Source organism: Bilifractor sp. LCP21S3_F8 (assembly GCF_052117805.1).
Classification (GTDB): Bacteria; Bacillota; Clostridia; order Lachnospirales; family Lachnospiraceae; genus Bilifractor.
Genome location: NZ_JBQKIK010000010.1, coordinates 1 through 57,671 on the forward strand (window position 1 = coordinate 1; position 57,671 = coordinate 57,671).

Consider the following 57,671-nt stretch of genomic DNA (forward strand, 5'->3'; position numbering starts at 1 on the left):
TAAGGAGGTAGTATAATGGGTTTTCAGAATACAGGCTATATCTATTGTGGTGCTCCGCCTGCGGGGCATGGGGGTTTACTGTATAAGTCCAGTCGCAATGTTCTTGGCCCATGGGGAGCTTGCTCACCAGTGGGCAAGAACATTAGCGACGACAACAGGTATGAGCATGGAGCGTTGCAAAGCAACGCGGGAATGCGAATACCTGTTAGCGGCACGGAAGCTGCGAAGCAGCGAAGTGACGCGGGGACTTATACAGTGTGTGGCACGACTTATCGTATGGCCGTTTACTGTATAAGCTCTTCGAAAACGCAAACAGGATCGTCACGCGCGAAGCGTGTGTAAGAGACTGTATGCGATTTCGAAGGCAACAGGTATGAGCACGAAGTGACGCGCAAGCGGCACGGAAGTGCGAATATGCGCGGGCAGTGAGCCGCATCCGCTCACACAAAGTGTGAAGCGGTGGGGCGAACGCCGCGACAGACCGACGAAGTCGGTCACCTGTGGATTGCGGGAGTGCGAAGCACGGAGCAATCCGTAGCTTATACAGTTTGTAGCACGACTTATCGTATAGTCGTTACTGTCTGACAACATTTTAACGCAAAACCGGGTGTGCTGCCACCTGAAAAAAACTGCTCTGCCGCCTTAAAACCCGAAAGCACTTTTCCCCCGTTCTGCCTACGTATCTGCCTCCTGATCCGGGTACATAAGAAACGACACCATAATTGCCATTCTCTCCTGCGTGTCATTAAGGTCTACCTTGTATTTGTCTTCAATTCTTCTAATCCGGTACAGCAGGGTATTCTTGTGAATATGAAGGCGCTCCGAAGCCCTGACAAGGCTTCTCTCCTCCTGCAGGTATACCTGCAGTGTATGAAAATACTCCGTATGATTTCTCCGATCTGCAGAACGGAGCTGCTTCAGAACCGGATGTTCCAGATCAATGGACACATTTTTTCGCAAAATATTCTGCAGATAGTAAACGACACACTCCCGGCAAAACATGACACGCCGCCCGTTCCGCTCCCCGTAACGCATCGCGATATCTGCCTGTTCAAAATACTGTCGAAGCTTCATCACATCCTGAAACGGATAACTGATTCCCATATACAGGTCAACCGGTTTCAGATACCGGGTCAGGTCCTGCAGAAAGCGGGAGAACTGCAGATGCGTCGCATTTACGACCATCATCAGGCCTTTATCGACCTGGAGCACATAGCAATCGGAATAAAGCTGTGAAATCTGATGAATCAGCCTCTCATACACCAGTTCACTTCCAGCACTCACCTGAAACCGGAGGACCCGTTTACTGTCCTCATCCTTCCAGCCGATTCTCCGGAAGAACTGATACACCGTATCGCTTTTCATCACCGGATCCTGCCGCAGCAGCCTCAGAAAGACCGCATTCTGCTCCGGAGCCTCCAGGACGATTCCATTTCGATCCCACCAACGCAGAATCTGAGCATTAAATACATGGAAAACCTGCCGTGCCGCCTCTCCGCCTTCCGTCCGGCCAAGTGTCACAAAGCTGAAGCCCCAGAAAAAGCCGTTGATAAAAATATTCTGAACAAGAGAATTCTTTTTCAGTATTGGTTCCTGAAAATAATACGAGTTTCGATTCGTGAGATTGGACTGCAGGCTTTTTACCACAGGGACTACATGATCCAGAGGCATTCCTTCCTCTATCCGCAGCTGGTCAGCATACTCAGCCGGAACTGTTTTTTCGATGTACTGCCTTCCCGCAATACTTTTCAGGATAAATCCGCTGTTCATCACAACTACCATTTCCTGAAAAATATTCGCCGCCTCCTGCGTAATATCCTGCAGCGAACAGTGAGCATCAATCAGATCCCTCACATGAAGATCCCACTCCAGATACCTGTCGATGGTGTACTGCACCTTTTCGTAGATTTCCTCCATACTCCCGCAATCTACAACCAGATAATCATTTCTGTTGACACAGATCACCCTGTTCTTCATGGTCGGGATAAAATCCTCGGAAGGGCAGATATAGACCGTGTGCGGGCTGACATTGTCGCCCCTGAACAAAAGCGAAACATTACGGATACTCATCTCACCGCCTGAAATATGGCTGTCGATTGCATATTCCTTCAGATTGTCCCGAATGATCCACATGCTAAGATACATCTCGAATATTTCCTCCGTTCTCGGCCCTGACACCCGTCTCACCTGTCCAGAAAAACTGCCGCCTCTCTCGTCACACTTCCCCCGCCTTCGGTCCTGACACCCGTCTCATCTGTCAGACATCTTGTGATCATATAACAGGTATCTGTGCTTATTATAGCATATTTATGTGTTTTTAGCCCATATTCAACTGCTCCCTCAATGCATACAATAAAACCTATACGATGCATCACGCTATACACTGTATCAGTTGCCGATCGCTCCGTGCCTTGCACTCGCGCAATCCAACACCGTACAGATCTGCCATGATGCTGAAAACAAGAACACTCCGGAAAATTCTGAGAACGTAAAAAAAGGAGGAACCTACACATGTTATCACCAAAAGAGAACTACAGACAGATTTTCCTGCACAAGCCGGTGGAATACACACCCTGCACCCTTACAGACGGGGCAATCTTCGGATTCGGAGCAAAAAACGGTCCCTGGTTTGAAAAAGGCCCAGAGGGCGGTGGCTACGACGGATTCGGTGTCCGCTGGGTCACCCCTGACTCGGGCAATAATGCAGCCATCCCCGCTCCCGGTGAATTCATTCTCGATGACATTACCGAATGGAAAAAGGTGAAATTCCCGGATCTGGACAATTACGACTGGGAAGATGAGGCTAGAAAAGACCTCTCCGGAATAAACCGTGACAATGTGCTCGTTGAGTTCGGCGTAGGAAACGGTGTATACGAGCGGCTCGCCGCTCTGATGGGTTTTGAAGAGGCACTGATCTCCCTTGCCATGGAGCCTGAAGCCTGTATGGAATTTTTTGACAAAGTCTCCGATTATCAGTGCGAATACATCGATTATATCGTCAAGTATTATCATCCGGACATCATCAATTACTATGACGACATCGCAACACAGCGAAACCTGTTTATGTCGCCTGCTACTTACCGGGAACTGATCAAACCCTTCCACAAGAAGGTAATGCAGCATATTCATGAAAAAGGATGCTACACCATGCAGCATACCTGCGGTCATGCTGAATCTGTTATCGAGGATATGATTGATATCGGCGTGGACTGCTGGGTATCTGTACAGCCCTGCAACGACATTCAGAATCTGATCCGGCAATATGGAGACCAAATCTCCTTTGCAGGCGGTATGGACACAAACGGCGCAGTCGCCGGTGAAGGCGCGACCCCGGAAATGATTCGCGCCGAGGCCAGACGTGTCGTTGACGAATACGGAAAATACCATAAAGCTTTCGCCCTGTTCGGTTTCTTCCTGAATCATGATCCGAAAGCTCTCGGCCAGAACTTCGGCATTCTGTTTGACGAATTCATGCCATACCGGATGACCAGATGCAACAGCCTGACATAAGCAAAGTGCATCACGGCCGGAATTTCATTAGAAGTTCCCGATCAGCCAGGCCTTAAATCAAACGCAGGCAAAATATATCAATTCCGGCATTCCATAAGAATCCTTGAAATTCTTGATCAGACAGCAGTTACAGATGTCACTTACCCACAAACTAATCTAAGGGCAGTGGGTTTCTGCCCACAGCAAACGAAAGGCTTTTATAGATGAAAATCATAATCCTCGGCGGCTTTCTCGGGGCCGGGAAAACCACCGTCCTGCTTCAATACGCGCGCAGCTTGATCTCACACAGCACGCAGAACGGCAATCCTGTCGTCATCCTTGAGAATGAGATCAGTGAAGCCGGCGTTGACAATCAGCTTTTGTCACGCAATCATTTTCTCGTAAAAAATATCTTCTCAGGATGCATCTGCTGTACCAGCTCTGCGCAGCTGGAGCAATCCGTCCGGGAAATCGAACGAAACTACTCGCCGGAATATCTCCTGATCGAATCAACTGGGATGGCATATCCCGACAGCGTCCGCCGCACCCTCAGAGATGCCGGCAGCTGGGATACGGGAATCGTTGCGCTTGTCGACTGTAAAAGATGGCACAAAGTGAAATGTGCCATGCCTGACTTTGTCACCAGCCAGCTGAAGGATGCATCTGTCATACTCGCCAACAAGATCGATAAGGTCAATGAAAATGAGCAAAGAGAAGTCATTGCCGACGTCAGCCGCTATAACTCCAGTGCCCGCGTCTTCCCGATCAGTGCCATAAAAAAACAGCCCGATGAGCTGTGGACGAAGATCACAGCTCTGTGCCTGGAAAAGGGGTGATTTTATGCCGAAAAATGACAGAAACGTAAATACAGAAGATCCAGTGACGGAAATCGATAACATTCCAGATAACGATCGCTGCCTGACGAAAGCCGGAAACCAGCCGTACCGGCAGGAACAAAATCATCCGGACCCTCATCATTCGGATCAGCAAAATCCGAATCAGCGCTGTATGGATCCTCACCATTGGGATCATCACCATCACGATCAAAAGAGTGACCCTTCACTTCCCCTGGTCGATGTAGATATTCTGGACAATGCTGTAATCGGCACGGTCAAGTGCAAAATCCCCGGAGAATATGAAGCGGCAAAGAAGAAGCTTGCAGAAGCCATGCAGAAAACCGCCAGGGATGTAGAATCCTCTGGCGGACTTATCGGGCACATCAAAGCATTTCTCAGACAAGAATGCAGAACCTGCACGATTTCGATCACCGAAGCCGGCGATATGCAGGAAAAAGAAGATGAGAACCCGTCACTATACGTTGACAATGCAGCAATTGTCTTTGGCATCTCAGCCACAGAATTGGAGAAGATCCTGAGACACTGCTTTGCCGCATGGCTCTGAAAAAATGAGTTGTTCTGAAGAAGTACTGCTCGTAATGCGCTGCTTCGCCGCATGGCTCTGAAAAAAAGTTTTCCTGCTCTGAAAAAGCGCTTTTCTTACTTCCCGACGTCCACCCGGCTCACGCACTTCACGCCGAGCCTCACCACGTTGACGTCTGAGAAATTATACTCCGCGTACCGGTATATACACGGAATCTTGTATTCTTCACCGGTCTGCGCACTATAGGCGACCAGCGTCGTACGGATCTGATCCATATCGCAGAGGTTCTTCAGCATGCCATACTGACACTTCAGAAGAGCCGTGCCTTCCGGCATCAGCTCTGCCTCCACATACCGCCCGGAACCGAGATCTCCAATTCTCCGGGAGAGATAATACAAACTGTAGCGGTACTTCTGACACTGGCCGTCAATCTCACGGATCTCCTCCGCCGTAATATCCGCATTATTAAGAGGAACTGTGAAACTGATCTCCGTTTTCCTGTTCTTTGGATACGTGCGTACTGCCTCCGCACGAAGAGCATCTGTCTTCATCTTGATATCATGGTACTGTGTCTCCGTGGCATTTTTCACGAGATCCGCAAGGAAAAGCTCCAGTCTCAGGCGATCCTGATCCCCTTCCTTCTCCTGCTCCAGCATCTTCCGGTACTCCGTCTCATAACCGGGGTGAATCCGCTCCATGACCTCCTCATCAAAGCAGATTTTACCCTCCTGTGAAACGGGAGATGTCCTTAGAAGCCCGTTCCTGTCTTCCCTCTCTCTCTCCTGATCCGCCGTCATCTCCGAAGATACGGCTCTCTCTTCCGTTCTTTCGGGAAACGTCTCCAGGTGATACCGGCGCAGATATTCCTTAACATTTCTGAAATTCATACCGCTGTAGTCACAGCAGTTGATCCGGTCCAGATCGTTTTCCATCGCACCATTCATCTGTTCCGCAATACACTTCTCTGTTCTTCGCTCCCGAAAAGACTCCAGGAAGGAATTCCGTTTTCTTCTTTTTTCTTCCGCCATAAAAGCAACCTTTATCCATAATATGATTGTAAACGATTCTCCAATTGCCAGGTTCTCCAATTCCCGGACTCTCCACCATTCGGACTCTCCGATATCCAGAATCCCAATGTGTGACCTTCCCACGGTCCAGGAGACCTGCAGCCTGGCTTGTACACATTATATCATCAGAGCGAGCTTCCTTCCGCAATAAATGCCGAACAGGCAGCAGGCAACACTCAGCACGATATAAGTTCCTCCTGCAAAGTACGCCCTTTTCTCCAGCAGCCGGAACGCCTCCAGCGAAAAAGTTGAGAAAGTGGTGAATCCCCCGCACACTCCTGTCTTCCAGAACAGTACCGCATTTTGCGATACGCCCTCTTTTCCGGAAGCTACACCGACCACAAAGCCGATCAGAACGGCGCCGGCGATATTCGTAAGAAGCGTCAATACCGGAAAATCTGTCTTCACCGGAATCAGACTGATCGCATACCTTCCGACAGCACCAAGCGCGCCTCCCAGTGCGACAAACAAAAAGCCCATTTTTCAGATCCTCCTGTCCACATAATTAAGAAGTGCTCACAGAAGAGCCCGCCGCGGAAACAGCGTTCTCTGTATCCTCATCCTGAAAATCAATTTTAACCTTATAAGCAGGCGATATTTCTTCCACTACTGGTTCATATGTTTCATATGCCTGCATTTTTGCAAAGGAATCCGCCTGTTTCATGGCATCCTCTGTACTCAGACTATCTCTGAGTTTTTCAACTGCCTCTGTCTCAAAGCTCTTGCTTTCCTCTGCATTCATTTTGATGTCGCCGAATGCCAGCCAGCCTCTGCTGGTATCGCCGACCTCTGTCTTCTCCGGGTCAAAGACAACCGAATGTAATTCAGCTCTTGGAATCTTAATTGTGATCTGATATTTTTCCTCATCAAGCGAGATGTCCTTCGCCGTGATATCGGTCAGGTCAATGGTATACTCTCCGGTTCCATGAATCGTCAGAATCTGCGACTTATTGAAAATAGCCCAGTTCATGAATCCAGTATTCGTAATCGTTGTATTCACGGAAGCGTCCCTCTCTTCCACAATCAGGAGCTGTTTCTTCTTTGCAAGGCCGAGAATCGGTTTTTCGAAATCAACAGCCTTAAACCCGAAAATACCATGGTTTTCCAGCGTAAGATCGTGATCCTCTACAGGCTTCACCTGTTCATGGTTTACCCGCCAGGATGAATACACCTTCACCCCAAAGACACATGCCAGGACCAGGACGATCAGAAACAGAACTCCCCTGACCCCGATTCCCCTTCTTCTGCCTGGGCCGCCGTATCTCTTAAAGGCACGCGCAACTGACTCATCCACCGCGTCGGAAACGACCGTTTTCAATTCTTCATTGTTTGTATGAATCTCACTCATCTGCAAATCCTTTCACAGCAAGTACTTTGTAACTTTCCGTACGTCATCATCTCAAGCGGAAAAATACCACCTGTGCGCTCTTTTGATTGCGGTGCAGAATAGTCACATACATTTTATAACAAATCCCTTTTATCGCAAATCTCTTTCTCAAAAGTTTGTAAAGGAAAAAGCCGCAAACCCCCATTCTTTAAGGATTTGCGGCTTTTCCACCTGCGCCTTGTCATAACCTCTTTCAGCGCCCTTATTCTCAATCACATCACTATAATTACACATATCATTCACCTCCTGCACAATTTCTTCGGTGATCTCAATCTTAAAATCTTTTTCCATTCGCATGAGCTTTTCTTCAGGCTGTATTATAGTGGAAAGGATCGTAATCAGCATCTCATGTAGTTTCGTGGCTTTATTTCCGGCCTTTTCCAGCTCATCATCCTTTGGCAGCCGGATCATGACCACACGCATTAGGTCTATTCTCGGATCTCCATCATAACTGCCATATAGATTTTCACCAGTAACCCCATACTGTGTAATTGTATTCGCCCACTTCTGAGGACAGTTCATTACAATCCAGATAGAATAAACTTTCTGTAAATTCTCATAATGATCTCTCTTGACATTGCGTCACATTTGCTCAGAAATCAATCGGCAACAGTACGCAATACCCCGCGTTTCAAGATAATAAGAACGGTAAGGTGTTCCCTGTGCTTCAATATTGATGATCAACGTATACTCCGCCGGAGTCTTTCCTTTCGGAGATTTTGCGAAGAACCTCACATCATAAGTGACCGTATTTTCGCCCAGTTCCGCACTCTCCTGAGGCATCCCTGTAATCATATCATTAGTTGTGCCAGGATACACAGGGATTGACGCAACCGAGGGATTTTCAATCAGTTCTTCTATTTCTTGTCTGTTAAGACCTTCAAATTCTGAGACGGTATACTGCAAAATCCATGCAAGCACTGGCTTCTCAGCCAGTATCTTCTTGATTGCAGTATCCAGTTTAGCTTTGTAACCAGCGGTTACAAGAGTCTGTCCCAGTGTGTTCAGTCTTTTTCCCACAGGAACACTCCTCCTTATGATTCAAGAGTAACATCAGGATCCTGACTGGTCAATGCCAGGATATAAATCATAAGTTGCCGATAGCTTTCCCTTGATTGCTTTATTAAAGATCCAGCTCCAGTCTCTGTCTTTCCGGATAGTATTCACTGCAGGAAATCCAGAATTTTTCCTTTTCTATAGATTTCCATTGCGCATCCGTAAACGAAATGCTATGGATAACATAATACAAATCACTTTCTGCTTCTCCCCCCCACGGGAATCGTGATATTGATACCAGAGGTACCAGTACTGTCACCTGATGAAAGGAATTCCAGCGATACGCCTTGGGAATACCCGGTTGTCGACATGTAAAATTCAGACAGGTCAACTGTCTCCTCGCTGCTTCCCATATTCGCAAATAAGAGGTGCGCATGTATGACGCGATAATCTCCCTGTCCATTCGGATTGATCTGGTCACTCTTCCAATTCTGCGGCATATATTCAGAATCTTCTACTTTGATTGTGACGGAATCATTGAAGGAGAGCGCTTCCCCTTCAGGCACACTGTTTAGCGCAGTCTCTGCATGTGCACGGTTTACATTACGATATCCAATTCCGAAGGTGACCGTAAGTGCAGCCAGAACAGAGAGAATCAAGGATACTTTTACTTTATTTTTCACCTGTTATCCTTCCCTCCTCCATACAGTAGACCTTATCAGCTGCATTTCCTAAGTCAGCCAGATCATGCGATGCCACAATAATCAGCGCGCCTCTCTCCTTCTCCTCCTGTATCAGCCTCCAGAAATTCTCTGTACTTTTCTGGTCCAGTGCGTTTGTCGGTTCATCCAGGAGTATCAGGTCCGGCTTTTCCATGATGGCGGCAGCGATTCCCACCTTCTGCTTCATGCCGAGGGAGCATTGTCTGAATTTCTTGTTGCGGTTGTCAAACATCCCCACCCGCTTTAAAACCGCTTCAATTTCGTCCTTTCCTATGACACCGCGGATTTCAGCCAGGCTTTCCAGATTATCCATAACCGTGTAGTTATTCAGAAATCCGGGCGATTCAATTAATACGCCGCAGCTTTCGGGAAATGAATGTCTGCGGTCCAGCTTTTTCCCGTCTATGATCACCTCGCCTTCACTTGGAAGCACCAGCCCGCAGAGAACGCGAAGCAGCATGGATTTTCCGCACCCATTTTTACCCTGCAGTCCGCAGATACAGCCTTTGTCCAGAGAAAAGCTGATATCCTGAAGGATTTCAACACCCTTAATCATTTTTGAAACATGCTCCACCTGAAGATAACCCATACGTGCTCCTTTATTTTTATCCATGAACGATAAAATCTTTTTTCTGAATGTATTGATATGCAATTACAATAGACAGAAAGGCAGCTGCGGAAGCAGCAATACCTGATATCCCCAGACGCACGTGTCCGTCAAGTCCTGGCTGTAAACGTGTCCACATCGTGGCGTTCAGGAAAAGGACGTCATTCATCCAGGCAACAGTCAAGACCAATAAGATAACCAGACTGATGAAACCATACAGGCATCCGGAAATTTCAGAAACCAGGAACTGGATCATGCCGGCTGCAATCAGAGAAATAAGAAGCATCCAGCAAAACCCGGGAAAACAGCTGCGGAAAATCTGCTGCGAAATATCTGTCTGTGTCAGGGCACCCTGTACTTCCTCATGGACCTGTAATCCGGCGTTTCCCGAACCGGCACAGCCTGCCAGATATAAAGCCAGTATTGCAGCTATCGCATAAACAAACGCATCCAGCAGTATCCAGCAGATGATCCTTCCACTCCACGCCAGCCTGGAAGGATACCGGATGATTCTGCCCTTCATAGCCAGTCTGAATTCCTCCGATAAGCGAAGGCATAAAATCAGGACAAACCCAAGGTAATATGCGAACCAGAATATCGGTACATTAAAGGGCGGGCCGTCCTGCACAAGATATGGCGGCAGGTTTCCCTTGAAGAAAAACAGCATCAGGTCTCCTGCCGACCAGGCGATCCGGCTCTGTCTGTACTGTTCTATGTTCGAAAGATTTGTCTGGAACAGAAGGAAAGCAAACAGGACAAGCCCGAAAGCTGTCAGCAGCAGACACAGCTCATGCTTCGTCCACGTTACAACCCTGATATGCTTTTTCCTATTTCTGGAAATAATCCCTGTGTTCAAAGAAAGACCTTCCTGCCTGTATCATGATAAAGGCACCAATAGAGCATAACGCCACTGTCAGAAGATACCATTGTGCATTCTTAACAAAACCATACCGGATATTGATCAGGTCAAAAAATACAGGAACCTGGCATCTGGATTCGACCACCCCGATACCTATAAATAAAAGCATGCACCAGACACTGCCAAGCCTGTTCCACGAACAGATATCCTGCAGGATGAAAATCAGCAGGTATTTCATGAACAGACAATAGCATGCAAAAAGGAAAACCCACCCGGTTTCAATATGCACTACGGAAAATGTCTCCGCATAAAAAAAGCTGGAATCCGAAAACCAGTTATTTGCCGGAATTGAAAAAATCCCCGCTATAAGAAACGTTCCTGCAATCTGGACCACAGCCAGGTAGACCGCAAACAAGGCAGAGGACTTCATCATATTATCAAAAATCTCTTTCCTTGTTCTCAAACGGACAATGGACTGCGCATGATATGTCTTTACATGAATCGCCCAGTTGGCAAGTGCAGCCGCAGGAACGATAACAATGCCCATGGAAACACTGTCCTGGAATTTACGCATAAGGTCCAGAAAACATATATCAAGCCGGTAAAAATCACACAACCTCCGAAACACAAGAAAAACACCCAAAATTGCGATCAGAATCCAGATGGCAGGCAGTCCAAGGACCAGAATGCCTCTGCAACATTTCTTATGTTTATAGGCATCGCTTTTTCCCATATCAGACATTCACTTCTATCCTCAGAACAATTACTGTACGTCCTCTTTCATGCCCTTCTTTATGAAAATGAAAAAAAACAAAACAAGAGCCGCTGCTATGGCCAGTCCGGCATAAAGAGGGTGTACCGTTGATCCATACCCCGCCATGGAAAAATAAATTGGTGAAAAATCATACATACCCGTCACACTGCAAAGGATATGCCAGATCAGCTGTAAAAAGAACGGAATAATAATCACTACAACCAGATAATCTGAAAGAAAACAGCACAGCAGTGCTATTCCGGCATAAAATCCGCCAATCAATCCATCAAACAGAATAAATAGCAATAAGTAAACGGTCGGATGAGAGAAATACAGCTGATAACCCGGGGTTGTTATTGAGATGCCATTTCCAAATATTGAACTCGGCAATAAATTTGGAAGCAGGACAAGTGAAAACAGGTAATTCATCAATAATGGCAGCATCGTAATAATTGCCCCGGCTATGATACTGCCGCAAAATTTGGTTTGAAGATATTTTCTTCTGTCAACCCTGACCAGTATTGATTTGAGGTACCCTGCATGCAGATCCTCAAAAAAAGTGATCGCATAGGGCATGGAAGCAATAATCGGTAATAACATAAAGAACAAAAACGCTTCTACCGAAGTGCCACTTCCGATCATGCACTTTACCGATGCTGTGTTGGGCTGCAGAGAACGCAATTTTTCATAAAAAAGCGTATGATTCGCAAGAGATGCAGGGACCTGCTCCCTGAAAATCTGCGTCAACGCAATGCAGGCGCCAGTCAGAAGGCCTACCCAGGTCCCGCTGTTCTTCATACTTCTTTTTATACCGATAAGAAATAAACTTTCTGACTGGTACACCCTGCACGCTCCTCTCTCATAAAGGCATTTTCATATAGCACGCTTATCATTCGTTCAGAACTGATGATAAATACTCAGTTTAAAACAACATAGCCATTTAAATCACGACTGCCTCCCACAGTACCGGAAGGATTAATTTCCAGCCAGAGCAGATGGTTATTCACACACTCATCCGGAGGAAGGAATACAATCTTCTTTTCAATCGTTTCTCCTGAAGGGATACTTTCCTGAAAGTATGATTTTGAAAAACCTCTGTCATCCGATACTGCAATCACTTCACCTGTGTAATTCGAACTCATTCCAACTCTAAGCCACAAATCCCCCCAGAGAAGGCCATCGTAATCTTTCTTGGAATCATTGGTCACACTGATATCGACGATAAGACATGAATATCCATTTAAGATATTTCCCTGATCATCTACTTCTGCAATACCATAATTTGCAATTTTTTCACGTGCATTTGCTGAAAGTGTGTCCGGCAGTTTTTTCTGGACCTCAAACGCGGGATTAACATTAAAAGTCAGGGGTTCAGAATAAGCATTATAGTAATCCTCTTCCGTATTCACTGCTATGGTATCAGCAAAATCGAACTTTACAGTTATATCTTCTCCTGCGCTTACACAACTATTCGGATTGATCTTTCTTCCCCTTGCATGCAGATAATTAATCAGGCCTTCCTTTCCCGTATATATCTCGGTACTGGAAGATATCTCCCCATCAGATGAGGATTTCTGATCCGGATTCTCAGCACTCGCAGAGGCTCCTGAAGAGGATACCTGATCACTATTCTGATCGTTTTCATCAACCGACACACTTACGGATGTTTGATTTTCTGCAGCATATGGGTCTGCATCAGCTCCATTGCCGCTATAAACAGGACGGCTCAAATTAAAATACCGGAAAACCAGAAGTCCTGAAATAATGGCAATGGCGGCGATAATAACAGATAACAGTTTGTGTTTCATACTTGATCCTCAGACACTATCAGGACTCCATTTTCCTGAAACAGTAGCAGACGGCACTGAAGTAATGTATAGATAGCAATCTCGTTTTCCACTTTCATAAACATAATTCGGCAAGTATCTGCTGGTTCCAGGGGCAACATAATAAGAGCTCCCATTTGCAGTATAGTTAATGCCCTGACTTCGCACCTGAACATTCACCCCCACAGGGCCATAGTGATAAATGTATGCAGACGTTGCGTCTGTTTTATCCCGTGTATGAGTTGCAAAACCATAAGATCCAGTATATCCACTATAATCCCTGTCCTCGCAGTTATTTGCAAAAACAGTCTTACCGCATAAAACAACAAACAACATTGTTAAAACAATACAAACAATTATTTTTGATCTTTTTGATAATTTGAAAATCTGTTCGCTTCTCATATAGTTCTCTTTAAAAAAATACCGGTTACATGGGGTAAGTAGAGAGATAACATGTTTTCAAAGAGATGAGCATGCTTGCATTGATGCGCCAGGAAGACGGATCGAATGTATTCAGCAGAGTATCCGAAGCATTTGGATAAAAAGATAAGGCCCGATAGCCTACGACTGGTATCAGTCTAAGCTATGGGGCCTGGTGGTGCAGGCATACGTCTGAACAGTAACAGGGTGTCAGCCCAGCTTGGATAACTTTTAGTGGAAATTTTTTGAGAAGTTCACATTCATTCAAAATCTTTCAATGCTGTTCATTTTTTTGCAAAATAAACTAAGATGTAATTGCTACCTCCTAAATCCATTCTGTTCATCCGTTCTGTTTAGATGCCTCCGTCTGCCTGCGTAAATTAAAGTAATTATTCCGTAGCCAAGCATCACAAAAATAAGAGGGTGGACATATATTTCCACTAGACTAAATGTACAATATCCCACACCTAAAATCATGATATTGATGGAGATCACCAAAATACCACTCATGAACTCTCTTTTCATTGTATCCTCGCCTCTATTTCTTGTTGCAAGAAACAGAAACACACCTGTCAAAAGCCCCGGAAAAACGGTATACAGCAACAAAAGAAACGGCAGAATTGAGGTGGGATTTGACCTTATTAAAAAATTAAGGGGCTCCCTACAAAACAGATCTATTAGTACCATTCCCTGTGCCAATAGAGTGAATCCCAAAATGGAGATATGGCGAGAGGCCTTTTTATTTTTATCCATGAAGATGTCTCCTTTGTGCATAAATCATACGAGTTAAAAAGCGAAGCATTGAAGATTTAAGGTCCAGCTTCGACTTGATCCCTGTGATAATCTCAAAGAAAAGTAGGCACCTAAAGATCCATTTGTTGAGTATATAGAATTATTAAATCCAGTATATAGAGAAGTCCCACTTTTTATATCGCCTTCTTTTATTTGCGTTTTCCATTGATTTGTATGTCCAGCGCCAGAGCAATTGGCTTTTATATGTGCAGTATTGCTTACAGAAGTTCCATCATTAGGATTTGGATCCCTCCAGATCCCTGATACACGAGTCAATAAATATTCTGAAGGAGCATATGCATTGTTCTCTGTATAATAAATAGTTACTGTTGCTGATATATAACCCGTCGAATCGCTTCCTGATACACTATGATTATGAGAGAAAGTTGACATTGGAACCCCCCCCGATCTTAAAAAATTCGCCGTATTTACCAATTACGCCCGACATTAATGATTATTAGCTTCAGTAATATCTTTTATTACTGTTTTTTCTTAATGTCATAAACCGACAAGGCGATGATAATACAATCGGATATTATGGTTAATAGGTGGTGCTATAACATTCTTTTATATATCCGTTCACTGATCAAAGATGTACTATGATAAATTAGAGAGAAAAATTTAAAGAAAAGATTTTCAATACAATGGAACCGCCTCGTTTTGTCATAAAAATATAACAATTAATTGATATTAACTGATATTATCATAGCATATCAATTACATTATTTCAATAGCAAAAAAAGGCTCTTCGGGCATCCCTGTGGGTGAGAAATGCCATTTTATCCAGTAATTACACTGCTTCCGACACTATAGTAGGTTTTCGATTTTGAAGTGGAACGGCGATATCAGAGCATACAAGATATACGATATCCATTATATTCTGTATATTGCGAAACCCATAAGCTTTGCGGATAATCAATTTGATTTTATTGTTGGTTGCCTCAATCCTGGCATTGCTCAATCCAAGCCGGATCGTGTTAAGGATGTGATCCTTATGACGCTTAATCTTCTCATATAACCTGAATCCGTGAAACCCGCACCATATAATTTTTCAAAAGCGCAAGTTTCAATATTTGCACTTGCTTTTTGTTTTAGTTTATCTCTGAGTAAAGGTGTCAGGAACGGATTAAAAAAAGAATATAAAGTCGTTTATGTAAATTTAATCGGAACCTGACACCAGACATTCCTCCTTTGAATGATTGTGTGAGAACTACCATTCTACCAGAGAATGCCCGCTATGGACATTTTTATTGCTGCCACACCGCCTTGGGAGCGGGAATGGAGTCAGGGGATCGTGGAATAAACCGAAGCACCGTTTTCTGGTGCGAGGATTTATGCCGCGAAAGCCCTTGACGGAATGACACGGAGTACCCTTTATCCGCAGGAAGCAGGAAAACTGCTTCCCTGCCTACCCGGCGAGGGGCGGGTCCGGGCAGAGCCCGGGAGGTGACTCAAGTGTCCAACTTCATTTTACAATCGGCGAAAAAATTTATTTTTTTCAAAAATACCCCACCAAATGACCCCTTTCTGTCCATGTACTTATGAAGGGGTTTTTAAAAGATCTCTTCACCGGACCTTGACAACTGAAGAGATCTTTTATCAGGTACTTCATTTCTGTGTCTGTGCTTTGAAAGGTACGAGCCGTTTTTCTCTGGTACGCCATGATCCGATTCGGGGAGCGAACAATATCACGGGAAAAGCTCTGCGGACTGCTTCCGCGGATCAGGCGATGACAGGACGCGGGAATGATACTTCCGCCTGCAGCAGGCAAGAAAATCCTGCGGCTGGCAGGGCATTCGGACCCGGGCAGATTCCCGGGCAGGACAAATTCACTTGGACCCGTGGTGATGATCAGCAGTCATCCGCCTGATAAAATCCCTCACGCGGTCATGCTGCCGCTTCCCGGGGCAGGAGATAAATACAGGAAAAATCAGCAAACATCCAGTAACCGTAAACCATCAGTTACACAGAACCATCGCAACTGTCTCCGCACGATCTTTGTGCCTGATAGTCAGGGCTGATTCAGAAAAGCATTCATTTACCCAGGAGGTGATAAAGATAAACAACAAGAGAACACCCGAACAGCTACAGCAGGAATTAGACCAGACAAAACACCTGAAGAAATATTACGAGAATGAAATCAAGATCAGAAAGGCACAGCTCAGCCATCTGAACCGCAGAGAACGGACACACCGGCTTTGCAGCCATGGCGGCATGCTGGAGAAGTTTATTGAACGTCCGGACATGCTCTCCGACGAGCAGATTATGCAGCTTCTCTCCTTTGCCTTTCATAAAAATGATGTACAGGCACTGCTAAGACAGATGATAAAGGACGCAGAAGAAAAGAGCTATGGACAGTCCCTCTGATAAGAGGGCGAAATTATACACCCTGGCGGTTGCAATTGCGTCAAATGCCGTCCAGGTGCCGCCGACAGATCCATGCTGCAGAGCAGGTCACGCTGCCGTCCACCCGGCCGAACATCCGGTACGGCAGATGGTGCCTGCTCTGCTGATCCAGTGGGAACCATGTTCCCCCTGCGCCGTCTTCAGACGGCTACCCTCTCTTGTACATACGCATAGAGCATATAAACGAAAAACATCTGCCAACCTGCAGCCTGCTAAAAACAGAATAACCACAAACCTATACATAAGACCGACGGTTCTTTCCAATAAGAACGTTGGTCTTTTTCAGCCGAGGAGGAAATTTATTGAACAGAGAAAATATTAATCATGCGCAGCAGATGCTGCTCAAATACTGCCAGCAGCGAAAAATGACAGACATCAAAATCACAGGCATTGCCAAAGTGTCCGCCACTAATGCAGAAGGAAAGCCATTACATCTTACCGTTAATCTGTATGGCGACATCATGGACGCTGAAATAAACAGGACCATCGCAGATGGGAACACATCCCACAATATCATGCGGATCAGTGAATACCCGACGAAATGGACAGACAGGAAAGAATCAGTCCTTACAGCATGCAGAAAAGCACGAAATGCAAAAACAGAATCAAAGAATCGAGCGGACAGCAACTCTTTGTCCAGCAGGAAAAGAGATGATGCCGCGAGGTGACCTGCCCGCATTTTTCTATTTCTATCAGGTCCCGTTACAACAAGAAGACCGGATCAAAGGGATCCGCCGTAGCAGGCGCAGCCTACCAGAGTGCCCAGCGGCTGTTCTGCGAATACGACGGCCAGGCCAAGAACTATGCCTACAAAAAACCAGAGCTCGTCTACTCAGAAGTCATGCTTCCGGCAAATGCCCCGCCGGAATACGCTGACCGTTCCAGGCTCTGGAATTCCGTTGAAGCATCGGAATCAAGGTTTGATGCCCAGCTTGCGCGGAGCATTATTGCGGCACTTCCAAGAGAGCTTCCTATGGAACAGTCGATTGAAATGGTCAGGGAATTCTGCAGAAAAAACTTTGTGGACAACGGCATGTGCTGTGATATTGCCATCCATGACCCGTCCCCGCCCGGCCACAATCCGCATGTCCACATCATGCTGACGCTTCGGGGAATCGATGAGAATGGCCTCTGGCTTCCCAAATCCAGGAAGGAGTACATCCTGGACAAAGAAGGAAACAGGATCCGGCTGAAAAGCGGCGCATGGAAAAGCCGGAAGGTCGATACCGTTGACTGGAACCGGAAAGAGAATGCAGAGATCTGGAGAGGCAGCTGGGAGAAGATCCAGAACCGGTACCTGGAGAAAAACAAATGTCCGGCACGGGTAAGCCTGCAGTCTTATGCAAATCAGGGAATCGATCAGATTCCGACAGAACATATGGGACCGGCCGCAACCGCCATGGAGAAGAAGGGCATCAAGACAGACGTTGGAAATCTTAACCGCGAGATCTGGGAAGCCAACTGCCTGCTTCAGTCCATCCGTGACATGATCCGGATGCTGGCAGAATGGATCTATGCGTTTTATCAAGCTGCCCAGGAGGCGAAGGCCGGCAAGACAGCACAAGCAAAGGAGAAGGCAAAGGCAGAAGCACAGGCGGAACCTGAACCGATTTATCTGCGGGAACTGATAAAGGCAAAGCTGGATATTCGAGCGAAGGAAAGGGCCCTGTGGAGCCACCACGCACAGACAAACGGGGCCCTCCGTGATTGTTCAAACGTTATGTTTTTCCTTGAATATATGGACAATCACGGAATCCGTACGGTGAATGATTTAAACGAACGCCTCTCCGAAACGTACGAGAAAATTACCTCGATCCGCAGATCTGTGAAAGCAGCACAACGGAGGATCCAGACCATTTCCAATATCAGAAAAGCCTTGAAAGATCTCCGTGAAACCAGAGCAGTCCACGACAAATATATGCAGATCGGATGGAAAACCCGGAAAGAAAAGTTCCGCGCAGAGCATGCTGACGACCTGAACCGGTACGAATCCGCCAGCCGCTTTCTCCACAAAAATGTAACAGATGACAAGATCAGCTTTGCTGCACTTGCCAGAGAAACCAGAAAGCTGGAGAAAGATATCGCCTCGTATACCGAGGAGCTTGCCGATATACAACGCAATCTGAAGATGCTAAAGGATATCCGATATTTCGTCCGGGACCTTCTTCCGGAACTCTCTCCGGAGGAGAAGCATAAAGTGAAGGAAAAGCGTTCCGTCCGTGAACAGCTCGAGGCAAACAGACAGATACTGTCAGCAGAAGCCTGGAACAACAGATCCGGCATAAGAAAGGAGAAGAGCCGAGGAAATCAAGTCCTTTCTCAGCCGTCAGAAAGAGACCTACAAGGTCCCCTACGAAACACATCCCAAGGACAGACCGAGGCAGTGCGTATTTATCGGGACCACCAACAAGAAAAAGTTCCTGCCCTTTGACCGGACCGGCGCAAGACGCTTTATGGTGGTCCAGTGCAATGCAGAGAGGGCTGAAGCAGATATCAATGAGGATGAAGCCGCTTCCAGGGTCTATATCGACCAGGTATGGGCTGAGGCTATGGAAATCTACAGGCACGGGAAATTCCGCCTTGCCCTGCCAAAGGAGATGGAAAGAAAGCTCCAGGTGTATATCAGGGAATTCATGCCGGACGATACCCGTGAAGGTGTAATACAGGGCTTCCTTGATGATTATACCGGCAAGTATGTATGCACCAGGCTTCTGTATGCAGAAGCCTTTAACCATCTGTATGACGAGCCCCGGGAGTTTGAACTGCGGGACATCTCTGAAATCATGAACACCTCTATCAAAGGCTGGAGGAAATGCAAACAGCACCGCTACAGAAAATACGGTGTGCAGTGGAGCTGGGAAAGAGACCCTGCCGCGCAGGACGTCACAGACAGTTCCAAAAACACAGGCGGGTTTTCGCCGGTTCCCCGGCAGGTGGAGATCCCTTTTGATACCCCTGACAAAAAACAGCTTCCTGCACGAAGGAAAGTGATACTCCGGTGACGGGCAGTTGACGCCCTCCTGCCCTGTGTTTACAGGGCTTTTTGTCTATTTCCTATATATGTCACTCTACTATTATAAAAAAAATAAATATTAAGAAAGACAGTAGATGTGTAAAGGATGGAGAAGTTTCCCGGATGAGTGACTACATTTAGTGACGCTCCGCCTTGAAGGGTGCTTTTAAAAACATCCCCCGCACAAACGCAGCACACATCCGGACATCATCGACAGAGCCGGGCCTGATCAACGCCACAAATGACTGGCCCGGTGAACCATTCCGTAAACAAAAGTATTCCATACATTTCTCAGGAGGAATCATAACATGCTTGAAAACTACCCCGAAATTCTCACACTGGAAGACGTCTGTAAAATCATGCGGATCAGCAAGCCCACCGCATCCTCTCTGATCCGCAGCCACAAGCTGGACGCACGCATGGTAGGCAGAGCCTACAGGATCAGCAAGTCATCTCTCATCCGTTTCTTTGAGGGAAACGGGGAAAATAAAGAAACAGTGGGGAATAAAGAAAATACAGAAGATATCACACAGACAGAAAAAGAAAAAACTACAAGCAGACGCAGAGAAAATGATATACTGTTATAAATAACGATTCTCAGTCTGCCGGTCACATAAGGAGGTAAAAAATTGACTGGCACATTTACTACAAAAACACATTCATCAGGAAGAACCTATTACTATATCGCACTGCGCTACAAGGACCCCAAAACAGGATTGTGGCGAGGGAAGCTTGTCAGCACACATATCCAAGTAACGGAAGCTAAAAAGAAAAAGGCACATCCCCGCCCGGTCAACGCAGACAAGCTGATGGCCAAGGCTTATAATGACTACGCCTATCTGGAAGAAGACATATCAGAGCTGTCAGCCGGTCTTGATCCCATGATCACTCTCGGAGCTTACCTGGATGTCCTTCTGCAACGCAAAAAGAACGATATCCGTACTTCAACCTACGACAAGTATACCTACCAGATCAACCGGCTTAAAAGAGACTTTGAGATCTCCAGAAAGCCCGTCAGGTCCATTACCACACCGCAGGTGAAGGCCTTTCTTGAAACGGCAAGACTCACCGGAAAAATAAACCAGAAAACCGGCGAACGTGAACCCCTCTCTGTCCGCACAGTCAGAGAGTACAAGGCTCTTCTGGTTGAGGCATTTACCTGTGCCAGAATCGATGGCTTGATAAAGTATGATCCAACTGCAGGGTTGAAGGTAAGTAATAAGTCCAACAAAAAATTCTCTGAAGACTATCTCTTCCTCAAGGAGGATGAGATCCAGGACATGTTGGAATACCTCTCCAAAAACGATGCCCCGCTTCTTCCCATTGCCTTTATGGGTGTCTACATGGGTCTGCGCAGATCAGAAATCCTCGGTCTGAAATGGTCAGCCATTGACTGGGACCATAAGATCGTACACATCCGGCACACAGTAGTGCGGGAGAGGACGGTCTATGCCGAAGATCAGACCAAATCTCTGGAGAGCAGAAGAGACCTGCATCTCTTTCCCACTGCAGAAATCTGCCTGAAAAAGATTCTTGCACAACAGATCCTGGATAAAAAGTTCTTCAAGGACGAATACCAGAACAAAGACGGCTATGTCTTCTGCTGGCCTGATGGGCACAGTTATGATCCAAACTGGGTATCACGGCGCTTCAAGACCGATATGCAGCGCTTCGGACGTCCGGAGATCACGCTTCATAAGCTCCGTCACACCTGCGCTTCCCTGCTGCTGGACAAGAACTGGAATATCAAGAAAGTACAGTACTGGCTGGGACATGAGGATCCAGACACCACACTCCGTATTTACACACATTATATGAAGCATCAGTCCAACATGGACTCCGGTATCATTGAAGATCTGAGCGCACCTGCGAGAACTTTATTCGCATAATCGGTTTTGTTATATTTTTTGTTATATCACGAAGATTCATGCAGATTTCCGGATAAAAAGGTGAAAACCCGTGAAAACAAAAAGATACCGCAAACCCCCATTCTTTAAGGGTTTGCGGCATCTCCAAAACGATTATCGAGGTTACTGGATTCGAACCAGCGGCCTCTACGTCCCGAACGTAGCGCTCTACCAAACTGAGCCAAACCTCGACAGCCTCGTGATTGATGCGTTGATCAATCAGCGAGTCTTATCATACTAAATTCATTCATGAATGTCAACCCCTGTTTTTAATTTTTTAATTTTTTATTTTCCCTGATTGATGAGTTGATTCATCAAGAAACTTGTCATACTAATTAGACACATGAAAAAAGCATCCCTTTCGGGATGTTTTTTTCGCATATCAGACAGCGTACTGTTTTACCAGCTCAAGGAGTGTTTCCTCGTTTCCTTCCAGCCACTTTGCGAACGGAACCTGTTCTTTTTCGACAATTCTTCCCAGCGCGACCAGGAAGTCGGGGATATCCTTTGCCAGCAGGACGATTTTACTTTCTGCCAGCTTTTCCTTCCCCGGAATGCTGCTGCCTCCGTACGAGAAGAAGAACGCATCCACGCGGTTTCCATCCTGGTCTTTGCGGATGGCACCTCTCCACCCGATCAACCCGATCTGCTGCGCTGCGCAGGAAGAAATGCAGCCGGAGATCCGCATCCGCGGCAGCGTATGTGGAGAGAAATGCTCTTTCCGGACCGCCTCCAGGCAGTTCTGCAGCAGTTTCTGAGAATCCGCCGGACCGATGTCGCACCTTGCGTGCCCGACACAGGAAATGGACTGCTCAAAATCGCTCGAGCAGCCGTCTTTTGTAAGCTCCAGCATGCTTCGGGCCTCATCCCCGGTGCAATTGACGATGTAGAGGCCGCCCGTCGTCGTCAGACGCAGTTCCATCTCTCTCCAATTACGGGCCAGATCCATGATCTCCCGAAGTCTTCCCAGAGACAAATACCCTCCCTGCGGATGGTAGGCAACCGCGCAGAGCCCCTTTTGCTTCTGCGGGATAATTCTCGGATCCTCCGGCAGTGGATCCACTCCCGTCTTCGTCACCTGCTCTTCCACGACGGACAGATCCAGATTTCCCTCCGCTTTTACTTCCTGCAGATGCAGGGCAAAAGTGCTTTTAAACCCGTCGACGCCCATGGTCTCCTGGAGAAAACGGCTCCGCGCCTTGTTCCGATTGTTGTAATTGCCATTCTCCATGTAGACATCCAGCATGGTCCTGAGGTAATAGAGAATCTCGGACGGATCCACATGCGAGCCGACCAGAACGCCAATTCTTGGCTTGATACCAAGCCCACCGGCAGCAAATACATCGAAGGTATGATCCGGATTTGCCAGAAATCCGATATCCTTCATCGTGATATGCATCTCCCCGGAAGGAAAAGAAGCGAATCCGATCTTGAACTTTCTCGGGAGCGGACGCACACCGATGTAGCGCAGGAGATAGTCATCCGCCGCTTTCGCATAGGGCTGAACGTCAAAGTACTCTTCTGTTGCCAGACCGGACAACGGTGTAGCCGTAATGTTGTTCGGGTTGTCTCCGCCGCTTCCTCTGGTCACAATTCCTTTGTCCAGAAGACGCAGCACCAGCCTGCGGCCCGCGTGCGGATTGAGATCATGCAGCTGCAGTGCCTGCCCGGTACTGATCTTCAACGTATCCACGCCATAATAGGTGCAGGCATCCAGAATCGCCGCCGCCATGTCCGCAGTCAGCCGCCCGCCCGGCACACGGATTCGGAGCATCTGATGATTATCTCTCTGCAGATAGTCGCCAAATCCCTTGGAAATGCCCGTGTACTCCCCGGCGTCGATTTCACCCTTTTCGTATTTGTGAGAGGCATTTTCAAATGCATTAAAATCTTTATAAAAACGGTTGATTGCTGAATCTTTCTTATCCATGCTTCCATCCCTTTTCTATGTGATTTCTTCATTTTGCTAACAGTCTATCACATTTCATCCTGCATTTTCCGTACCATTGGAAACACTCCTGACAGGTTTTTCAGAAAAAAATATCACGATCCGTTATAACAACTTGATCCACTTATTCTATCATTTGTCTTTTTCGGCGGATATAACAACTCCTTAGGCACCTTTTGCTTTGAGGAAAAGCTAAGAAACAAGGAGCCATTTACATAAAGCTCGTACCCTTCTCCACCTTTGCCGCCTCTCTTGCCGCCTCATTCCCCGCTCCGTTCATCTTTAATGAATTCTTTCAGCATCTCTTTATCCGCTTCGCACTGGCATTTCACTGTACCGCTCCTTATGATCCCCTCATATCCGGAAACTGTTGAAAACAGGAATCTAGACAATGTAGAATTCAGGTTGAGCTGATCGCCGTCCAGTGTCTCAAACAGCACATCCCTGCTACATTTTTTCACTATGTCAAGAAATTTTGCGTAATCAATCCCTTCTTTTAATTTCATTTCTCTTTCACCTATTCTCTTTTTCTAATATCTGTTATTTTGAAAGGCAGCCCCGGTATGCCTGCCTCATTGTAAAGATTGATCTCATAGTATGGCGTCTGTGCAAACCTTATCTCAGTCACCCTCCCTGCCTGGGACAGATTGATCCTGCCAGCCATACCGCGCCTACTGCCACATTATCTATAACTGCTTTTTCTGCATCCGAGATAATCTCCATAGTTTCGGAAAATGAACTGGAAAGCGGTTCTATGACTGCCTTCCATATTCCGGATCCATCAGCTTTTGTTACTGTTTCCTTCCCCTGTATCCTGACATGGATCACACTTTCCGGATCAGCCTTCCCCCATACATGAACGGGTTTCTCTCGCTGAAGGATCATTCCCCGGCTGAATATCTTTGCAGGTTCCAGAATTTTACTTTACTCCTCTCAATTATTCGACAATAACTCTCACACGGGCAAGATTTTTTATCTGTGTAAATAGATCCGAGGCATCTCCGTTCCGGTTGGACATTACACGGACGGAAACCATATATGAGCCCGGCCTGTCGTATACATGCGTAAACTCGGCATCTGCACCGTGGATCCCATCTTTCTCATACTTTATAAATTCAGCCCGGTTCAGGAATACTTTTTCACCCGGAAGTCTGCTGATCTCTACCGGGTCATAGTCTACAGCTGTAATCTCTCCCGCCCCTTCCGGCACTTCCGCATGAACGGTAAAATGAACTTCTTCTCCGACCTTTACATGTGCGCATGTTTTTCCCTGTGCATACAGACTGACAAGGGGTTGCATACCTCTTCTCTTTCTAGCTGTATCTGCCGGCGTGATCAGTCCGCCGTCCCGTTTGTATACAGTACCCGGAACCGGTTCGATCCCTCTTTCGACCCAGTCGCTCAGGTCAAGGATGGCCTGATGGAGCGCTCCCATATAATTGATGATCATATTGCTCTCCATACTGGATGTATCCCCGTGAAGGCAGCGGTCCATGTAATAAAGCCTTACATTTTCATCAGTCCCTTTCGTCTCTTTTATCTTATTTTTATACCAGTCTCCACACCACGGGCAGGTAGACTCATCCATCAGCGCCTGAGTAATCATCATCTTACACTGGATATCTCCGTCCTGAGGCGGGACTCCTGTCATGGAATATCCCATTATATTCTCTCTCTGCGGAAGGGTCGGCCTGCCTTCTTCGTCGCGGAACTGATCCCACGCATGGAAAGAAGGATCGACCGGAACCTGATGTCGGTAGTAAGACTGCGCCGCAATATAATCGGAATTATCAAGGGTTAGTTCATCTCCCGATTTTACGGCGGAGAGCACGCCTTTCAGATCCTCTTTTCCAAAACACATTCCTATAACAAGACATTTTCCTTTGATATCTCCGAGAAGAAGCTGTCTGCCTTTGGCATTCCCTGTCTCAAATGTGATATTGACGCCGCCCAGATACAGATCTCCCTGAGGTACGTCTTCCAGTTCGATCCACGCATCTTTCCCATCTGTGAGCATCTTCTTCCATGCGTCATCTACACCATTTCTTCCGTCAATCTCCGAACTTGCTTCCACTGTTCCCGGCACATGGACCGTTTTGACAATTCCCCTGAACTGCAGCCTGTCCCTGGAAGCGCTGCTTTCGGGATCCGCCCCCATATATCCTGGGATTTCCCAGAAATCTTTGAAATACTGGGGATCTTTCGCTCTGATGTTAGGCATAAGAACCGGCAGTGCACCATCGTCAATCTTTCCTGCCGCTTCCATAAACCATGTGATCGGTGGAAAGCCCATCAGTGTAAGTTCCCTGAGCATTGCTTTTTCATTGTCGTCCAAGCCTTCATACATATCGCCGCTCCCGCCTGCGTCAAGAGCATCCACGATTTTCCCGAATATCCGGCGAAGACATCTCTGCCCCTGGGCATGCATGGTGATCGTGTTAGGCAGAGATACCGGTGATCCGATCACATAGGGCGCCGCCCCGTCCCATGCATTCGTATTTTCCACGCAGGCCATCGTCTTATATCCGCCGCCGCTTCCGCCGAACACATAGCCATATGGTCTTTCACAGCCATAGATTTCCTTTGCTTTTACTCTGGAATATTCTGCAGCCGCAGCGCTCGTCTCAAAAAGACTTGTAGGTGACTCACTTGGGCCGAACATCATCTTTGAGCCCATATTGCTTTCCACATAATAAGCACCGTTCTGCAGAGAAAAGGCGATCACGTCATCCTCCCCCGTCTTGTTCAAAGAAGCGACTTCTTCATTCGGTCCCGGAAACGGAGAAAGATACTGAAAGAATCTTCCTCTGTACTCTTCTTCCGGCGGAAAGCAGAAGCTGAATTTCAGATTCGTCCCTTCAAATCCACCGTGCATATATCTATATGGAAGCTTTGTACCGTTCGGAAGCACACGTTCACGCGACTCATCCGCATCGATAAAAGGCTTGCTGTACTTTGGATCTTTTGTGGCATCATAGATTGTTTTTCCCATTCTGTCATATCTCTTCTTTCATAAATTTGTTCTGCTGATTTTATAGCTTATGAGGAAATCATACATAAAAAAAACGAACCTGCTAAGATTCGTTTTTGTCTGCCAGGGTAATTTTTGGCTTTATTATCTGTCCGAAATTACTCGTACTCTTCAATTCTCCAAGTGTCCTTCCAGTCCAGATATCCCATTTCTCCATCAAACCGGAACGGAAGCCACACATAATCCGCTAAAGAAGTATTGAGGTTACTGTCCAGCTCGTAATCCACATCCGGAACTTCTCCCTCATAATCCGGATCGAACATCCGCTCAAATACTTTTTTATAGTTTTCGTATTTCCAGTCCATATGTCCGGGCACCCAGCGGTCGGCCACTGCGATGTACAGATCCTTTTTCCCCTGTACTTTAAAAACCGATGAGATCTGGGAATGCCATGAAGTCATGGATGGATCATCCGGATGGGGATTCCCGAGGACTCTGTAGGGACCATGCCATGTATCCGCCACTGCGATTTCCGAAGGATTAGGAAGATATCCTGTCGTCCCCGATGTAACAAGATAATGTTTTCCCTTTCTGCAAAAGTGTGCCGTTGCTTCCCTCACATAGGGCGGATGAGGATGAGGAAAATGTGTGCTGTAATAGCCTGTCACATCTGTATAATCCTCTGTCAGGTCTGCGCATATCGTCTCGCTGTGCACCCGTTCAAAATAATAATATGCCTTCCCGTCTGGAGCGACTGCCAGATCAAAATCCCCAGCGCTCATATTGAGGGGCCGCAGTCCCTCACGCACTTTTGTATACGGTCCAAGGATCGAATCTGCAGTCAGTACTGTCTCGGACTGCGTGCCATCCCTGTTCATGATCTTAAGCCAGCATACATATTTCCCTGTCATTTTATTATATATGATATGCGGCCTGTCCATCATAGAGGAAGGATACAGGGAAGACGCCGGATTCTCCTCCGGAGGAATGATCAGTCCCTGATCTTCCCAGTTATACAGATCCTTCGAAGAATAACACCTGACTCCCCAATGCCAAATATCATCCTTCCCTGTTGTTTTCTCTTTATTTTCGCCATACCAGTAATAGGTTCCTTCGATATACATGACGGAGCCGCCATGGGCATGGATCCTTTTTCCTTCCGTATCCAGCCAAGTTTTTCCCGGATAAAATGCCTTGTACATAATTTTTCTCCTTTTACTCTGCCCTGCCCCAGAATGTGTATTTTCCCGGTGCAAGCTCTGTTTCCTTTCCGTCGATGACAACGGTCACCGGCATCTCGGCCCATCTAGATTCGTATCAAGATATCTTTCCATAGAAAATCCTCCATTCGTTCTGATCGCAGCAGTATGATAAGATATCTTCTAAAATATGGACAGACAATTTTTAGTGAAAAGAGAGGAATTTTTAGCTTATTTCTGTTTCATTCCCCGCATTCATCGCCTGTTCCCTGTATTCTGCCGGTGTCATCCCCTCCTGCGCTTTGAATACCTTTGTAAAATAATTTCTCGTACTGAACTGCAGGATCTCACTGATCTCCTGAATGCTTTTCTCGTTCGTGATCAGCCAGACCTTGGCATAGTTTAGACGTACCTTCTTAATATAATCGAGAAGCTTAATCCCCATCTCTTTCTGAAACCGTTTCGTAAGATAATATTCCGTATATCCAATGCTTCTGGCAATATCTTTCAGATCAATCGGTTCATTAAAATGGGCTTTAACATAATCACAGCACGCCAGTATGGGGCGGGACACTGTGCTTTCCTGTTTTATAGACCGGACAGCCTCCACACATTCATCCATAATCCTGCGTCTCAGTTCCGCAAGATCTGTCACTCTTGTACATTTCTCAATCTCCTGAAGATACTGACGCTCCATCTCACGGCCGTTTTGATTGGAGAGCCCGCCTTCCACAGCGGCGCGCGTACAAACGGCAGTGAAAATGATCAAAGTATCTTTTGCTTCTCGAAGTGGCATATCTAACCCCAGACTGTACCTTGACATCTGAACCGTATCATTCAGGATCTGATGGTAGTTCCGGTTGCCCTCACGGATACACTGGAGCATGGTCTGTTCCCGGTTCCTTTCACGCTCATAATCGGTAAAACTTCTCTCCTGCCTTGATTTCTTTTCCCTTTCTTCTGCATATTGGATAACAACCGTATCCATATCCAGCATACTGCCAGTGATCGCATAGTGGAGCATCCTGATATACTGATTCAGTACAGGCATTGGCAGGATCGGGATATCCTGCATGATCCGGATGGACTTCTTCCTTATTTCAAGAGAGACGCCGAGGTCATGCAGGCTTTGCTCAAGTCCATTTTCCGATGCCGCGGACGGAAACACAGGCCCCATCAGCACGAGCATTTTATTCATGTTTTTCGTAATATCCGCATACTCGCCAACCCACAGCATTCCCAAAGGATCGCCCATTACAAACGGTACTTTCAGCTCCGCTGCATCCTCAAGGGCAAAGCGGAGACAATCCCCGCTCCTCAGAATGAGTTCGAGTTCTTTTGCGTTCTGGCTGGACGTATAGAACACTTCTCCTTCCGGTCCCAACCCCCAGATACCTACCCCGCATCCCACATAGAAATACTCCATCAATATGGCAACTCTTCTGGCTACATCATCTTTCCACATACTTCTCTCCTTCTCATCCGTACTGTTCAGCTCATTTTCTGATACATAGAGCATATCACGACAAATCCGTTCGCTGTCCTATGCCCTGCAAATATCCGCTCATGCGGGCATGGCGTCCCACTCGGTCTTATCAAACAAAAAGCCGTCTATCTTCTAATTAAGAAGTATAGACGACTTTTTTATCGTTTAACAGCTTTCTTTGTTTATTTCCGTCAGGAACCGGTATTTGTGATCCGGCAGGACACCTTTAATGTGTCCGTATCTTTCATACGCTCTTTATCCAGACAGATATTATCATAATCAAACTCCGTATACGAAAGTCCGTATCCGAAAGGATACTGTACCTGAACAGAGAGATGCCTTTTCTTCCAGAGTCATCTCGCTTATCATTTCTTTAACATTTATTCTTACTGTTCCTGTGCCTCTGCTACGACTTCTTTGGCAGCTTCACGTTTTTTCTCATTTTCCTGACGGATCTCAGTCATCTTCTTGTCCAGTTTAAAATATCCTGTCAGCGATATTGCTACCAATATATAAAGAACCATCGGAACAATACTAAAGAGCATACGGATTCCCATTAAAGCAGCATCTGACTGCACTTTTAACGTTCCATTATATCCTACAATAGTAAGCAGCACACCTAATCCGCCGCTTCCGGCTGCAGCACCTACTTTCTTCGCAAGATTAACCAAACTGGACATAGTTCCTTCCATTCGGTGCAGACCTTTCCACTCATTATATTCTGCACATTCCAGGACAGCAAGAGAGATCAGCATACTGCTCGGAATAGTTCCTGCGCCGGTAAATACAGCCGCTATTGCAAGAAGCGGTATGTTTGCCCCTGCAAAAAAATTAATGAAATATCCTACTGCCGAGATGATAAAGCCGATAAACATGAGCCTGACCACTGATATTTTCTTCAGAAGAGGAGGGAAGACAAACGCCAGCGGAATCGCTATAATCTGTACGGCACTTGCAATACTCATCAGACCTACATCTCCGACAATCCATGTATAGTAGTAAACAATTGTTCCCATATTAGTTACAAAGTTAAACAGAAGTCCCATAAAGGCAATGATCAGGATATATTTGTTTCCCTTTATTACTGCAAGGGCATCAGATATTTTCAGGGATTCTTCTTTCTTCTCCGCATCAACATCATTTTTTTCTTTTACAAAAATAAATCTGAGGATACCAATCGCTGTCATTGCGATTGCAAATGTACCAACTAATAGGCTCCATCCTGATGCGGAACGTGCATATGTAGACATCAGGATAGGGAATGCAATATTGAAGATTACAGAAGCCAGCATAGTGATCACACCACTGTAAGATGTCACTTTTACAATCTGAGTGCCCTTAAACGCACGTACAAGATACACTGTGTTACTTGCATTCAAAAATGTATACGCAACTGCATTAACAAGCGAATACATAATAAATATCCACACACACTTCATGATCTCGCTCAGTCCCGTCGGGCAGGAAAACATCAGCCAGGTAGCCACCCACAGAAGGATAATGAATAGCTCATACGGACGGGCTTTTCCCCATTTTGTCTTTGTCCTGTCTACAATAAAGCCTGCACATGCATCTGTCACTCCATCCAGAAGTTTACTTGCTACAAGGATAATACTGACATATGCAGGGGTAATTCCCAAAGTATCAGTACAATAAGCCATTAAGAATCCCATCAAGAGTACCATTATTGAAGTAGAAATCATGCGGCTGTTCCATGCCAGCAGATTTCCAAATCCCAGCTTTTCACTGGGATCTTTTTTTGTTTTTGTCATTCCCTTAATCTCCTTTTCTTTCATTAACCAAGGACCTGTCTGCATCGGCTTCAGGTGTGCACCCCCAGGCTATGTCTTTGTTGTAATTGGATTATAGAAGATTTTTTGACGTTCTCTAAGGAATAAATTCATCTTTTGGAATCAATTTTAGCTTTATTACCCACTCTGCTGATTTATATATTGCGTCCCCATCTCATTATGATGATCCAGTCAATTCCACCGATTTAACAGCTTTCAAACTGATAACTTCTACATGAAAAGACTCTATAACGACCGATAGCTGTCAATCCGCAGGAGACGGGAATACTATGCAACTTGTGAGACAGTTTGCGTCTGATTCAGAAGATATCCATGAAATCGAGCAGCTTGAAGAACTGATTGAAGCAAAGAAAAAAGAACTGCTGCAAAAATAATATGTTTATGCAGCAGTTCGCTAAAGGCTCTTCCGATTTGACCGGTATAGGGAATTACACGGAAAAGTTCTTAAGGGAAATATTGAAAAAAGGGAAGTATTGAAAAAATGAGCCGTTAAAAAGATGTGAATATACCGCACGGACGAAACGGTCTCAAAATCGCTGTTAGCCGGGATACGAAGAGATGACGCAGAGCTTTATCACGATTAAGAGCAGCCGCTTATACAAAATTATCCCCGCACACAGACCGAAGCGTCTGCCGACGGGGATATAGCAATATTTTCTGCAGGGTTCCAAATGATGTCCATCTAAGTAAGTCTCCTGCAGAAAATATATGCTGTCATCATTGATCCGGCATTTGCCGAAGACCTCCTGTGATCGTTGCTCTCCGATCACAGGATTGTCTTCGTACCGCCGATATTTGTAGTATTTGTGGTATCTGTATTATTTATATTTCTTGTACAGAGGTCCGAATGCAGCGCATGCTCTGTAGTCAGCCGCCTCTTTGTCCTTTGTGCCGAATGCGTTCCATGCAGCCGGACGATAGATCTTCTCATCCGGAATGTTGTGCATGGCAACCGGAATACGAAGCATGGAGGCGAAAGTGATCAGATCTGCTCCTACATGGCCGAATACGGTAGCGCCGTGGTTTGCGCCCCAGTTGCGCATGACATCGTATGCGGTGCAGAATGCGCTTCCCGGAATGTGGTCAACACGCGGTGTGAACCATGTGCAGGGCCATGTGTAGTCGGTTCTCTTCCAGAGGGTATCAGTAACCTCATCCGGAAGTGCTACGGTCCATCCTTCTGCGATCTGCAGGAACGGTCCGAGGCCCTTTACCAGGTTCAGACGAACCATGGTTACCGGCATCTCTGTCTTTGTAAGGAATCTGGAGGAATATCCGCCTCCACGGAAGTATCCGTTGTCAGCCGGCGGCCACTCGGTAGCCTCACACATTGCCTTCTGATCGTCCTCGGTCAGCTCCCACCACGGCTTGATTGTCGGGTTGCCGTCCGCATCCTTGCAGACGCCGGAGAAATCAAGTGCAGATGCGCCGGAGTTGATCAGGTGCAGGAAACCATCGGCATCCTTTGCGTGACCCTCAATGTCATAGCCGGTCACTCTCTTTACAGATTCGCCGCTCCAATAGGTACGCACATCAGAGAACATTGCCGCGCGGCCGGTAAGCTGCTTCTCAAACAGCATGCACAGTCCGTTCAGGCAGTCATTCTCGGTAGCGAGAACATAGGGCTCACGTGCGCCGTCATAGTCGAAGGAAGTGGAAAGGAATGCTTCCGGATAATCACAGTTCGGCCAGTGATCGGTCCACTGTCTCTGTCCCTGGAATCCGCCGACAATGGCGTTGTGTCCGAGTGCTTCCTCTTCGAACTTCTGTCCGCCTGCGGTGACCTTCTCGTCCGCCAGCTTTGCGTTGCCGCGCATCAGGTCCTTGATGATGATATACATCTTGACCGTGAACTCCCACTGCTCGTCCTTAACCTCACGGGACTTCTGGATCCACTCCGGGTTCTTGTCCCATGCTTCCTTACAGTTCTCCTTCGTCCACTTCAGAGCTCTCTCGAACTCTGCCTTGTCATAGATTCCCTCTTCCATACGGCGAAGAACTTCTACCTCATCTACAGACTCTACGCGCATGCCAAGATAAGACTCCAGGAAATCCTGATCCATGATGGATCCGCCGATACCCATCGTAACGGAGCCGATCTGCAGATAGCTCATTCCGCGAAGAGATGCCGCAGCAACCGCTGCGCGTCCGAAACGAAGAAGCATCTCCGTTACGTCATCCGGAATTGTATCATCGTCCGCTTCCTGTACGTCGCGGCCGTACATTCCGAATGCCGGGATTCCCTTCTGCGCATGTGTCGCAAGAACGGATGCCAGATATACAGCGCCCGGTCTCTCTGTCGCATTCAGTCCCCACACGCCCTTGATTGTGGTGGGATCCATATCCATTGTCTCAGATCCGTAGCACCAGCACGGTGTAACGGTAAGGGTAATGTCAACGCCCTCTTTCTTGAACTGCTCCGCGCAGAGCGCACTCTCGCGCACACGTCCGATCGTAGTATTGGAAATAACAACCTTGACCGGTGTTCCGTCTGCGTATCTCAGGTTGTCCTCATAGAGCTTCTTCGCTCTCTCGGCCATTCCCATTGTCTGCTCTTCCAGAGATCCTCTGACGTCCAGAGGGCCCTTGCGTCCGTCAATTACCGGACGAATTCCAATGACCGGATGTCCGCCGATCAGTTTTCTCTCGTCTGCCATATTTGCTTACCTCCCATATGATATTTGATACACAGATTGTCAGCGTAACGTTTCGCTGATAATCCTGAAAAAAACAGGCGTTCCGCCCAACTCATGGCACAATTGTAGCACTTTTCCCGGTCAAAAGATAGTGTTATAATCGTTTCGTATGGTAATATATTCACATTTTTATATTTTTTGTATGATAATTACAAATGTTGCGTCTGTTTTTTATTTATTTTGTCTGATAAAACTTCACTTACAGAAGCCGCACGGATTCTGCCGGCGGCTCAGAAAGGAACCTTTCATGCAGTTTATGGATCTGAATGAGAAGCGCCGCCACGGCACCTCCGATTTTCCCTTTGCCTTCTATCATCTCGACAGCCGTCACCCCCGGTATGTCATGAACTACCACTGGCATCAAGAATATGAGCTGATCCGGGTTCTGTCCGGAAAACTGGAGATGACACTGGATGAGCGCACAACATCCGTAAAACCCGGAGACCTGGTCTTCGTTCACGGAGGCGTTCTCCATTCCGGCATGCCCGAAAACTGTGTCTATGAATGCCTGGTATTTGATCTGAATGTGTTTACCAGACACAACTCCAGCAGCGGGAGCTATATCCAGAAGATCCTCGACCGGTCCGCTCTTGTCTTCGATCATTTTGAGAGAGAAAAGTTCTCCTCCGTCATTCCGGTCACCGATCACATCTTCGAGGCCATGAAGAAACGCTATCCCGGATATGAGATGATGGTGATCGGCGAACTCTATCATTTCTTTTCGCTCGTCTTCCGTCATCACCTCTATCTCGAATCGGTGCCCCAGACCCGGAAAGGCTACCGGAAGGTACTTCAGCTCCGCAAGGTGCTGGATTACATCGACAAAAATTACAGCCAGCCCATCACACTGGATGAGCTGGCTGCCGCCGCATCGATGTCCCCGAAGTATTTCTGCCGCTTCTTCAGCAGCATGACCCATCGGACACCGATGGATTATCTGAATTATCAGCGCATTGAGCACGCCTGCTACGAGCTGTCTACGACGGACAGCACTGTGACCGATGTGGCGTACGCCTGCGGTTTTGGAGATGTGAGCTATTTCATCAAGATTTTCCGCAAATACAAGGGCATGACTCCCGGCACATATTCCGGAAGATAAGAATTCCTCTGCTTGCCTCTGCTAATCTCTAATGACTCTTCTCCGCGTTTTTCTGCTCCTCCTGCTTCATGGCGGCCGTCCTCTTGCGGTTTGCCAGATAAGCGATCAGTTTTTCGAAATACACCTTGAGCAGACCGCCGCAGGGAACCGCAATGATCATTCCCAGAAGGCCTCCGATTTTTCCTCCAATCAGCAGTGACACGATGACCAGAACCGGATGGATCCGGATGCTGTTCCCCAGAAGCTTCGGATTCACGACATTGCCGTCAATCGTCTGCAGAATAAACAGCACAGCCATCGCAACAACGAACCGTTTCATATTCCAGTTCAGCAGACACACCACAGCCGTGGAACCATAGGCCACAAAGGGTCCGACGTACGGAATCAGGTTGCCGATGCCCGTGAGTACGCCGATAATGATCGAATATTTCACGCCGATAACCGAGAGAGTGATACTCACCGCCACAGACATGAATAGGGCGTCCATCAGCTGCCCGCGGATGTATCCGGAGAATACCCGGTCTGCCTCTGACGCAAACTCTTCCAGGTATTTTCTTCCTTTCTTCCCCGCGATGGTACGGAACACATGACCCCAGTACTTCTTCAGGCCTTCTCCGTCGACCATGAAGTAGATTCCGAAAATAATCGCGAACAGAAGCATCGAGAAAAAGGACGGAAGGTTCTTGATCCCGACGATCAGATTTGACGCAATCTTCTCGATGGATTCCGACAGGCTGTCTCCCGCCTGATTGATGAAGCTGTTGATCTGATCCGATGAGATATTCAGCCGGTGCAACACCGATTCGATATTGCGCGCAAGTTCGTTCAGCGTATCAATAAATCCGTTGATAATCGTGTCAAAACTGCTCAGACTGATCACGCTCAGCTGGCTCGTGATAGTCGATACAATGAGCGAGAGAATGACGAACAGAATCACCGCGACGATCACGCAGGTGATCGCAACAGCCAGTCCCCTTGAAGACTTCCGTTTTCGCCCCGATCGGGTCTTTCCGAGATATCCTGTCTTATCTGTCTGCTCTGCCGGGCCTGAGTGCTCTGCTTTCTCCGCTATTCCTGGGTTTTCCGGTTTTACGTTTGTCCCACCTGCGGATCTCCAGCTGGAAAACCGGTCTCTGAGTGCGTCAATATGACGTTCAAAAAAGTTGACCATAGGATACAGCAGATACGCGAATACGAGCCCCAGAACCAGCGGGCGGATAATCACACCCAGCCACCGGAAGCCTGAACCGATTGCTCCCGCTATATTTCCGACATGATCAAACATCCGGATCAGGAAATAGATGATCATCACCGTAATCACAACATAGAACGAGATCCTGGTGTATTCGGGGCGGAAGTTGTCGCGCATTCTTCTCTTCGACGGCTTCTTCTCCTCGCCACTCTCCGCATTTCTGCCGGGATTTCCCGGATTTTCCGCTGCATCGCCGGAATTCCCGGGATTCTCCGCTTTGCCGCCGGGATTTTTCGGATTTCCCGCTGCATCGCCGGAATTCCCGGGGTTCTCTGCCTTGCCGCCGGAATTCCCGTGGTTCTCTGCTTTGCCGCCGGAATTCCCCGGATTTTCCGCTGTGCCTTCCGGCGGCGAAGGGTTCCTTCCCTCTTTTTCTTCCGTTACTGATGCCTGCTTCTTTTTCTCTTCCATAATTCGTGCAATGATTCACCTCTGGACGTATCCTCAGTCAGGTCCGCCGGTTTGCAGATCGAAGTGGCTGAATGTTCTATCCGTCCTTCACACCGTGACCCCTCAATGTCCTCTCGGCCTTACAGGCTATGGTGCCTGAATAACTCCGGCTCTCAGGCCGCGGCATCAGACTGTCATATCGGGCTTACAGATCGCAGTGGTTGACTGTTCTCGGGAACGGAAGCACGTCGCGGATGTTGCCCATTCCTGTCAGATACATCACGCATCGCTCAAATCCGAGACCAAATCCGGAATGACGGGTCGTGCCGTATTTCCGCAGATCCAGATAGAAATCGTACTGACTCATGTCCATCTTCAGCTCTTCCATGCGTGCCTTCAGCTTGTCGTAATCTTCCTCTCTCTGGCTTCCGCCGATGATCTCTCCGATTCCCGGTACCAGGCAGTCCATGGCAGCAACCGTCTTCCCATCCGGATTCAACTTCATGTAGAAGGCCTTGATGTCCTTCGGATAATTTGTGACAAAGATCGGTTTCTTGAAGACCTTCTCAGTCAGATATCTCTCATGCTCGGTCTGAAGGTCGCATCCCCAGCTCACCTTGTAATCAAATTCATCGTTGTGCTTCTCCAGAATGTCGATGGCCTCGGTGTACGTTACCCGGCCAAAGTCGGAATTCACGACATGATTCAGGCGGTCAAGCAGTCCCTTGTCCACGAACTTGTTGAAAAACTCCATCTCCTCCGGTGCGTTCTCAAGGACATAGCGGATGACATACTTCAGCATAGCCTCCGCATATTCCATGTCGTCCTCCAGATCCGCAAAGGCGATCTCCGGCTCAATCATCCAGAACTCCGCGGCATGACGGGTGGTGTTGGAATTCTCTGCGCGGAAGGTCGGACCGAAGGTGTAGATCTTGCGGAATGCCTGCGCAAAGGTCTCGCCGTAGAGCTGGCCGCTTACCGTGAGGTTGGTTGGCTTGTTGAAGAAATCCTGGGAGTAATCAACCGTTCCGTCCTCATTTTTCGGAACGTTCGCCAGATCCAGCGTAGTGACCTGGAACATCTCTCCGGCTCCCTCCGCATCACTGGAAGTAATCAGAGGTGTATGCACATACACGAAGTCATTTTCCTGGAAGAACTTGTGAATCGCATAGGCAATCAGGGAACGCACACGGAAAGTAGCCTGGAAAATATTTGCGCGGGGACGAAGGTGTGAAATTGTCCGCAGATAATCCATCGTGTGCCGCTTCGGCTGAAGCGGGTAATCCGGCGTCGAAGCTCCCTCAAGCACGACGCTCTCCGCCTGAATCTCAAACGGCTGCTTCGCATTTGGTGTCGCCACCAGCGTACCCTCGACAATGATCGCCGCGCCGATATTCAGTGAGGAGATTTCCTTGAAATTATCCAGCTTGTCCGCGTATACAATCTGCAGGGTCTCGAAGAAGGTTCCGTCGTGCAGTACGATAAATCCGAAGGTCTTGGAATCCCGGATATTGCGGACCCATCCGCCGACCTTGATCTTCTGACCGATGTATTTCTCACGTTCCTTATAAATCTCTCTGACTGTAACCAAATGTTCCATGATATGCCTCTTTCTTCTATCTTGCAATTACTGATAAAAACGTAACTATACAGCACCCAATCCCAAGAACCCGTAAGCGGTCTTCTCCGCTTAAAATCATGATGGGCTGAAAAATTATTATGTACTGTATAAGTCCAGTCGCAATGTTCTTGGCCCACGGGGAGCTTGCTCACCAGTGGGCAAGAACATTAGCGACGACAACAGGTATGAGCATGGAGCGGGGCGAAGCAACGCGGGAATGCGAATGCCTGTTAGCGGCACGGAAGCTGCGAAGCAGCGAAGTGACGCGGAGACTTATACAGTTTGTGGCACGATGTATCGTATGGCCGTTTACTGAATAAGTTATGATCTGCTGAATAGTTACAAAAACACTTAAACTGAATTATATATCACCTCTCTCGCATTAAGCAATATGCAATTCTGAGTACGGCATTCTTACTGCAGATCTGCTGTTCATGCACGACTGAAGCACTGAAGATGTACAGTACCTTTGCCTGCCTGGCAGACTTATGGGCAGGCAGTAATAATTTTTTCATACAAGAATCACCTGGATTCCCCGCTCCACAAGGCCCGCCCGCACTTCCGTGTCCGGCTTACCATCCGTCACAACCGCATCCGGGCTTCCGTCCGGAAAAACGGACACAGCGCCGCGCCCACGGAATTTTGCCTGTTCCGCAAGTACAATCGTCCGGTCTGACTGTTTTGCCATCGCCTGTATCACCTCTGCCTTGGCCAGGCTGTCACCGGTGAACCCCTGCTCCGGACTGAACCCGTCTGTTCCCGAGAAAAAAATCCGTGCATGAAACGTCCGCACTGCGCGAACAGCAAGTGTCCCGGTCATGCACTCGGAATCCGACATATATTCCCCGCCGGTCAGGACAAACGATACATTTCCTGCTTTTCGCACAAACCCGGTCATGAATACCGAATTCGTCACGATTGTCACATGCTTTCCCGATTTTGCGATCTCCGCAGCCAACATCACACAGGATGAACCGGACTCTATCATCACCGTATCGTGATCCCGCACCAGAGATGCCGCTTTTCCGGCGATACGGCGTTTTGCCTCATAGTTGACCGACATCCGGCCTGTCATCGCAGAATCCATATTCAGCGACGCATACCCCTGCTCTCTCCGGATAAAGCGCTGCTCCTCCAGATCGTTCAGATCCTTCCGGATCGTCACGATTGACGTATTTTCCATCTCGGACAGTTCTCTGACGCTGATCTGCCCTCTCTCACTCAAAAGCTTCAGAATCCGCCCGCGTCTCTCTTCCACTTTTCCCATCCTGTACCCCTTCCGCCATCACGCATGATCCGTTCACGACATCATCTGTCCTCTCAAACCGGAATCGCCTGTGACTCTTTTTCAGCATCACTCCTCATCCGCTCCCGGTTCATTCCGTTGCAGAGCTTCAAGCTCGTCGAACACCGGCTCCAGCGCATGATAGCTGTCGTCAAAAATTTTCTCCAAACACTGATAGTGCGCAGCATTCCGCAGATCCGGCAGAAAGACTCTGTCGCGCCTGAGAAAACGGCGCACCTCACTGAAATCCTGATACACCCCGACTCCGACTCCGGCAATCATCGCAGCCGCCATGGATGTCGCAGTATCAACGTGATCCGGAATGTTCAGCCGGACCTGCATGACGTCGGCAAGTATCTGACAGATTGTATCACTTCCGGCCCCTCCGCCCGTGAGAATCATATCCTCTATGTGCATCTGCCTGCGGTATGCCTTGAGAATCAGGTTCAGATTCATCGCGACGCCCTCGATAACCGCCCTCAAATACTCCGGTTTTCCGTGTTCCATACGCATACCGAGGAACGCGCCACTGCATTTTTCATTCCACCTCGGCGCACGCTCCCCAATCAGGTATGGCAAAAAAATCAGTCCGCCCGATCCGGGACCCGCTGCTTCCATCATGCGGTCAAGCTCCTCATAAGGCGTTCCCTCTTCCAGAAGACCGCGGATATACGAATAGGAGCTCCCCGCCGCCTGCATGGTCCCGCACGGCATGTATTTTCCCGGGATCACATGTGCAAAGCACATCAATATCCGGTCTTCATCTTCAAAAATCTGTTTCGAAGTTCCTCCGATCCAGGCGGATGTCCCGAAGGTGGCAAACAGCTCATCGTCCTTCACGCACCCGGCTCCAACGGCGGAACACGGGCCGTCTCCGCCTCCGCACATGACCGGCGTCCCTTCGCACAGCCCCGTCAGCTCCGAAGCCTTCCTCGTAACATACCCTGCCATGTCTACTGACTGGTGCAGCTCCGGAAACAAACATGCGTCTATACCAGACGCGTCCAAAATCGGCTCCGACCACTTCATGTGCCTCAGATCCAATGCGTTGGTTCCGGATGCATCCGAATAATCCGTCACAAATGCGCCGGTCAGCCGAAAGATAATATAGTCCTTCACCTGAAGAACTTTATATGTCTTGCGGTATACATCCGGTTCATGTTTCTTCAGCCACATGATTTTTTCCAGCGTGTAGCTCTCATTTGGTCTGTGTCCAGTAATCCTGCAGAAATCTTCAAATCCGATTTCCCGGGACAGAAATTCCTTTTCTCGGACAGCCCTGTGATCTGCCCAGATCATCGCGGGCCGAAGCGGCCTGCCTTCCCGGTCTACAGGAAGACAACACTGCATTTGCGCGGAAAAAGAAATCCCAAGCACGTCCGCCGGATCAATTTCCGAGATTGTTTTTCTTGTACCCTCTACAACAGCGCGCCACCAATACTCAGGATCCTGTTCCGCACAATGTTCTCCGAAGTAATGCACCGGATATGCAATCGTCGAGCTGCACACGCTGTTTCCATCCGTGTCAAAAAGCGTTACCTTGTCGCCGGATGTACCGAGATCATGGGCCAGCAGATATTTTGCCATTCACAGCACCCCCTGCCCTTAAAGCTCGTAGATTCTCCGGTCCCCGTAGACACTCTTCCAGTCATCGTCGAATCCCCGGACGGCATCTGCGATAAGAGGATTTTCCACCATCGCGGAAAAATAAGCCGGATCCGCCGTGCAGGCATCCGCTCCCGCCAGAAAGGCATCCATAATCTGCTGTGTGTTGTGAAAGCTCGCGGCAAGAATCTTCGTGCCCGTCCCATGCATCCGGAACAGATCCGCCATTTCTGCAATTGCCTCGCCTGCCCGTACATTGTTGTTATTCATCCGGTTAAAATACGGCGCCACATAGTCTGCACCGACCGATGATGCCAGCATCGCCTGCTGCGTCATGTACACGGCAGTTCCTGTCACCTTGAATCCTTTCTCCTTCAGTGTGCGGATCACGTGAAGTCCCGTTTCATTTACCGGAACCTTGATATAGGTATTCTCCGCGCCAAGCCGGTTCGCAATCACATCCGCCTCCCGCAGCATCCCCTCATAATCCTGCGCCGTCACCTGAACATGCAGCTGTTTCCCGCCGATCACGGAGCGGATCTCCTCAAGAATCTTCCAGAAATCCCCCTTCTCCTTTGAAATAATCGTCGGATTGCAGGTCACCCCCGTCAGATTCAGAATCTCGTTATACTTCCGGATCTTCTCAACATTCGCAGTATCAATTAAAATTTCCATGTCGTCTCCTTTCGTTTTCCCTTGCAAAAACTTTCGTTCATAACTTTTATTTATTTCGTATGATAAGTCAGTTGTACGTCCTCTGATATAAAATGTCAAGAAAATCTTGGCATCATTTGCATTTCCGTTTCACTTCGTACTCATACCTGTTGTCTTTGAAATCACATCCTTTCTGTTTCGCACGGCTTTACGTACGACGACCCTGTCTGCATTTTCGAAAAGCTTCGTTATGTATAATGTAAAAAAGCTACGAATTGTGCCGTACTGCGCAATCCTGCACAGCAAAAGATTCCACCGTCCGCTTTCTGCCGCATCCCGGCTTCGTTAATGGACTGTGGAATCTTCAAGTTTAAAAATTTATTTTCTGTGCAGGGCTTCGACCGATTCAAGCCCCTTACTCCTCGATATGCTCTCTCCCGACCCGGATGATCGTATGTACGTGTTCATCCGCAAGCGAATAAAAAATCTGTTTTCCGTCTCTTCTTGCTTCTACGAGCTTGGACTGCCGCAGGATCTTCAACTGGTGCGATACCGCGGACTGTGTCATATTCAGAAGCTCAGCGATCTCACCGACGCTCCGTTCCGAATCAAACAGAGCAAACAGAATCCTGATTCGCGTAGAGTCTCCGAAAACCTTAAACAGCTCGGCCAGATCGAACATCTCATTCTCATCCGGCATACAGCATGTTCTTTTCTGAACAATATTTTCTTTCATTTCAAATCCTTCTCCCGCTCATCCGGCATACAACAGGTTCTTTTCTGGACTGTATTTTCTTTCATTTCAAATCCTTTTCTCTCCATATCACTTTCTGCATACTTATTTTTTTACGCTGCGCCAGTAGAGCGTTCGCTATTTATCAAGACCCATTGATACACGGAAGGCAGTCTTATCCTTTCTTGTAGCTCAGTGTTCTCGTCGAGTTCAGGACACAGATCAGCAGTACTCCAGTATCCCCGAACACCGCGAGCCACATCGGCGCAAGTCCGACAGCTGCCAGAAGCAGGATAGCAATCTTGATTACAATCGCCAGCACAATATTCTGTCTCGCAATCCGTATGGTTTTTCTTGAAATCCGGATCGCTTTCTCTATCTTCGAAGGCTTGTCATCCATCAGGACTACATCTGCCGCCTCTATCGCGGCGTCCGATCCAAGTGCGCCCATGGCAACTCCGACATCTGCCCGTGCAAGGACAGGCGCATCGTTGATTCCGTCTCCTACGAATACAAGAGAGGTTCCGTCCGGTTTCTCATCAATCAGCCTCTCGACCTCGGATACCTTGTCCGCCGGAAAAAGCTCCGCTCTGTACTCGTCTAAGCCGAGGTCTGCAGCAACCTTTTCCGCAACCTTCTCCCGGTCTCCTGTAAGCATCACCGTCTTCCGGATACCGACCGCCTTCAGCGACGCGATCGCCTGCGCCGCATCCGGTTTTTCAACATCATTGATGTGGATATGACCTGCGTACTTACCCTCGATCGCTACATGAATGATTGTGCCCGGCTCATTGCAAATCTTCCACTTTGCGCCGACATCCTCCATCATCTTCTGATTGCCGACACACACCGTCTTTCCGTTTACCGCAGCACGGATTCCCCGGCCGGCAATTTCCTCTACATTCTCAACCTCACAGCCGTCATTTTCTTTTCCAAATGCCTGCCGCAGGGAGACAGCGATCGGATGAGTGGAATACCTTTCTACATGCGCCGCCAGGTGAAGCAGTTCCTTCGCTTCGATGCACTCCGGATGAAGCGTCGTCACTTCAAAAACACCCTTCGTCAGTGTTCCGGTCTTATCGAACACTACGGTATCCGCCCTGGAGAGAGCATCCATATATCCGGATCCCTTGATCAGAACACCGATTTTGGACGCGGCGCCGATTCCGCCGAAAAACGCAAGCGGTACGGAAACCACCAGCGCGCACGGGCAGGATACGATCAGGAAGGTCAGGGCGCGGAGCAGCCATGTGGCAAAATTCCCGACGAAATCGCCCGAAATAAGCGGCGGAAGAAAAGCCACCGCCACCGCTGCAAGCACGACAATCGGCGTGTAAACCCTGGCGAATTTTGAAATAAATTTTTCGCTCTTTGACTTCCTGCTCCCGGCATTCTCGACAAGTTTCAGAATCTTCGCGGCAGTTGACTCCCCGAATTCCTTTTCCACCTTCATCCGGAGAAGCCCGTTCTGATTCACGCATCCGGAAAGAATCACGTCTCCGGTTCTGACATCACGCGGCAAGCTCTCGCCGGTCAGCGCCACTGTGTCAAGACTTGAACTTCCCTCCACAACGATCCCGTCCATCGGGACTTTTTCTCCCGGCTTTACCACAAGGATATCACCGACCTTCACCTCCTCAGGATTTACCGTTTTCACTTCTCCGCCGCACTCCAGGTTCGCGGTATCCGGACGAATGTCGAGCAGCTGCGATACCGCCCTTCTGCTGTTGCCCTCGGCAATCCCCTCAAACAGCTCTCCAACCTGGAAAAACAGCATCACGAACACTGCCTCCGGAAACATCTCTTTGCCTCCCGGTACAAAACCGATCAGCAGCGCTCCGGCCGTCGCGACAGTCATCAGAAATGACTCGTCAAACACCTCGCCGTGAGCGATTCCTTCGCCGGCCTCCCGAAGGACATCGAATCCCGCTGCAATGTAAGGCACCAGATAGATCAGCAGACGCTGCCACATTTCCAGACCGGGAAGAGCACGGTTAATCAGGTATGCGGCGATCAGAAGCCCTGTTGAAACGACGATCTGAATCAGCTTCTGCTTTGGCTCCATCTCATCGTCTTCATCATCGTCATTATCTTCATCGTCATTCTCGTCGTCAGCATCATCTTCGGCCTTTTCTTTCTTCACAGGCTTCTGCCCTGATTTCCGTTGCTCTGACTCCTGCTGTTCTGACTGCGGCTGTCCTGAATTCTCCGATCCAGACCGCTTCTGTTCGGGCCTGTCATGTTCAGGCCCATCCTCTTCTAACTGTTCCTGTTCAGCCCGCTTCTTTCCGGACCGCTCCTGTTCTGACCGTTCTTGTTCAGCCCGCTCCTTTTCGGACCGCTCCTGCTCCTGTAACAGTTTCGCCGCGTCGAATTTCCTGGTCTCGGAATTCTTCAGCGCCTCCTCCCGCTCTTCTGCCAAGCGTTCCTCTTTCTCCTTCTGCTCTGTCTCCGCAGCCTTCACTTCCTGTGACACTTTCTCCGCGTCACAAATCAGCTCCGTTCTTTTCTTCCTGATGTCATCCATGTCGCTCATAGGCACCCCCTGGCTGTTAAAATTTCTTCATGTGGCAACAATATTTTCTTTTGATTTATTAAACATATGCTCAATCGTTCATATGTAATTTAAAAATACACCTGAGCCAGGTCTTTGTCAATGCTATTATAATGAAATTGACAGCAAAGCCACCGGACCAGCCGGTGGCTTTAAATACTGTTCTCATCGGAAGCTCTTTACCCAGTTCACCAGGGAATCATGCCAGATATTTTCCGCCACATCACGCTTCATCTGATCTGTGACAGGTCCATTCGACGCAAGTTTTGCCAAAATAGCCGCCTGCAGTTCCTCGACTGTCATCTCCTCATACGATTTTCCAGCCGCTTCCTTGAGAAGTCTCCCGGTCTTCTTCTCTATGCTTTCCTCCGAAACCTGCTCTCCAGGCTGCCGTATTCCGGATTCCGTCTCCGCTGTCAACGTATCCTTCATTTTGGAGTCTGCCCCGCATGCCGCGCCATCCTTCACTTCGGATTCCACCTCGCATGCCGCGCCATCCTTCATTTCGGATTCCTCCTCACATGCCGGAGTATCCGCAATGTCGGTTTCCTCCTCACATGCCGGAGTATCTATGTTTCCTGATTCTGCCTTGCATACCGATGTTTTCATGAAATCCGGGTTCTCCCCTTCCGCCGCCGGGATCCAGATCTCTCCGGAATTCGCCTTAATTGTGACAGTAATCTGCCCGTTCTGCGCGGTCACCGACGTTCCGGCAAGTCCTCCGATAAAATGTTCCCCACCCTCGGCAGATATCGTCATGGTAAAATCATTGTCGTCATTATTTACCGTGACCAGAACATTCTCCCCATTCCACTCCCTGGCAAACGCATACTGCCGGTTTGTCAGCAGAAGTTCCTTATACGCTCCATACGAAAGTGCCTTCACCGACTGCCGGATCCGTCCAAGCGCAGCGATTTCTCTCGTGATCGGGTTTGTTCTTACCGCATCCCTGTAATCATCGAGGTTCAGCTCCGGACGAAGCGACGCGTCGCTTCCCCATTCCTTGCGTCCCTCGATGCCGAACTCCGAGCCATAATAGATCGACGGCACTCCCGGAAGGGTATAGAGCAGGACATGTACCGGGAACATATGTGCCTTATTGTTCAGCTTTGTGTAAATCCGCTCCACATCATGATTGTCCACAAAATTGTAGAGACCGAGTCCGTCCGGCCGGTTGCCGCCCATTTCGTACAGTCTTCGTACCGTGTGCGCAATCTCAAAATAATTGTGCTCATTGTGTCCGGAATAGAGTGCCTTGTGCAGACAGTAATTCGTGACAGCGTGGAGCATCTCCGGATTTGACCACCGGATATAGTCGCCGTGGATGACCTCGCCCATCAGCCAGAAGTCCTTCTTCACCTCATTGGCGGTTCTGCGCAGACACTTCATAAAATCAAAATCCAGCACATCTGCCGCGTCCAGGCGAATGCCGTCCACGTCAAACTCCTTCACCCAGAACCGGATCGTATCACAGATGTAATTCTGAACCTCCGGATTTCTCTGGTTCAGCTTGACCAGCAGATTGTATCCGCCCCAGTTTTCATACGAAAATCCATCGTTGTACTCATTATTCCCGCCGAAATTTACATTGCAGTACCAGTCCCGATATGCAGAGCTCTCACGGTTCTTCTGCAGATCCCGGAACGCGAAGAAATCTCTCCCGGTATGGTTGAATACACCGTCAAAAATAACCCGGATTCCGGCCTTATGGCACCTTGACACGAACTCCTTCAGATCCTCGTTGTCTCCCAGTCTGCTGTCCAGTTTCCGGTAATCGGTGGTATCATATCCATGACTTGCCGATTCAAAAAGCGGTCCGATATACAGCGCGCTGCATCCGAGCTCCTTCATATGATCAATCCATGGGATCAGCTTCTTCATGCGGTGCACAGGCTCACTGTAGTCATTCTGCTTCGGCGCACCGGTAAGTCCCAAAGGATAAATATGATAAAAAACCGCTTCATCGTACCATGCCATAATGTATTTCTCCCTTCCTTATACAGTTCTCTCATTATATTCAGATCTACCTGTTTCCGTTCAACAGATAATCAGACATACCTGTTTCTGTTCACAGTGCCAGACAAGAACAATGTAGGTCATTCCGCTGAACACTCCGATCCATTATATAACATACAAAAAGAAATGGACAGAATTGCAACATATAAAAAGAAAAGACAGAAAAGCGGCAGTCTCAATCAAGAGATCCATCCGTTTTCTGTCCATTTTCCGATCCCCGGTTTTCTCCGGAGAAAAATATCTGTTCTGTTTGCATTGCTCAATAATCCTTCGCCGAAGCTCCGACACTTACCTTCCGGAGTCTCCGAATTGCGGTCTCCTGCTTTCATCAGAAGCCCATCGGATTACGATATCCGCTTCTTCTTGCGATATCACCGTAGAAATCAACAACCTCTCTCATATATGCATGGAAGCGATCCTTAAGAGATGTCTTTGTATTTCTTCCGTTATATACTCTTGCTGTGTTCTTTCCCATTACATTGTTGTTCTTTGTTGTTACGTTTGTGTTCATCATAATCTATATCCTCTCTTTCGTAATGATCTGTCTGTTGTGCAGGTTCTCAGGTGTTTCCAGTTGTTTTCAGGTCTTTACAGATCTTTTCAGGTCTTTCGCGACCTTTTCAGATCTTTTCAAATCTTTCCCGGTTTCCTGATTTCCTTGTTTCCTTGTTTCTTATTGCTTTGTTTCTTCCTTGCTGCAATTGTAAAATACCGCATATTCTGCTATACTTCGCATCAAAAGGAATAAAAAACCAATCAAATCTTGCAAGGAGGACCGCCGTGATACCAATTTACGAAGAAAGCGCCGATCATCTGCAGATCGTGAAGCAGAATTCTATTCATATTCCTCCCCATCTGCACCAGTCAATCGAAATCATTCTTGTGACGAACGGTTCGATTGTAGCCGGAACCGGAACCGACCTGTTCGAGATGAAGCCGGGTGATCTCGGCGTCATCTTCCCGAATCTCATTCACCACTATCAGGTTTTTTCCCAGGGCACGAATCAGCACGTCACCCTTCTGGCATCTCCTGCCTATTTCGGAATCTATGCAGACTTTCTTCGAAACTACGAGCCGGAGAATCCGGTGATCCCGAAGGAGCAGGTTCCGCCGAATGTAATCTATGCGCTGAAGAACCTGATGAAAATCAATCGCGAACATCTGTATTCCTCGCCTGATTTTCTCAATCCTACCCACGGAAATAATAATGTTCCCGAGCTTCCGCCGCAGGATCTGTCTGACCTGACAGAGAGCGAGGACACGGCTGTGTCTTCCGATGCATCAGATATCGCTGCGATGCAGAACCATGAAATCTGTTCTGTCACATCCGCGCCGAAGCACGCCTCCGACAGGACTGTCCCTCAAAGCACTGGTACAAAGTCTGGAAAGCTCTCCCGCTCCTCTCCATTGTCCGAGCAGCTGAACGCCGCCTGCATCAATACGCTGAACCACTCCTTCACACAAATCATTCTTGCCAGCAGTCTCCCTCTTCTGAAGCTGCAGAAAAGAACAGATCTGAAGGATCACGACATCGTATACCAGACAGCGGTGTACATATCCGCTCACTACCGGGAGGACATCTCTCTGACCACGATGTCGCAGGCGCTCGGAATCAGCCCATTTGCACTCTCCCGGGTCTTTTCCGGTGTGTTTCACCAGAATTTCAACCATTATCTCAACGATGTCCGGCTTCAGCATGCGTCCGCGCTTCTTGCAGACAGCGACCGGTCTGTCACGGATATCTACCTCGACTGCGGTTTCCAGAGCCAGGCGACCTTCAACCGCGCGTTCCAGGCCAGATACCACATGGCGCCAAGGGACTACAGAAAGCAGGCATCCCTCACCTCGCAGTGAGCAGACCGTTCCCGATCTACAAAATATATATTCAAACATATCCGTCCCGCTCTGCCCGCCCGGGCACCTGACCAGATCCGGTATACAAAATACATACTTAAACATATCTGTCCTGCTCTGCGCGCCTGGGTTCCTGACCTGATCCGCTCCGGCTCACAAAAGATATACACACACAGAAAGCCCTGTCAATCGTGACAGGGCTTTCCGCTTATCCTTTTATTTTCTTAATTCATTCCGCGCAGAATCTCTCGTTATGAAGCAGTTTGTGCTCCTTCCCCTTGAGCATTCCGTCGTAGAGTGACAGTATCGTCGGGTTCTCGTTGCACTTGCGGATCACCGAGCTGTGGTCAGCCTTATAGATGCCGTCTCTTCTGGCAGCCTTCGTGCGGTCGCCGGCAAGACGAGGCTGTCCTCCGCCCATGATACATCCGCGGCGGCAGGCCATCACCTCGATGAGATCGAAATGCTTCTCGCCGCTTTTCACCTGATCCATCACCTTTCCGGCATCCGCCAGTCCGGATACCACGCAGATCTTCAGTTCTCTGTCCTTATAGGGAACAGCAAACTCGCGGATAAACTCATCCTCACGCACGCCGCAGGCTGCGATCCGATCCAGCGTCTCCTGGTCATGTCCCTCTGTAATCCTGCGCAGAACCGCCTCGGTCACACCGCCGGATACACCGAAGATAACACCGCCGCCGGATCCAAGGCCGAATGGAACATCCGACGCCTCCGGTTCCAGATCCGCAAAATCGATTCCCGAGGTACGGATCATATCGATCAGTTCGGTCGTCGTCAGAACATAGTCCGTATCCTGCTCTCCGTCTGTGAAGCTGTTCGGTCTCTTCGCCTCCATCTTCTTCGCCGTACACGGCATGATGGATACCATGACCGTTCTTCTGCCGTCCGCATTATTCGCCGGATCACGATAATACTCCTTTGTAACCGCGGAGAGCATTCCCTGCGGCGAACGGCACGTCGAAACGTTCGGTGTGAGATCCGGGTACTGATCGCCGACAAACTTCACCCACGCCGGACAGCAGCTCGTCAGAAGCGGCAGTGTTCCGCCGTTTTCTACGCGGTCCACAAACTCCGAAGCCTCCTCCATAATGGTCAGATCCGCGCCGAACGTGGTATCATACACCTCGTCAAAACCAATTCGACGAAGTACGTTCGCGATCTTGCCCATCACACTCTTGCCCTTCGGAAGGCCGAAGGCAGCTCCCACCGCCACACGGACAGCCGGTGCTACCTGAGCGATCACGCGCACATCCGGATCTCCAAGAAGATTCCACACCTCTGTCCGGTTGTGGTGGATGCTGATCGCGCCTGTCGGACAGAATACACGGCACTGTCCGCAGTTTACGCAGTCGGTCTCTCCGATCGGCTTGTCAAACGCAGGCATAACCATGGCTTCCGCGCCGCGGTTCGCAAAATTGATCGCCTCGATTCCCTGCAGCTCACTGCATACTCGGACGCAGTTTCCGCAGAGGATGCATTTGTTCGGATCCCGTACAATCGACGGGGAGCTGAAATCCAGCGGCATCTGCTCCTTGTAGTTCTGGAAGCGCACATGCATGATGCCGAAACGCTTTGCCAGTGTCTGAAGATTACAGTCACCGCTTTTTTCACAGGTCAGACAGTCTCTGCAGTGCGCCGCCAGCAGAAGCTCAATGATCAGCTTGCGGTACTTGCGAAGCCTTTCCGTATTGGTGCGGATCACCATTCCGTCCCGGGGCTCCTCGGAGCAGGAGGCAAACATTCTTCCCCGCTCATCCTCAACCATGCACAGTCTGCACGCGCCAAACGTAGACAGCTCCGAGTGATAGCAGAGGGTGGGGATATCGATGCCCGCTTTTCTGATGATTGTAAGAAGATTTTTCTCGTCGGTAAATTCGACTTTTCTGCCGTCAATCGTTATAACTCCCATCTCATCCCTCCTATGCCTCAATATAAATCGCGTCGAACGCACAGTTGTCCTTGCAGGTCGAGCACTTGATACAGAGATCATTATCAATGTGATAGCACTCCTTGCGGACACCCGTGATCGCTCCGACCGGACAGTTCTTCGCGCACTTTCCGCAGCCGCGGCAGAATTCCGGATTGATCACAAACCGGCGCAGCGCGGTGCAGACCTTGGCACGACATTTTTTGTCCACGATATGCTCGATATATTCATCCCGGAAGGTATTCAGGGTACTCAGAACCGGCAGCGGCGCACTCTTGCCAAGTCCGCACAGAGACATGTTCTTCACCATTGTCGCCAGTTCCTCCAGGCGGTCCAGGTCCTCCAGCTCGCCCTTGCCGCCGACAATCTTCTCCAGTATTTCCAGCATGCGCTTTGTGCCCTCACGACATGGAACGCACTTTCCGCAGGACTCTCTCTGCGTGAAGCTCATGAAGAATCGGGCAACCTCCACCATACAGGTGCTGTCATCCATGACAACCAGACCGCCGGATCCGACGATCGCTCCGTATTTCTTCACCGTCTCAAAATCAAGCGGCACATCCAGATGGTCCTTCGTCAGGCATCCGCCGGAGGGGCCGCCGATCTGAACCGCCTTAAAGGTTCCGCCGTCCTTCATTCCGCCTCCGATGTCAAAAATGATCTCGCGAAGCGTTGTTCCCATCGGGACCTCGATCAGACCGGTATTCTGAATGGAGCCGGTCAGAGAGAAGGTCTTCGTACCGGGGGAACTCTCGGTTCCGATGCTGCGGTACCAGTCTGCACCCTGAAGTACGATTTTCGGTACGTTCGCATAGGTCTCGACATTGTTCAGAACAGTCGGTTTCGCCCACAGGCCCTTCTCAACCGTTCTCGGCGGCTTAACTCTCGGCATGCCCCGGTTTCCTTCGATTGACGCGGTCAGAGCAGAGCCCTCACCGCAGACGAACGCGCCGGCACCGCGGTTGATGTGCATATGGAAGTTGAAATCGGTTCCCAGGATGTGATCACCGAGCAGCCCCTTGTCCTCCAGCTCCGCGATCGCGTGGCGCAGCCTTGCAACGGACATCGGGTACTCCGCACGCACATAGATGTATCCGTTTTCACTGCTCACCGCGTATCCGGCGATCATCATTCCCTCGATCAGCTTGTAGGGATCTCCCTCCATGACGGAGCCATCCATGAATGCTCCCGGGTCTCCCTCGTCACCATTGCAGACGACATAGCGCTCCTTCTCCTTCTGACGCGCCACCTGCTTCCATTTTCTTCCGGTGGGGAATCCACCGCCGCCTCTTCCTCTGAGTCCGGACCGGTCGACCTCATCGACGATTTCCTCCGGCTTCATCTCAAAGAGTGCCTTCTGGAATGCCTGAAATCCTCCGGACGCAAGGTACTCATCCAGCGACTCCGAATCGTACTTTCCGCAGTTTTCCAGAACAATCCGGGTCTGCTTCGCAATAAAAGGAATCTCATCCGGCGAAGTATATGTCACGCCCTTCTGCTTGTACAGCAGGCTCTCAATGACATCATCGCCCATAACAGTGCGGTTGAAAATCTCCTGACAGTCGGACGGCTGTACCTTCGTATACTGCACAACCTTATCGCCCTTCTGAATTCTCACAAGCGGTCCGAGCTCACAGACGCCCTGGCAGCCGGTCTTCCGGACTCCCAGATGTGCCTCCGGACCATGGGATCCGAACTCCAGGGTCACTCCCGGCGTATCCCCAACGATACGCATGAATTCTTCATATACCTTCTCAGAACCGGACGCGATACAGCCGGTACCGGAACAGACGAGTATACGGCAGTCATAGGAAGCCATTACTTCATTGGCAAGCTCTGTTCTCTTCTTCAGATCCTCTCTCGTTCTAATCATTCCGGTCACCTCGCAGTTCATGAATCAGCTCCAGCGCCGATTCCGGCGTCATCTTCGGATGAACCTCCTCGTTAACCATGACCGTCGGAGCCAGTCCGCATGCTCCGAGGCACGAAACCGTTTCAACGGTAAAAAGCATGTCGTCCGTCGTGTGTTTCTTCGCGCTCAGCCCGAGCTCCTTCTGGAACGCCTCCAGAATCGGTGCGGATTTTCTGACATGACAGGCCGTGCCGTCACAAACCTTGATTACATACTTTCCCTTCTCCTCGAACGAAAAGTTCTCGTAGAATGTAGCCACGCTGTAAGCCTTGGACTCACTGATACCGATCTGCTTCGCCACGTAGGTCAGCAGCTCGCCCGGCAGGTATCGATATTCCGCCTGAATATCCTGCATAATCGGAATCAGCGACGATGGCTTTTTTCCATAGCCGGCAATAATTTCATCCGCCTTTTTGTAGTAGCATTCTTCCAGCATACCATCCCTCCTTATCCATGCGGCCCTTACGGGCCACTGTTTTTGGCCATGCTTCGATTATATCGCAAATAAGATGAAACATAAACAATATATATGTAAATATTTCAATTATTTTGTATCTTATGATGGTTTTAAGCCTCTATTTCAGAATTTTGTATTGTAAAATTAGCCAAACTCAACTCTCGAAATGCAAGTGCATTCATTGCATTTGCATCACACCGTTTTTTCTCCGTGGCAGTTCCTGATGGTGACGTTTTCATGAATCACAGCCTATGAAATGTGTGCGGACCGTATGGCAGACTCGCCGAAAACGAGATAAAACACGCTGTGCGAGTTTTATCTCGCTATCGCGACGCTCGCCGCACACGAATACTTCGCATTCGGCTGCGGCTCACTGTTCGCGTAAATTAAAAACGAGACCGCCCGGGAATTTCCCGGACGGTCTCGTCCACAATCAGCATATGTGATTCATTTCATTCACACTGCGAACAGAAGCTGTTACTGCGCAGTCTTTGTTGCGTACATGAAGTACTTGTTGCCGGTCTTGGTCATGTATACGCCGGAAACGTTGGACTTCATCATGTAGATATCGTTGTAGAAGTAGAGCGGGATTACCGCGTTGGTATCCATCAGCATCTTCTCGGCCTTTACAAGGTCATCGGTACGTTTTGCGGTGTCTACCTCTGTGCGTGCTTCCTCAAGAAGCTTGTCATAGTCCGCCCAGTTCTGCGGTGCCGCAGAGGTCGGGTTCTTGCCGAACTGCATATCGTTGTTTCCGCTGCTGGTCTGGAATACCTCAAGCATGTTGGAAGGATCATCATAGTCTGCAACCCATCCGCCACGGCACATCGTGTAATTTCCATTCTGACGGTCGGAAATGAATACCTTCCAGTCCTCAGTCTTGATGTTTACTTCGATTCCAAGCTTGCTCAGGTCGTCCTGAATCAGCTGAGCGGCCTTCTCATTGGTTGAACCGGAGTTCGTCAGGTACTCAATGGAAATCGGTGTAGACGGTGTATAGGTTCCATCACCATTATCGGTAAAGGTGTAGCCGGTAGCGCTCTCCAGAAGCTTTACAGCCTCCTCAACGTTGTCAGCTCCTGTGGTAGCAGCGTCATAATATGTCTGAGACCAGGTGCCGCCGTTTCCGTCAGACATAGCGGACGGAACATAGGAACCTGCCGGCTCCTGACCGGTCTGACCTACGGTATCGGCAAGATACTGTCTGTCGATAACCAGAGAGCATGCCTTACGGAAATCACTTGCCTGCTGCTCGGTCATTCCGTCAAAGAGAGATGCATTGACATTGAAACCGGTGTATACAGTTCCAAGCATATCCGCGATATAGAAATCAGAGAAGTCCTTTACATTCGGAACCTCGTCGGTGGAAATATTATCGATGAAATCAAGATCTCCGCTGTTATATGCCGCAAAGGTAGCGGTGTCATCCGCGGAAAGCATGAAGTTCAGCTTATCGATGGTTACGTTGTCCGCATCATAGAAGTTCGGGTTCTTTGTATATTCCATGGATGCGTCATGATTCCATGCTGTGCAGGTGTAAGCACCGTTGGATACAAAGCCTGCCTCAGCAGCCCAGTTGCCGGGATTGTCGCCGTTCGGGTCTGCCGCTTCAACGGATGCCTGCGGAACCGGATCAAATACCGGGAACGCAAGAAGCTGGTCGAAGTATGCGCACGGATTGTTCAGTGTGATGGTCAGTGTGTAATCGTCCGGAGCTTCTACTTTAAGCGTTCCGTCATCATTTTTCGCGATAACGTCAAAAAGATATCCGTAATCCGCCGCGGTGTCCGGGTTTGCCGCACGGTTCCAGCTGTATACAAAATCTTTTGCCGTCAGGTCTGTGCCATCGGACCACTTTGTCTGCTTCAGCTTGATGGTCCACTGGGTTCCGTCATCGGAGATCTGCGGATCGCCGTCCGCGATCGCCGGCGTGAGCTTGTCATCCTTGTCATAAGTGTACAGACCTACGAAGGAGTTGACTGCCAGGCAGGCACCGTCAACGGTGTTGTTCAGCGCCGGATCCAGATGCTGCGGCTCAGACGCGAGGTTAATGTACAGTGTGCTTGCGTCAGAATTCAGCTTTGCGCTGGAAGGAGTCTTATCTCCGCTATTGCCGCCTGCCGCTTCACTTCCTGTGCTTGTTGCTGCAGCTGCATTCGAACCGGAAACAGCGTTGCCTCCCTCCTTGAGAGAACCGGCATTTCCACACGCGCCGAGGCCGACTGCCATGGCAGACGCCAGCACTAATGCGACTAACTTCTTTTTCATATTTCTTCCTCCTGATTTCTGCTATCTGTTGACAGATAGATATTTATGTCAAACTCCCCTGCGGGAGATGTGACCCCAAAAAGCCATTGATATGCAAATAATGGTTCATGTCAGACTCCCCTGCGGGAGATATGACCGCAAAAGATCAATACGGAATATTCGGCCTGTTAATTACTCCCTCCTGCCGATTCCGCATATATTCTTGCTGATACCGCATCATTTACCGGTTCCAGCACGCACACCTGTGTCCGTTTCCCCTGTCTGTCAGAGGCGGTCTTTCCTGCGTACACTTCTCTGTCGCATACTTGCAGCGCGTACGGAACGGACAACCCGTCGGCATATGAAGAGGACTTGGCACATCGCCCTCCAGAATGATCCGATGGCTGTGTCTGGCCGTTTCCGGATCCGGAATCGGAATCGCGGAAAGCAGAGACAGCGTGTACGGATGAATCGGATGATTCATCAACTCGTCCGCGTCCGCAATCTCCATCATGTGTCCGAGATACATAACCGCAATACGATCGGAGATGTGCTGCACAACCAGAAGGTCATGCGCAATGAAGAGATACGCGATGCCCAGCTGATCCTGCAGATCCTCAAACATGTTCAGAACCTGCGCCTGAATCGATACGTCCAGAGCAGATACCGCCTCATCGCAGACGATGAAGGACGGATTCACAGCCAGCGCACGGGCAATGCCGATTCGCTGTCTCTGTCCGCCGGAAAACTCATGTGCGTAGCGCATCGCATGCTCAGCATTCAATCCGACGGTCTCCAGGAGCTTTAAGATCTTCTCTCTCCGCTCCTGTCTGTTCTTGTACAGGTGATGGGTGTCCAGCGGCTCTCCGACGATGTCCTCAACGGTCATACGGGGATCCAGCGAAGAATACGGATCCTGGAATACCATCTGCATCTTCTTCCGGTAGGGAAGCATGTTTACCTCAACACGCTTTCCCTTCTTCGGCCTGCCATTTGAATCGAGAACCGGATTCCCGTCCTCATCGTACACATCGCCGCTGTCGAAGAGCACCTGATCCTCGAAGGTGATCCGTCCTGCCGTCGGCTCATACAGCCGCAGAAGTGTGCGGCCGACCGTCGTCTTGCCGCATCCGGATTCTCCTACCAGCCCCAGGGTCTCACCCGGCATGATCTCAAAGCTGATATCATCTACTGCCTTCAGCGGAATCTTATGAAAGCCCTGAGATACCGGGAAATACTGCTTCAGATGCTCTACCTTAAGGAGCGGCTTTTTTTCCTTGTCACTCATGCCTTTACCTCCTCATTTTCATACAGGTCCATCACATTCATCCAGCAACTCGCCCGATGCTCAGGCCCTACCTGGTACTCGTCCGGAACCTTTTCCAGACAAATCTTCATGGCATTTTCACACCGCGGGCAGAAAGCACAGCCCTTCGGCATGTTAAGGAGGTTGATCGGCGTTCCTCCGATCGGAACCAGCCGTTCATTCATGTTTTCGGTCGTCGGAATGGAACGCAGCAGCCCCTTCGTATACTCATGCGCCGGATGATAAAAAATAGCATCCGCGGTGCCGCGCTCGCAGACACGTCCGCCGTACATAACGATGATCTCATCACACATGGACGCAATGACGCCCAGGTCATGCGTAACCATGATAATCGCCATACCCATCTTCTTCTGCAGATCCTGCATCAGCTCCAGAATCTGCGCCTGAATCGTCACATCCAGCGCTGTGGTCGGCTCATCCGCGATCAGAATATCCGGCTCACAGCAGAGCGCCATGGCAATCATGACACGCTGGCGCATGCCTCCGGAGAGCTCGTAGGGATACTGCTTCATCCGGCTCTCCGGCTCGTTCACTCCGACGAGTGTCAGCATCTCAACCGCCCGCTTCCAGGCCTCGTCCTTATTCTTGTTCGTGTGAAGAAGAATCGCCTCCTTCAGCTGATAACCAATCGTAAACACCGGATTCAGGGAAGTCATCGGATCCTGGAAAATGATCGACACCTTCTCGCCGCGGTACTTCGACAGCTTCTTCTCATCCCACTTCGTGATATCCTCGCCCTTGTAGCGGATCTCCCCCTCCACCACCTTTCCGGTCTCGGCGAGAATCTGCATGATTGAATACGCGGTTACTGATTTTCCGGATCCCGACTCTCCCACGATTCCGAGGGTCTTGCCTTTCTCCAGGTTAAATGTGACTCCGTTGACTGCCTTTACCTCACCGGCATCTGTAAAAAAGCTTGTATGGAGGTTATCAACCTCCAATAGTAAATTATTTTCTTCAGACATGATTTTCTCTGTCCTT

At 48.7% G+C, this 57,671-nt stretch carries 51 protein-coding genes, 1 tRNA gene and 1 pseudogene; 13 read left to right on the plus strand and 40 right to left on the minus strand.

All coding sequences use genetic code 11. From position 1 onward, the window contains the following. Positions 1-675 precede the first annotated feature (675 nt). A complete protein-coding gene (locus ACTQ3A_RS06425; protein ID WP_441101243.1) occupies positions 676-2,145 on the minus strand; it encodes a PucR family transcriptional regulator in 1,470 nt (489 codons plus the stop codon). 366 nt (positions 2,146-2,511) lie between these two features. Here ACTQ3A_RS06425 and ACTQ3A_RS06430 point away from each other — a divergent pair, with 366 nt between their 5' ends. The 3 genes from ACTQ3A_RS06430 (at position 2,512) to ACTQ3A_RS06440 (ending at position 4,890) form a co-directional block, all read left to right on the plus strand. Next, positions 2,512-3,510, plus strand: a complete 999-nt coding sequence (locus tag ACTQ3A_RS06430) for a uroporphyrinogen decarboxylase family protein (protein ID WP_441101244.1) — start codon at positions 2,512-2,514, stop codon at positions 3,508-3,510. A gap of 203 nt (positions 3,511-3,713) precedes the next feature. Further along, complete coding sequence (locus ACTQ3A_RS06435) at positions 3,714-4,325, plus strand: GTP-binding protein (protein ID WP_441101245.1); 612 nt, start codon at positions 3,714-3,716, stop codon at positions 4,323-4,325. Between the two features lie 4 nt (positions 4,326-4,329). After that, positions 4,330-4,890, plus strand: coding sequence for a hypothetical protein (locus tag ACTQ3A_RS06440; protein ID WP_441101246.1), 561 nt, complete (start codon positions 4,330-4,332; stop codon positions 4,888-4,890). Between the two features lie 95 nt (positions 4,891-4,985). Here the strand turns inward: ACTQ3A_RS06440 and ACTQ3A_RS06445 are convergent, their stop codons facing one another. The 15 genes from ACTQ3A_RS06445 to ACTQ3A_RS06515 all read right to left on the minus strand — a co-directional run bounded on the left by ACTQ3A_RS06445 (position 4,986) and on the right by ACTQ3A_RS06515 (position 15,347). After that, positions 4,986-5,897 carry a hypothetical protein gene (locus ACTQ3A_RS06445; RefSeq protein ID WP_441494447.1) on the minus strand — a complete coding sequence of 304 codons (912 nt, stop codon included), beginning with the start codon at positions 5,895-5,897 and terminating at the stop codon, positions 4,986-4,988. 156 nt (positions 5,898-6,053) lie between these two features. Beyond that, positions 6,054-6,416 carry a fluoride efflux transporter CrcB gene (gene crcB / locus ACTQ3A_RS06450; protein WP_441101248.1) on the minus strand — a complete coding sequence of 121 codons (363 nt, stop codon included), beginning with the start codon at positions 6,414-6,416 and terminating at the stop codon, positions 6,054-6,056. 25 nt (positions 6,417-6,441) lie between these two features. Continuing rightward, entirely contained in the window at positions 6,442-7,284 is an 843-nt protein-coding gene (locus tag ACTQ3A_RS06455) for a DUF4230 domain-containing protein (RefSeq protein ID WP_441101249.1), read from the minus strand. Positions 7,285-7,431: 147 nt separating this feature from the next. After that, complete coding sequence (locus tag ACTQ3A_RS06460; RefSeq protein ID WP_441101250.1) at positions 7,432-7,845, minus strand: hypothetical protein; 414 nt, start codon at positions 7,843-7,845, stop codon at positions 7,432-7,434. A 60-nt stretch (positions 7,846-7,905) separates the two neighbouring features. Next, positions 7,906-8,343 (minus strand): hypothetical protein, encoded by a 438-nt coding sequence (locus tag ACTQ3A_RS06465; RefSeq protein ID WP_441101251.1) that lies wholly within the window; start codon positions 8,341-8,343, stop codon positions 7,906-7,908. A gap of 230 nt (positions 8,344-8,573) precedes the next feature. Then, positions 8,574-9,002, minus strand: coding sequence for a hypothetical protein (locus ACTQ3A_RS06470; RefSeq protein ID WP_441494448.1), 429 nt, complete (start codon positions 9,000-9,002; stop codon positions 8,574-8,576). After that, positions 8,992-9,654, minus strand: coding sequence for an ABC transporter ATP-binding protein (locus ACTQ3A_RS06475; RefSeq protein ID WP_279199017.1), 663 nt, complete (start codon positions 9,652-9,654; stop codon positions 8,992-8,994). The genes ACTQ3A_RS06470 and ACTQ3A_RS06475 overlap by 11 nt, the downstream gene beginning before the upstream one ends. Then, complete coding sequence (locus ACTQ3A_RS06480) at positions 9,647-10,504, minus strand: hypothetical protein (RefSeq protein ID WP_441101253.1); 858 nt, start codon at positions 10,502-10,504, stop codon at positions 9,647-9,649. Before ACTQ3A_RS06480 ends, ACTQ3A_RS06475 begins: the two co-directional genes overlap by 8 nt. Then, on the minus strand, positions 10,476-11,081 hold the full coding sequence (locus tag ACTQ3A_RS06485; protein WP_441495268.1) for a hypothetical protein: 606 nt from the start codon (positions 11,079-11,081) through the stop codon (positions 10,476-10,478). The genes ACTQ3A_RS06480 and ACTQ3A_RS06485 overlap by 29 nt, the downstream gene beginning before the upstream one ends. A 189-nt stretch (positions 11,082-11,270) precedes the next feature. After that, the gene (locus tag ACTQ3A_RS06490; RefSeq protein ID WP_441495269.1) at positions 11,271-12,059 is read right to left on the minus strand and encodes a hypothetical protein; all 789 of its coding nucleotides are present in this window, start codon (positions 12,057-12,059) and stop codon (positions 11,271-11,273) included. A gap of 119 nt (positions 12,060-12,178) precedes the next feature. Next, positions 12,179-13,069, minus strand: a complete 891-nt coding sequence (locus ACTQ3A_RS06495; protein WP_279199013.1) for a hypothetical protein — start codon at positions 13,067-13,069, stop codon at positions 12,179-12,181. Positions 13,070-13,078: 9 nt separating this feature from the next. After that, positions 13,079-13,489 carry a DUF2712 domain-containing protein gene (locus ACTQ3A_RS06500; RefSeq protein ID WP_441101255.1) on the minus strand — a complete coding sequence of 137 codons (411 nt, stop codon included), beginning with the start codon at positions 13,487-13,489 and terminating at the stop codon, positions 13,079-13,081. A gap of 336 nt (positions 13,490-13,825) precedes the next feature. Then, positions 13,826-14,260 carry a hypothetical protein gene (locus tag ACTQ3A_RS06505; RefSeq protein WP_279199012.1) on the minus strand — a complete coding sequence of 145 codons (435 nt, stop codon included), beginning with the start codon at positions 14,258-14,260 and terminating at the stop codon, positions 13,826-13,828. 33 nt (positions 14,261-14,293) lie between these two features. Beyond that, the gene (locus ACTQ3A_RS06510) at positions 14,294-14,692 is read right to left on the minus strand and encodes a hypothetical protein (RefSeq protein ID WP_441101347.1); all 399 of its coding nucleotides are present in this window, start codon (positions 14,690-14,692) and stop codon (positions 14,294-14,296) included. A 397-nt stretch (positions 14,693-15,089) separates the two neighbouring features. Beyond that, the gene (locus ACTQ3A_RS06515) at positions 15,090-15,347 is read right to left on the minus strand and encodes a transposase (RefSeq protein ID WP_441101362.1); all 258 of its coding nucleotides are present in this window, start codon (positions 15,345-15,347) and stop codon (positions 15,090-15,092) included. A gap of 579 nt (positions 15,348-15,926) precedes the next feature. On the opposite strand from ACTQ3A_RS06515, the gene ACTQ3A_RS06520 reads away from it, so the two are divergent. From ACTQ3A_RS06520 to ACTQ3A_RS06550, 7 genes and pseudogenes are all read left to right on the plus strand, one after another. Continuing rightward, positions 15,927-16,169, plus strand: a complete 243-nt coding sequence (locus ACTQ3A_RS06520; protein ID WP_441495270.1) for a hypothetical protein — start codon at positions 15,927-15,929, stop codon at positions 16,167-16,169. Between the two features lie 179 nt (positions 16,170-16,348). Then, positions 16,349-16,666 (plus strand): DUF3847 domain-containing protein, encoded by a 318-nt coding sequence (locus ACTQ3A_RS06525; protein ID WP_279199010.1) that lies wholly within the window; start codon positions 16,349-16,351, stop codon positions 16,664-16,666. Positions 16,667-17,007: 341 nt separating this feature from the next. After that, positions 17,008-17,373: a hypothetical protein gene (locus ACTQ3A_RS06530; protein ID WP_279199009.1), complete on the plus strand. Its 366-nt coding sequence runs from the start codon at positions 17,008-17,010 to the stop codon at positions 17,371-17,373. Beyond that, a pseudogene (gene mobQ, locus ACTQ3A_RS06535) lies at positions 17,370-18,104 on the plus strand (MobQ family relaxase); the annotation flags it as partial. The gene ACTQ3A_RS06530 and the pseudogene mobQ, both read left to right, overlap by 4 nt. 907 nt (positions 18,105-19,011) lie before the next feature. Beyond that, complete coding sequence (locus ACTQ3A_RS06540; RefSeq protein WP_441101363.1) at positions 19,012-19,707, plus strand: VapE domain-containing protein; 696 nt, start codon at positions 19,012-19,014, stop codon at positions 19,705-19,707. Between the two features lie 319 nt (positions 19,708-20,026). Beyond that, positions 20,027-20,305 (plus strand): helix-turn-helix domain-containing protein, encoded by a 279-nt coding sequence (locus tag ACTQ3A_RS06545; RefSeq protein ID WP_279199006.1) that lies wholly within the window; start codon positions 20,027-20,029, stop codon positions 20,303-20,305. 42 nt (positions 20,306-20,347) lie between these two features. After that, a complete protein-coding gene (locus ACTQ3A_RS06550) occupies positions 20,348-21,607 on the plus strand; it encodes a site-specific integrase (RefSeq protein WP_279199005.1) in 1,260 nt (419 codons plus the stop codon). A 135-nt stretch (positions 21,608-21,742) separates the two neighbouring features. Here ACTQ3A_RS06550 and ACTQ3A_RS06555 read toward each other — a convergent pair. From ACTQ3A_RS06555 to ACTQ3A_RS06595, 9 genes are all read right to left on the minus strand, one after another. Then, positions 21,743-21,816, minus strand: a tRNA-Pro gene (locus ACTQ3A_RS06555). Between the two features lie 191 nt (positions 21,817-22,007). Further along, positions 22,008-23,555 carry a nitrite/sulfite reductase gene (locus tag ACTQ3A_RS06560; RefSeq protein ID WP_441101348.1) on the minus strand — a complete coding sequence of 516 codons (1,548 nt, stop codon included), beginning with the start codon at positions 23,553-23,555 and terminating at the stop codon, positions 22,008-22,010. A gap of 278 nt (positions 23,556-23,833) precedes the next feature. After that, positions 23,834-24,079, minus strand: a complete 246-nt coding sequence (locus ACTQ3A_RS06565) for a hypothetical protein (protein WP_441101349.1) — start codon at positions 24,077-24,079, stop codon at positions 23,834-23,836. A 118-nt stretch (positions 24,080-24,197) separates the two neighbouring features. Next, entirely contained in the window at positions 24,198-24,458 is a 261-nt protein-coding gene (locus tag ACTQ3A_RS06570; RefSeq protein WP_441495271.1) for a hypothetical protein, read from the minus strand. A 52-nt stretch (positions 24,459-24,510) separates the two neighbouring features. Further along, the gene (locus ACTQ3A_RS06575; protein ID WP_441494449.1) at positions 24,511-26,565 is read right to left on the minus strand and encodes a PKD domain-containing protein; all 2,055 of its coding nucleotides are present in this window, start codon (positions 26,563-26,565) and stop codon (positions 24,511-24,513) included. 137 nt (positions 26,566-26,702) lie between these two features. After that, positions 26,703-27,746 (minus strand): family 43 glycosylhydrolase, encoded by a 1,044-nt coding sequence (locus tag ACTQ3A_RS06580; RefSeq protein ID WP_441101351.1) that lies wholly within the window; start codon positions 27,744-27,746, stop codon positions 26,703-26,705. A gap of 223 nt (positions 27,747-27,969) precedes the next feature. Next, positions 27,970-29,208 (minus strand): helix-turn-helix transcriptional regulator, encoded by a 1,239-nt coding sequence (locus ACTQ3A_RS06585; protein ID WP_441101352.1) that lies wholly within the window; start codon positions 29,206-29,208, stop codon positions 27,970-27,972. A gap of 407 nt (positions 29,209-29,615) precedes the next feature. After that, positions 29,616-31,001 (minus strand): MFS transporter, encoded by a 1,386-nt coding sequence (locus ACTQ3A_RS06590; RefSeq protein WP_441101353.1) that lies wholly within the window; start codon positions 30,999-31,001, stop codon positions 29,616-29,618. Between the two features lie 857 nt (positions 31,002-31,858). Beyond that, entirely contained in the window at positions 31,859-33,697 is a 1,839-nt protein-coding gene (locus tag ACTQ3A_RS06595) for an L-fucose isomerase (RefSeq protein ID WP_441101354.1), read from the minus strand. A gap of 295 nt (positions 33,698-33,992) precedes the next feature. Here ACTQ3A_RS06595 and ACTQ3A_RS06600 point away from each other — a divergent pair, with 295 nt between their 5' ends. Further along, entirely contained in the window at positions 33,993-34,835 is an 843-nt protein-coding gene (locus tag ACTQ3A_RS06600; RefSeq protein WP_441495272.1) for an AraC family transcriptional regulator, read from the plus strand. A gap of 28 nt (positions 34,836-34,863) precedes the next feature. Here the strand turns inward: ACTQ3A_RS06600 and ACTQ3A_RS06605 are convergent, their stop codons facing one another. Together ACTQ3A_RS06605 and asnS are read right to left on the minus strand one after the other, a co-directional pair. Then, positions 34,864-36,498 carry an AI-2E family transporter gene (locus ACTQ3A_RS06605; protein ID WP_441101356.1) on the minus strand — a complete coding sequence of 545 codons (1,635 nt, stop codon included), beginning with the start codon at positions 36,496-36,498 and terminating at the stop codon, positions 34,864-34,866. Positions 36,499-36,682: 184 nt separating this feature from the next. Then, positions 36,683-38,077, minus strand: coding sequence for an asparagine--tRNA ligase (gene asnS / locus ACTQ3A_RS06610; protein WP_441101357.1), 1,395 nt, complete (start codon positions 38,075-38,077; stop codon positions 36,683-36,685). Between the two features lie 175 nt (positions 38,078-38,252). On the opposite strand from asnS, the gene ACTQ3A_RS06615 reads away from it, so the two are divergent. Further along, positions 38,253-38,414 carry a hypothetical protein gene (locus tag ACTQ3A_RS06615; protein WP_441101358.1) on the plus strand — a complete coding sequence of 54 codons (162 nt, stop codon included), beginning with the start codon at positions 38,253-38,255 and terminating at the stop codon, positions 38,412-38,414. A 195-nt stretch (positions 38,415-38,609) separates the two neighbouring features. On the opposite strand, the gene ACTQ3A_RS06620 is transcribed toward ACTQ3A_RS06615, so the two are convergent. From ACTQ3A_RS06620 to ACTQ3A_RS06650, 7 genes are all read right to left on the minus strand, one after another. After that, positions 38,610-39,365, minus strand: coding sequence for a DeoR/GlpR family DNA-binding transcription regulator (locus ACTQ3A_RS06620; protein WP_441101359.1), 756 nt, complete (start codon positions 39,363-39,365; stop codon positions 38,610-38,612). A gap of 87 nt (positions 39,366-39,452) precedes the next feature. Beyond that, positions 39,453-40,970, minus strand: a complete 1,518-nt coding sequence (locus tag ACTQ3A_RS06625) for a xylulokinase (RefSeq protein ID WP_441101360.1) — start codon at positions 40,968-40,970, stop codon at positions 39,453-39,455. 18 nt (positions 40,971-40,988) lie between these two features. Then, positions 40,989-41,663, minus strand: coding sequence for a fructose-6-phosphate aldolase (locus ACTQ3A_RS06630; RefSeq protein ID WP_441101361.1), 675 nt, complete (start codon positions 41,661-41,663; stop codon positions 40,989-40,991). A 394-nt stretch (positions 41,664-42,057) separates the two neighbouring features. Next, a complete protein-coding gene (locus tag ACTQ3A_RS06635) occupies positions 42,058-42,378 on the minus strand; it encodes an ArsR/SmtB family transcription factor (protein ID WP_441101445.1) in 321 nt (106 codons plus the stop codon). A gap of 172 nt (positions 42,379-42,550) precedes the next feature. After that, on the minus strand, positions 42,551-44,440 hold the full coding sequence (locus ACTQ3A_RS06640) for a heavy metal translocating P-type ATPase (RefSeq protein WP_441101446.1): 1,890 nt from the start codon (positions 44,438-44,440) through the stop codon (positions 42,551-42,553). A 654-nt stretch (positions 44,441-45,094) separates the two neighbouring features. After that, positions 45,095-46,906 carry an alpha-amylase family glycosyl hydrolase gene (locus ACTQ3A_RS06645; protein ID WP_441101444.1) on the minus strand — a complete coding sequence of 604 codons (1,812 nt, stop codon included), beginning with the start codon at positions 46,904-46,906 and terminating at the stop codon, positions 45,095-45,097. A 367-nt stretch (positions 46,907-47,273) separates the two neighbouring features. After that, positions 47,274-47,459, minus strand: coding sequence for a hypothetical protein (locus ACTQ3A_RS06650; RefSeq protein WP_441101443.1), 186 nt, complete (start codon positions 47,457-47,459; stop codon positions 47,274-47,276). 266 nt (positions 47,460-47,725) lie between these two features. Here ACTQ3A_RS06650 and ACTQ3A_RS06655 point away from each other — a divergent pair, with 266 nt between their 5' ends. Continuing rightward, positions 47,726-48,799 (plus strand): AraC family transcriptional regulator, encoded by a 1,074-nt coding sequence (locus tag ACTQ3A_RS06655; RefSeq protein ID WP_441101442.1) that lies wholly within the window; start codon positions 47,726-47,728, stop codon positions 48,797-48,799. Between the two features lie 229 nt (positions 48,800-49,028). Here the strand turns inward: ACTQ3A_RS06655 and ACTQ3A_RS06660 are convergent, their stop codons facing one another. The 6 genes from ACTQ3A_RS06660 to ACTQ3A_RS06685 form a co-directional block, all read right to left on the minus strand. Next, a complete protein-coding gene (locus ACTQ3A_RS06660) occupies positions 49,029-50,729 on the minus strand; it encodes a [FeFe] hydrogenase, group A (protein ID WP_441101441.1) in 1,701 nt (566 codons plus the stop codon). A 10-nt stretch (positions 50,730-50,739) separates the two neighbouring features. Then, positions 50,740-52,620, minus strand: coding sequence for an NADH-ubiquinone oxidoreductase-F iron-sulfur binding region domain-containing protein (locus ACTQ3A_RS06665; protein ID WP_441101440.1), 1,881 nt, complete (start codon positions 52,618-52,620; stop codon positions 50,740-50,742). Further along, a complete protein-coding gene (locus ACTQ3A_RS06670; RefSeq protein WP_441101439.1) occupies positions 52,613-53,095 on the minus strand; it encodes a complex I 24 kDa subunit family protein in 483 nt (160 codons plus the stop codon). The genes ACTQ3A_RS06665 and ACTQ3A_RS06670 overlap by 8 nt, the downstream gene beginning before the upstream one ends. A gap of 498 nt (positions 53,096-53,593) precedes the next feature. Then, positions 53,594-55,384 carry a peptide ABC transporter substrate-binding protein gene (locus tag ACTQ3A_RS06675; RefSeq protein WP_441101438.1) on the minus strand — a complete coding sequence of 597 codons (1,791 nt, stop codon included), beginning with the start codon at positions 55,382-55,384 and terminating at the stop codon, positions 53,594-53,596. Between the two features lie 220 nt (positions 55,385-55,604). Beyond that, entirely contained in the window at positions 55,605-56,651 is a 1,047-nt protein-coding gene (locus tag ACTQ3A_RS06680) for an ABC transporter ATP-binding protein (protein WP_441101437.1), read from the minus strand. After that, a complete protein-coding gene (locus ACTQ3A_RS06685; protein WP_441101436.1) occupies positions 56,648-57,655 on the minus strand; it encodes an ABC transporter ATP-binding protein in 1,008 nt (335 codons plus the stop codon). Before ACTQ3A_RS06685 ends, ACTQ3A_RS06680 begins: the two co-directional genes overlap by 4 nt. Between the last annotated feature and the right edge of the window lie 16 nt (positions 57,656-57,671).

What these genes read in the sequence shown, in the direction of transcription:
- ACTQ3A_RS06425 (WP_441101243.1), bottom strand. Translation starts at nt 2,145, where the DNA reads ATGTATCTTAGCATGTGGATCATTCGGGACAATCTGAAGGAATATGCA.
- ACTQ3A_RS06430 (WP_441101244.1), top strand. Translation starts at nt 2,512, where the DNA reads ATGTTATCACCAAAAGAGAACTACAGACAGATTTTCCTGCACAAGCCG.
- ACTQ3A_RS06435 (WP_441101245.1), top strand. Translation starts at nt 3,714, where the DNA reads ATGAAAATCATAATCCTCGGCGGCTTTCTCGGGGCCGGGAAAACCACC.
- ACTQ3A_RS06440 (WP_441101246.1), top strand. Translation starts at nt 4,330, where the DNA reads ATGCCGAAAAATGACAGAAACGTAAATACAGAAGATCCAGTGACGGAA.
- ACTQ3A_RS06445 (WP_441494447.1), bottom strand. Translation starts at nt 5,897, where the DNA reads ATGGCGGAAGAAAAAAGAAGAAAACGGAATTCCTTCCTGGAGTCTTTT.
- crcB (WP_441101248.1), bottom strand. Translation starts at nt 6,416, where the DNA reads ATGGGCTTTTTGTTTGTCGCACTGGGAGGCGCGCTTGGTGCTGTCGGA.
- ACTQ3A_RS06455 (WP_441101249.1), bottom strand. Translation starts at nt 7,284, where the DNA reads ATGAGTGAGATTCATACAAACAATGAAGAATTGAAAACGGTCGTTTCC.
- ACTQ3A_RS06460 (WP_441101250.1), bottom strand. Translation starts at nt 7,845, where the DNA reads ATGAACTGTCCTCAGAAGTGGGCGAATACAATTACACAGTATGGGGTT.
- ACTQ3A_RS06475 (WP_279199017.1), bottom strand. Translation starts at nt 9,654, where the DNA reads ATGGATAAAAATAAAGGAGCACGTATGGGTTATCTTCAGGTGGAGCAT.
- ACTQ3A_RS06485 (WP_441495268.1), bottom strand. Translation starts at nt 11,081, where the DNA reads ATGCGTAAATTCCAGGACAGTGTTTCCATGGGCATTGTTATCGTTCCT.
- ACTQ3A_RS06490 (WP_441495269.1), bottom strand. Translation starts at nt 12,059, where the DNA reads ATGAAGAACAGCGGGACCTGGGTAGGCCTTCTGACTGGCGCCTGCATT.
- ACTQ3A_RS06495 (WP_279199013.1), bottom strand. Translation starts at nt 13,069, where the DNA reads ATGAAACACAAACTGTTATCTGTTATTATCGCCGCCATTGCCATTATT.
- ACTQ3A_RS06500 (WP_441101255.1), bottom strand. Translation starts at nt 13,489, where the DNA reads ATGAGAAGCGAACAGATTTTCAAATTATCAAAAAGATCAAAAATAATT.
- ACTQ3A_RS06505 (WP_279199012.1), bottom strand. Translation starts at nt 14,260, where the DNA reads ATGGATAAAAATAAAAAGGCCTCTCGCCATATCTCCATTTTGGGATTC.
- ACTQ3A_RS06510 (WP_441101347.1), bottom strand. Translation starts at nt 14,692, where the DNA reads ATGTCAACTTTCTCTCATAATCATAGTGTATCAGGAAGCGATTCGACG.
- ACTQ3A_RS06545 (WP_279199006.1), top strand. Translation starts at nt 20,027, where the DNA reads ATGCTTGAAAACTACCCCGAAATTCTCACACTGGAAGACGTCTGTAAA.
- ACTQ3A_RS06560 (WP_441101348.1), bottom strand. Translation starts at nt 23,555, where the DNA reads ATGGATAAGAAAGATTCAGCAATCAACCGTTTTTATAAAGATTTTAAT.
- ACTQ3A_RS06565 (WP_441101349.1), bottom strand. Translation starts at nt 24,079, where the DNA reads ATGAAATTAAAAGAAGGGATTGATTACGCAAAATTTCTTGACATAGTG.
- ACTQ3A_RS06570 (WP_441495271.1), bottom strand. Translation starts at nt 24,458, where the DNA reads ATGATCCTTCAGCGAGAGAAACCCGTTCATGTATGGGGGAAGGCTGAT.
- ACTQ3A_RS06575 (WP_441494449.1), bottom strand. Translation starts at nt 26,565, where the DNA reads ATGGGAAAAACAATCTATGATGCCACAAAAGATCCAAAGTACAGCAAG.
- ACTQ3A_RS06580 (WP_441101351.1), bottom strand. Translation starts at nt 27,746, where the DNA reads ATGTACAAGGCATTTTATCCGGGAAAAACTTGGCTGGATACGGAAGGA.
- ACTQ3A_RS06585 (WP_441101352.1), bottom strand. Translation starts at nt 29,208, where the DNA reads ATGTGGAAAGATGATGTAGCCAGAAGAGTTGCCATATTGATGGAGTAT.
- ACTQ3A_RS06590 (WP_441101353.1), bottom strand. Translation starts at nt 31,001, where the DNA reads ATGACAAAAACAAAAAAAGATCCCAGTGAAAAGCTGGGATTTGGAAAT.
- ACTQ3A_RS06595 (WP_441101354.1), bottom strand. Translation starts at nt 33,697, where the DNA reads ATGGCAGACGAGAGAAAACTGATCGGCGGACATCCGGTCATTGGAATT.
- ACTQ3A_RS06600 (WP_441495272.1), top strand. Translation starts at nt 33,993, where the DNA reads ATGGATCTGAATGAGAAGCGCCGCCACGGCACCTCCGATTTTCCCTTT.
- ACTQ3A_RS06605 (WP_441101356.1), bottom strand. Translation starts at nt 36,498, where the DNA reads ATGGAAGAGAAAAAGAAGCAGGCATCAGTAACGGAAGAAAAAGAGGGA.
- asnS (WP_441101357.1), bottom strand. Translation starts at nt 38,077, where the DNA reads ATGGAACATTTGGTTACAGTCAGAGAGATTTATAAGGAACGTGAGAAA.
- ACTQ3A_RS06620 (WP_441101359.1), bottom strand. Translation starts at nt 39,365, where the DNA reads ATGGGAAAAGTGGAAGAGAGACGCGGGCGGATTCTGAAGCTTTTGAGT.
- ACTQ3A_RS06625 (WP_441101360.1), bottom strand. Translation starts at nt 40,970, where the DNA reads ATGGCAAAATATCTGCTGGCCCATGATCTCGGTACATCCGGCGACAAG.
- ACTQ3A_RS06630 (WP_441101361.1), bottom strand. Translation starts at nt 41,663, where the DNA reads ATGGAAATTTTAATTGATACTGCGAATGTTGAGAAGATCCGGAAGTAT.
- ACTQ3A_RS06635 (WP_441101445.1), bottom strand. Translation starts at nt 42,378, where the DNA reads ATGAAAGAAAATATTGTTCAGAAAAGAACATGCTGTATGCCGGATGAG.
- ACTQ3A_RS06640 (WP_441101446.1), bottom strand. Translation starts at nt 44,440, where the DNA reads ATGGAGCCAAAGCAGAAGCTGATTCAGATCGTCGTTTCAACAGGGCTT.
- ACTQ3A_RS06645 (WP_441101444.1), bottom strand. Translation starts at nt 46,906, where the DNA reads ATGGCATGGTACGATGAAGCGGTTTTTTATCATATTTATCCTTTGGGA.
- ACTQ3A_RS06650 (WP_441101443.1), bottom strand. Translation starts at nt 47,459, where the DNA reads ATGATGAACACAAACGTAACAACAAAGAACAACAATGTAATGGGAAAG.
- ACTQ3A_RS06660 (WP_441101441.1), bottom strand. Translation starts at nt 50,729, where the DNA reads ATGGGAGTTATAACGATTGACGGCAGAAAAGTCGAATTTACCGACGAG.
- ACTQ3A_RS06665 (WP_441101440.1), bottom strand. Translation starts at nt 52,620, where the DNA reads ATGATTAGAACGAGAGAGGATCTGAAGAAGAGAACAGAGCTTGCCAAT.
- ACTQ3A_RS06670 (WP_441101439.1), bottom strand. Translation starts at nt 53,095, where the DNA reads ATGCTGGAAGAATGCTACTACAAAAAGGCGGATGAAATTATTGCCGGC.
- ACTQ3A_RS06675 (WP_441101438.1), bottom strand. Translation starts at nt 55,384, where the DNA reads ATGAAAAAGAAGTTAGTCGCATTAGTGCTGGCGTCTGCCATGGCAGTC.
- ACTQ3A_RS06680 (WP_441101437.1), bottom strand. Translation starts at nt 56,651, where the DNA reads ATGAGTGACAAGGAAAAAAAGCCGCTCCTTAAGGTAGAGCATCTGAAG.
- ACTQ3A_RS06685 (WP_441101436.1), bottom strand. Translation starts at nt 57,655, where the DNA reads ATGTCTGAAGAAAATAATTTACTATTGGAGGTTGATAACCTCCATACA.